This is a genomic window from Lentzea kentuckyensis (assembly GCF_002150765.1).
GTDB lineage: Bacteria > Actinomycetota > Actinomycetes > Mycobacteriales > Pseudonocardiaceae > Lentzea > Lentzea kentuckyensis.
This window is the reverse complement of the sequence record NZ_MUYM01000012.1, coordinates 93,147-150,304: the sequence shown is the minus strand read 5'-3', so window position 1 is coordinate 150,304 and position 57,158 is coordinate 93,147. Positions and strand designations below refer to the sequence as shown.

Genomic DNA, 57,158 nt, shown 5'->3' with positions numbered 1-57,158 from the left:
GAAGGGTCGGCCCGTTGTCACTCTCCGTTTCCACCCCAGTCGCCAACGCAGTCCTGGATCAGCATCTCGACGAGCTCGACCCCGAGGTCGCCGCCGAGATCCGCGCCGAGCTCCACCGCCAGCAGTCGACGCTGGAGATGATCGCCTCCGAGAACTTCGCGCCGGTGGGAGTGCTGCAGGCGCAGGGATCGGTGCTGACCAACAAGTACGCCGAGGGCTATCCGGGACGCCGCTACTACGGCGGGTGCGAGCACGTCGACGTCATCGAGGCGTTGGCGATCGAGCGGGTGAAGGCCCTCTTCGGCGCTGAACACGCGAACGTCCAGCCGCACTCCGGCGCGCAGGCCAACGCCGCGGCGATGGCGGCGGTGCTCCAGCCCGGCGACACGATCATGGGCCTGGACCTGGCGCACGGCGGCCACCTGACGCACGGCATGCGGATCAACTTCTCCGGCCGGCTGTACAACGTCGTGGCCTACCACGTCGACCGCTCGTCGGGCCGGGTCGACATGGCCGAGGTCGAACGGCTCGCACTGGAGTCCAGGCCCAAGCTGATCATCGCCGGCTGGTCCGCCTACCCGCGCCAGCTCGACTTCGCCGAGTTCCGCCGGATCGCCGACCTGGTGGACGCGAAGCTGATGGTCGACATGGCGCACTTCGCCGGTCTGGTCGCCGCTGGCCTGCACCCCAGCCCGGTGCCGTTCGCGGACCTGGTCACGACCACGACCCACAAGACGCTCGGCGGTCCGCGGGGCGGCGTCATCCTCAGTACGAAGGAGCTGGCCAAGAAGGTCGACTCCACGGTGTTCCCCGGCCAGCAGGGCGGGCCGCTGCAGCACGTGATCGCGGCCAAGGCGGTGGCGTTCAAGGTGGCCGCGGGCGAGGAGTTCCGCGAACGCCAGCAGCGCGTGCTCGAAGGTGCGTCGATCCTGGCTGCCCGGCTCGCGCAGCCCGACTGCGCCGCCGCCGGAGTGAAGGTGTTGTCCGGCGGCACCGACGTGCACCTCGTGCTGGTCGACCTCGTCGAGTCCTCATTGGACGGCCAGCAGGCCGAGGACCGGTTGCACCGCATCGGCATCACCGTCAACCGCAACGCCGTGCCGTTCGACCCGCGCCCGCCGATGGTCACCTCCGGCCTGCGGATCGGCACGCCCGCGCTGGCCACCCGCGGCTTCACCGCCGACGACTTCACCGAGGTCGCCGACGTCATCGCCGCCGCGTTGCAGCCGTCCTTCGACGAGGACGAGCTCGCCGCGCGCGTCGCGAAGCTGGCCGACAAGCACCCCCTCTACCCCCACCTCTGACAGGAGCGATTCAAGTGGCACATGCGGTGAACGGTGTCGTGGCGGCGGGGCGTGGAGCCAAGGTCTCGGTCGAGACCATCCTCGTGCCGGACCCCGGCCCCGGCGAGGCGCTGGTGAAGGTGCAGGCCTGCGGGGTCTGCCACACCGACCTGCACTACCGGGAGGGCGGGATCAACGACGAGTTCCCGTTCCTGCTCGGGCACGAGGCGGCGGGCGTCGTCGAGGCGGTCGGCGTGGGCGTGACCGACCTGGCACCCGGTGACTTCGTCATCCTGAACTGGCGCGCGGTGTGCGGTTCGTGCCGCTCGTGCCTGCGCGGCCGGCCGCAGTACTGCTTCAACACCCACAACGCCTCCCAGCCCATGACCCTGGCCGACGGCACGCCGCTGTCGCCGGCGCTGGGCATCGGCGCGTTCGCGGAGAAGACGCTCGTCCACAGCGGACAGTGCACGAAGGTGAACCCGAAGGCACCGGCGGAGGTCGCGGGCCTGCTCGGCTGCGGCGTGATGGCGGGCATCGGCGCCGCGATCAACACCGGCGGCGTCACCCGCGGCGACAGCGTGGCCGTGCTCGGCTGCGGCGGTGTCGGGGACGCGGCGATCGCGGGTGCCCGGCTGGCCGGAGCGCGCACGATCATCGCCGTCGACCTGGACCACACGAAGCTGGAGTGGGCACAGCGGTTCGGTGCCACGCACACGATCGACGCCCGCGAGCAGGACGTCGTGGAGGCGATCCGGGAGTTCACCGAGGGCAACGGCGCCGACGTCGTGATCGACGCGGTCGGCCGCCCCGAGACGTTCAAGCAGGCGTTCTACGCCCGCGACCACGCCGGTACCGCGGTGCTGGTGGGCGTGCCGACCCCGGACATGCAGCTCGAACTGCCGCTCATCGACGTGTTCTCGCGCGGTGGTGCGGTGAAGTCGTCCTGGTACGGCGACTGCCTGCCCAGCCGCGACTTCCCGATGCTCATCGACCTCTACCTGCAGGGCCGGCTCGACCTCGGCGCGTTCGTGTCGGAGACGATCGGGCTCGGAGACGTCGAGCAGGCGTTCGAGGACATGCACCACGGTCGCGTGCTGCGCTCGGTGGTCGTGCTGTGAGCGCGCGGATCGAGCACGTCGTCACGTCCGGGACGTTCAGCCTGGACGGCGGGACCTGGGAGGTCGACAACAACGTCTGGCTGGTCGGCGACGACTACGAGGTCCTGGTCATCGACCCCGCCCACGACGCGGACGCCGTTCTCGAAGCGATCGGCGGCCGGGTGGTGACCGCGCTGGTCTGCACCCACGGCCACGACGACCACATCAACTCCGTCGCCGAGGTGGCGGACAAGACCGGCGCGCCGATCCAGATCCATTCGGCGGATCGTGCACTGTGGACGGTGGTGTACCCGGACCGCGAGCCGGACGTCTGGCTGACGGACGGTGCGACGGTCGAGGTCGCGGGCACCACCCTCGAAGTGCTGAGCACGCCGGGACACACCTACGGCTCGATCTGCCTGTACGCACCGGAACTCGGCGCGGTCTTCAGCGGGGACACCCTGTTCGAGGGTGGGCCGGGCGCGACCGGACGCTCGTACTCGGACTTCCCGACGATCGTCACCTCGATCCGCGAGCGCCTGCTGACCCTGCCCCCGGACACGATCGTCCACACCGGACACGGTCCCACCACGACGATCGGCGCCGAGGCGCCCCGGATCTGACGCCACGCCCACCACAGACGGCAGGAGAGACTTCCATGGCAACGCAACCACGCGTTGTGCTCATCGGAGCGGGCATCGTCGGGTGCGCGCTGGCCGACGAGCTGACCGCCCGCGGGTGGACCGACATCACCGTGCTCGAACAGGGACCGCTGTTCGCGACCGGCGGGTCGAGCTCGCACGCGCCGGGCCTGGTCTTCCAGACGACCGGCTGCAAGACCATGACCTCGTTCGCCAAGTACACCGTCGAGAAGTACACGGCGCTGACGATGGACGACAAGTGGTGCTTCCAGCAGCTCGGCGGACTGGAGGTCGCCACCACCCCGGAACGCTGGACGGACATCCAGCGGCGGCACGGCTGGGCGACGTCGTGGGGCGTCGAGAGCTTCCTGCGCGACCCGGAGGAGTGCGCGCGGCTGCACCCGTTGCTCGACCCGGCGAAGATCCTCGGCGGGTTCCACATCCCGAGCGACGGTCTCGCCAAGCCGTTGCGCGCGGCCGAGGCGCAGGCACGCCGGGCGATGGAGCGCGGCGCGAAGTTCCTGGCGCACCACAAGGTCACCGGCATCGAACGCTCCGGGCGCCGGGTGAAGGCCGTCGTCACCGAGCACGACACGTTCGCCGCCGACATCGTGGTGTCGTGCGTCGGCATGTGGGGCCCGCGGATCGGGCGGATGGTCGACCTCGACATCCCGCTGGTCCCGATGGCGCACCAGTACGCGAAGACCGCTCCGCTGCCGGCCCTCAAGGGCGTCAACAGCGAGCTCGGCGAGATGTCGAAGCCGTTGCTGCGCCACCAGGACGCGGACCTGTACTTCCGCGAGCACGTCGACCGCATCGGCATCGGCGCGTACGGGCACCGGCCGATGCCGATCTCGGCCGACGACATCCTCGACCACGACGTGGCACCGACCATGCCGTCCGAGGTCGCGTTCACCCCGGAGGACTTCGAGACCTCCTGGGACGCCGCCGTCGACCTGCTGCCGGTCCTCGGCGACTCGAAGGTCGAGGAGGGGATCAACGGCCTGTTCTCCTTCACCCCGGACGGCAACCCGCTGCTCGGCGAACACCCCGGCCTGCAGGGGTTCTGGGTGGCCGAGGCCGTGTGGATCACGCACTCCGCCGGTGTCGCCAAGGCGATGGCCGAGTGGCTGGTCGACGGGCAGCCGAACATCGACCTGCACGGCTGCGACCTCAACCGGTTCGAGGACGCGCAACGCTCACCGGGTTACGTGCACCAGCGCAGCTGCCGGGCGTTCGTCGAGGTCTACGACATCCTGCACCCGTTGCAGCCCGCCGAGGAGCCCCGGCCGTTGCGCAGGAGCCCGTTCTACGAGCGGCAACAGGAACTCGGCGCGGTGTTCCTGGAGGCGTCTGGCTGGGAGCGGCCGCACTGGTACGAGGCCAACGCGACCCTGCCCGAGGTCGCGGAGATCCCGGAACGCAACGAGTGGGCGTCGCGGTTCTGGTCGCCGATCGCCGGTGCCGAGGCGCTCGTCGCCCGCAAGCGGGTCGCGATGTTCGACATGACCGCGTTGAAACGGCTGGAGGTCAGCGGCCCGGAAGCGCTGACGTTCCTGCAGACCATGACCACCAACCAGCTCGACCGCAAGCCGGGCGCGGTGGTGTACACGTTGCTGCTCAACGAGGACGGGGGAGTGCGCAGCGACCTGACCATCGCCCGGCTCGGCGAGAACCGGTTCCAGGTCGGCGCGAACGGCCCGCTCGACCTCGACTGGCTGCGCAGACGCATGCCACCCAACGGCGGCGTGCACATCACCGACATCACGCCGGGCACGTGCTGCGTCGGCCTGTGGGGACCTCTGGCCCGCAAGCTCCTGCAACCGTTGACTTCCACGGACTTCTCGCACGAGGCCATGGGGTACTTCAAGGCCAAGGAAGCCTTCATCGGCGAGGTGCCGGTCACGGCCATGCGCCTGTCGTACGTCGGCGAACTGGGCTGGGAGCTCTACACCACCGCCGACATGGGCGCCCGCCTGTGGGACACGCTGTGGGAGGCCGGTCAGGAACACGGCGTCATCGCCGCCGGCCGCAGCGCCTTCACCAGCATGCGGCTGGAGAAGGGCTACCGCTCGTGGGGTGCCGACGTGACCACCGAGCACGACCCGTACGAGGCGGGGCTGGGTTTCGCGGTCCGGATGAACAAGGGCTACTTCCACGGCCGCCCGGCGTTGGAGGGCAAGTCCGAGGAGACCGTGGCGCGCAAGCTCACCTGTCTGACCATCGACGACGACCACCAGGTCGTGATGGGTTCGGAACCGGTGTTCGCGGGCGGTGCGGCGGTCGGCTATGTCACCAGTGCGGTGCGGGGTTACTCGATCGGCAAGAACATCGCCTACGCCTGGCTGCCCGCTGACGTCGCGGTGGAAGGAACTTCGGTCGAGATCGAGTACTTCGGCGAACGGGTCCAGGCCGTGGTGGCGTCCGAGCCGTTGTTCGACCCCAAGATGGACCGGATCCGGTCATGACGCACGACGCGATCGTCATCGGGCTCGGCAGCCTCGGCGGGGCGGCCGCGCACCGGCTCGCCTCGCGGGGGCTGCGCGTGCTCGGGCTGGACAGCCGGACCCAGGCCGAGCTGCCCAGTTCGGACGAGGCCTTCCGCGCGGGCGCCGACCTGCGCTTCGAGGAGACGGTGATCGACTGGCACGTCGAGCCGTCCGGAACGGGTGCCCGCGTCCTGACGCGGTCGAGCACCCACGCCGCACCGTTGCTGGTCATCTGCGCCGGCACAGACGCGCGATCTCTCCTCCTCTGACATCTCTCTTCTTCACGGAGTGACCATGACCGCGACCGAACTCCCCTCCAGCCTGATCCCCACCCTGCCCGGCCACACCTACACCGATCCGGCGAACTTCGAGCTGGAGCAGGAGAACATCTTCGAGCAGATGTGGTTCTGCGCCGTCCGCAGCGCCGACCTGCCGGACGCGGGCAACTTCAGAACCGTCCAGATCGGCCGCGAGAGCGTGCTCGTGACCCGGTCGCGCGACGGCTCGCTGCGCGCGTTCCTCAACATCTGCCGGCACCGCGGCGCGAAGCTGTGCACCGAGGAGACCGGCACGGTCAAGCGCAACTTCCAGTGCCCGTACCACGCCTGGACCTACGGGCTCGACGGCAAGCTGGTCGCCGCGCCCAACCTCACCTCGATGCCGGACATCGACCGCGTCGAGTACGGCCTCAAGAAGGTCCACCTGCGAGAGTGGCTCGGCTACGCGTGGCTGTCGCTGGCCGACGAACCGGCGTCGTTCGAGGAAACCGTCCAGCAGGACGTGCGGGAGCGGCTCGGCAACCTCGACGCGATCGGCAACTACCAGGTCAGCGAGCTCGAACTCGGCCGGCGGATCACCTACGACGTCAAGGCCAACTGGAAGCTCATCATCGAGAACTTCATGGAGTGCTACCACTGCGCGACCATCCACCCCGAGCTGACCGAGGTCCTGCCGGAGTTCGCGGACGGGTACGCGGCGCAGTACTACGTCGGGCACGGGGCGGTGTTCGGCGAGGAGATCAAGGGCTTCACGATCGATGGCAGCGAGGGCTTCGACCGGCTCGACGGGGTCGACTCCGAGCAGGACCGCCGGTACTACGCGATCACCGTGCGGCCGCAGGTGTTCATCAACCTCGTGCCCGACCACGTGATCATCCACCGGATGTTCCCGATGGCCGCCGACCGCACGATCGTCGAGTGCGACTGGCTCTACGCCAAGGACGTCGTCGCGACCGGCAAGGACGTCTCGCGGTCCGTCGAGCTCTTCCACCGCGTCAACGAGCAGGACTTCGAGGCCTGCGAACGGTGCCAGCCCGCGATGTCGTCGCGGGCCTACGCGCAAGGGGGTGTGCTGGTTCCCTCCGAACACCACATCGGGGAGTTCCACCGCTGGGTACAGGAAGCCACATCGACGAAGAGGTGGTAGCTAGCCATGCCCGAACTGAAGTTCTTACCCACCACGGAGAAGACGGGCACGGACAAAGTCGTGTTCGTCGTGTCCGCCGCCGTCGCCTCGGCGTTCCTCGCCTGGGGCATCATCGGCACGGAAAGCCTCGGCAGCGTGTCGACGGCTGTGCTCGGCTGGGTCATCCGCAACACCGGCTGGGCGTTCCTGACGGCGGCCACCGGGTTCGTGATCTTCGCGCTGTGGCTGGCCTTCAGCCGCTACGGCCGGATCCCGCTCGGTCACGACGGCGAGCGGCCGGAGTTCCGGACGGTCTCGTGGGTCGCGATGATGTTCAGCGCGGGCATGGGCATCGGCCTGATGTTCTACGGCGTCGCGGAACCGTTGTCGCACTTCGTGAAACCACCGCCCGGCACGGTCGAGGGCGGTACCGACGCGGCGGTCGAGACGGCGATGGCGACCTCGCTCTTCCACTGGGCGATCCACCCGTGGTCGATCTACGCGGTGGTCGGTCTCGCGATCGCGTACGGCACGTTCCGGCGCGGCCGCAAGCAGCTGATCAGCGCCGCGTTCGCGCCGCTGTTCGGTGACCGGGTGTCCGAGGGACCGCTCGGCCGGCTGATCGACGTGCTGGCGATCTTCGCGACGTTGTTCGGGTCGGCCGCGTCGCTCGGGCTCGGCGCGCTGCAGATCGGCAGCGGGCTGAAGGCCGGCGGGTTCGTCGCGGACAACCCCGGTGTGGGCGTGCTGATCGGGATCATCGCCGTGCTGACGGTGGCGTTCGTGGCGTCGGCGGTGTCGGGCGTGGCCAAGGGCATCCAGTGGTTGTCGAACATCAACATGGTGCTGGCGACCGTGCTCGCGGTGTTCGTGTTCGTCGTCGGGCCGACGGTGCTGATCCTCAACCTGGTGCCCGCGGCGATCGGTGACTACTTCCGGGAGATGGGCGACATGATCTCCCGCTCCGGCGCGTCCGGCGGCGCCGCCATGGAGAGCTGGCTGTCGTCGTGGACGATCTTCTACTGGGCCTGGTGGATCTCGTGGACCCCGTTCGTCGGGATGTTCATCGCGCGGATCAGCCGGGGCCGCACGATCAAGCAGTTCGTCAGCGGCGTGATCCTGGTGCCGTCGGTGGTCAGCCTGATCTGGTTCACGATCATGGGTGGCACCGCGATCACCTTGCAGCGCGGTGGCACGGACCTGGCCGGCGCGGCGAACCCGGAGTCGCAGCTGTTCGGCGTGCTCGACCAGTTCCCGCTGGCGGGAGTCGCCGGAGTGGTCGTGATGGTCCTCGTGGCGATCTTCTTCGTCTCCGGTGCGGACGCGGCTTCGCTGGTGATGGGCACGTTGTCGCAGCGCGGCGCCATCGAACCGCACCGGCGGCTGGTGGTGTTCTGGGGCGTGGCGACCGGTGGCGTGGCCGCGGTGATGTTGCTGGTCGGTGGCGGCGGTGCGACCGCGCTGACCGGACTGCAGAACCTCACGATCATCGCCGCGGCACCGTTCGCGCTCGTCATGGTCGTGCTGTGCGTGGCGCTGGCGAAGGACCTGCGCAGCGACCCGATGGTGTTGCGCGAGAAGCACTGCGCCGAGATCGTCGAGCAGGCCGTGGCCGTGGGCAACGAGGAGTACGACGGCGACTTCTGCCTGCAGGTCGCCCCGACCCCGGTGAAGGCCGAGAGCAACGGCAACGGACAGGTCGTGGCACGGGAAGTCGTCGATGAAAAGACCTGAGCGGTCGGCGGCGGGTGTCACCGGCGTCGCCGTCTCGTTGCACCGCAGCTGGCAGCAGATGGGTGTGGTCCGCTCCGTGCGGACCCTGCCCCTGGTCAACCAGCACGGCGGTTTCGACTGTCCCGGCTGCGCGTGGCCGGATCCGCAGGGTCACCGCAAGGTGGCGGAGTTCTGCGAGAACGGCGCGAAGGCCGTCGCCGAGGAGGCCACGACCCGGCGGATCGGCGCGGACTTCTTCGCGCAGCACTCGTTGTCCGAACTGGAGGAGAAGACCGACCACTCATCGCGGCAGCCGGGTTCGCCGACGGCGACCTGGTGGATGTCGTGTCCGAGTTCGCCGGTGAGGAACGCTGGGCGCGAGGGTTTCGCGTCGTCGAGTTCCCGACGCCGAAGGGCTGCGCGGCGGCGTACTACCCGGAAGCGAACGCGTTGGTGCCACTGCGTTCGGTGGCTGACGGCTCGAACACCCCGGTCTCCAAGGCCGTCGTCATCCGGCTGGTGCGGCCGTGACGGGCTCAGATCAGCGCGCGGATCGCGCAGCCTTTACTTCCTCAGATCAGCGCGCGGATCGCGCGTTCGAAGCCGACGACGTGCTGGGAAGCGAGTTCGGAGGCCTTGTCGGCGCAGCTTTGACTTTCTCAGATCAGCGCGCGGATCGCGCGTTCGAAGCCGATGACGTGCTGGGAAGCGAGCTCAGAGGCCTTGTCGGCGCAGCTTTGACTTTCTCAGATCAGCGCGCGGATCGCGCGTTCGAAGCCGACGACGTGCTGGGAAGCGAGCTCAGAGGCCTTGTCGGCGTCACCTTCGATGATCGCGGTCAGCAGCGGGACGTGCTCGTCGACGTGACCGGCCATTCCGGACAGTCGCGGCAGGAAGACGCACCAGATGCGGGTCGCCAGGTTGTCGTAGGAGATCAGCGTGTCTTCGAGGAACGGGTTGTGCACGCACCCGTAGATCGCGCGGTGCACGCCGACGTCGGTGCGCAGGAGTTCCGTGTTGTCGCCGGGCCGGGCAGCGTTCTCCAGCTGGGACCGCAGCTCGGTCAGCGTGGCGCGATCTTCTGCTGTGGACCGTTCGGCGGCGGCGGTGCAGGCCAGGGGCTCCAGGGTCCGCCGCACCTCGGAGATGTGGGAGAGGTCGGAGATGTTCACGTCGGTGGCGAACGTGCCGCGGCGCGGGAAGGCGATGACGAGCCGTTCCTGCTCCAGGCGCTTCAGGGCTTCGCGGATGGGGGTGCGGCCGACGCCGAGCTCGGTGCGCAGCCGGTCCTCGTTGATGGGCTCGCCCGGCTTGATCTCCAGCATCACCAGGCGATCGCGCAGCACGGCGTACGCCTGCTCGGTGAGTGAGATGGCGGCGGGCTCGTCGTTGACCCGTGCGTTCATGTGACCTACTGTACTGCACAGACTGATATACCAGTAGTCGACCAGATGATTTCGCTGGAGGCGTCGCAATGACCAGCCCGCCCGGAGCACATCTGCCCGAGCACCCGGACTTCCTCTGGGACAACCCGGAACCGAAGGCCTCCTACGACGTCGTGATCGTGGGCGGCGGAGGGCACGGCCTCGCCACCGCCTACTACCTGGCCAAGGTCCACGGCATCACCAACGTCGCGGTGCTGGAGAAGGGCTGGCTCGCCGGCGGCAACATGGCCCGCAACACCACGATCATCCGGTCGAACTACCTGTGGGACGAGAGCTCCGGCATCTACGAGCACTCGCTGAAGCTCTGGGAAGGCCTGGAGGAGGACCTCGGCTACCCGATCCTGTTCGACCAGCGCGGTGTGCTGAACCTCGCGCACAGCTTGCAGGACGTGCGCGACAGCATCCGCAGGGTCAACGCGAACCGGCTCAACGGCATCGACGCGGAGTGGGTGGATCCCGCCGGGGTCAAGGAGATCTGCCCGATCGTCAACACCTCGCCGGACGTGCGCTACCCGGTGCTGGGCGCGACCTACCAGCCGCGTGCGGGCATCGCCAAGCACGACTACGTGGCCTGGGGCTACGCGCGGGCCGCGCACGCGATGGGCGTCGACCTCATCCAGAACTGCGAGGTCACCGGGCTCGAAACGACGGGTGACCGGATCACCGCCGTCGAGACCTCGCGCGGCCGGATCGCCGCCGGCAAGGTCGCGTTGTGCGCGGCCGGGCACAGTTCGGTGCTCGCCAGGATGGTGGGGCTCAGGTTGCCGCTGGCCTCGCACCCGTTGCAGGCCTTGGTGTCCGAGCTGCTGGAGCCTGTGCACCCGACCGTCGTGATGTCGAACGCCGTGCACGTCTACGTCTCCCAGGCACACAAGGGAGAACTGGTGATGGGCGCCGGAATCGACAGCTACAACGGTTACGGCCAGCGGGGTTCGTTCCACATCATCGAGCAGCAGATGTCGGCGGCGCTGGAGCTCTTCCCGGTCTTCGCGCGGGCCCACCTGCTGCGGACGTGGGCGGGCATCGTCGACGTCAGCCCGGACGCGTCGCCGATCGTCGGTCTCACGCCGGTCGGCGGGCTGTACCTGAACTGCGGTTGGGGAACCGGCGGGTTCAAGGCCACGCCCGGTGTCGGTGACTGCTTCGCGCACACCATCGCCCACGACAAGCCGCACCCCTACAACGAGCCGTTCACCCTCGAGCGCTTCACCACGGGCGCTCTCGTCGACGAGCACGGCGCCGCCGCCGTCGCGCACTAGTAGGAGCAGACATGCAACTCATCCCGTGTCCGTGGTGCGGGCCGCGCGAGGAAGCGGAGTTCCACTACGGCGGCCAGGCCCACGTCGCGTACCCCGAGGACCCGTCGGCGCTGACCGACGAGGAGTGGGCGCAGTACGTGTTCTTCCGGGACAACCCGAGCGGCCCGTTCGCCGAGCGCTGGAGCCACAGTGCCGGGTGCCGGCGGTGGTTCAACGCCGTGCGTGACACCCGTTCCCACGACCTGCTCGCCGTCTACCGCGCGGGCGAGCCGATGCCGGAGGTGGCCTCGTGACGTTCCGGACTCCCACCGGTGGCGCGATCGACCGGAACACCCTGCTGCACTTCACCTTCAACGGCCGGAAGCTGACCGGCCACCCCGGCGACACGCTCGCGTCGGCCCTGCTCGCCAATGGCGTGCACGAGATCGGCAGCAGCGTGAAGCTCGGCCGGCCGCGTGGTGTCGTCGCGGCGGGATCCGAGGACCCGACGTCGCTGGTGCAGATCGAGGCGCCCTTCTCCGAGCCGATGCTGCTCGCCACGACCGTCGAGCTGTACGACGGTCTGGAAGCGCGTGGGCTCGCGGGGCAGGGCCGGCTGGCGGCCGAACCGGACCCGGCTCGGTACGACGCCAAGCACGAGCACTGCGACGTGCTCGTGGTCGGCGCCGGCCCTGCTGGTCTGGTGGCGGCGTTGACCGCCGCCCGCAGTGGCGCACGGGTTGTCCTGGTGGACGAACAGAACCAGGCCGGCGGCGCGTTGCTGGGCGTGGAGGAGTACCTCGACGACCGGCCGGCCGCCGAGTGGGTCGCCGACATCGTCGCGGAGCTCAGGAGCACGCCCGGTGTGCTGGTGCTGGAGCGCACGACCGCGTTCGGCATGTACCAGGACGGGTTCGTGCTGGCGTTGCAGAAGCGGACCGACCACCTCGGCTTCGCCGCGCCCGCTTCGGTTGCACGGCAACGGGTCTGGCGGATCCGGACCAAGCAGACGGTGCTCGCGACCGGTGCGCACGAACGGCCCGTGGTGTTCGCCGACAACGACCGCCCCGGCATCATGCTGGCTTCTTCCGCCCGCACGTTCCTGCACCGCTACGGCGTCCTGCCCGGCTCCCAGGCCGTGGTGTTCACCACCAACGACAGCGCGTACTGCGCGGCGATCGACCTCGCCGAGTCCGGGGTGGACATCGCGCTGATCGCCGACGCCCGGCCGGAGGCGCCCGCCAGGCTCGCCACCGAGTGCGCGGCGCGGGGCATCGAGGTCCGGGCCGGCCAGGTGGTCACCGGCACCGAAGGCACCGGCCGAGTCAGCGCGGTGCACGTCGGCGGCTCGAAGATCGACTGCGACGCGCTGCTGGTGTCGGGTGGGTGGAACCCCGTCGTCAGTCTCTTCAGCCAGGCTCGCGGAAAGCTGCGCTACGAAGCGGAACTCGGTGCTTTCGTGCCGGGCGAGGAACTCTCCACCGTCCGGGTCGCGGGATCCGCGACCGGTGAGCTGGATCTGAACGGGTGCGCCCGGCAGGGGCGGGACGCCGGTGCCGAGGCCGCCGGTGCGGCCGGGTTCGCGCCGGGTGGTCAGGTGCCGCTGCCGGTGTCGGACTCGCGGTGCACGGCACGGTCCGGTCTGGTGCTGTGGCGGGTTCCTGGCGATGAGGACGCGAGTTTCGTCGACCTGCAACGCGATGCGACCGTCACGGATGTGCTCCGCGCGACCGGTGCGGGGCTGCGTTCGTTGGAGCACATCAAGCGGTACACGACCATCGGCACGGCCCACGACCAGGGCAAGACGTCCGGCATGATCGCGGCGGGCATCGTCGCCGAGGCGCTGGGTGTCGAACTGGAGGACCAGCGGCCCACCACGTTCCGCCCGCCGTACACCTCGGTGTCGTTCGCGGCGCTGGCTGGACGTGACCGCGGTGAGCTGCACGATCCGGTGCGCGTCACGGCGATCCACCCGTGGCATGTGGCGCACGGGGCGTTGTTCGAGAACGTCGGCCAGTGGAAGCGACCCTGGTACTACCCGCGGCCCGGCGAGGACCTGCACGCGGCCGTGCTGCGGGAATGCCGGGCCACGCGCGAGAGCGTCGGCATGATGGACGGCTCGACGCTGGGCAAGATCGACGTGCAGGGCCGTGACGCCGGCAAGTTCCTGGACATGCTCTACACGAACATGATGAGCAATCTGAAGGTCGGCAAGATCCGGTACGGCGTCATGTGCGGCGTCGACGGGATGGTGATCGACGACGGCACCGTGATCCGGGTCGGCGAGCAGCGCTACCTCGTCACCACGACCACCGGCAACGCCGCCAAGATCCTCGACTGGATGGAGGAGTGGCTGCAGACGGAGTGGCCGCACCTCGACGTGCACTGCGCCTCGGTCACCGAGCACTGGGTCACGATCCCGTTGGTGGGCCCCAAATCCCGGGCCGTGCTCGGGGAGGTGGCGCCCGGTCTCGACGTCAGCAACGAGGCGTTCGAGTTCATGACGTGGCACGACACCGAGGTGGCCGGCGTTCCGGCGCGGGTCTGCCGGATCAGCTTCTCCGGCGAGCTGGCCTACGAGATCAACGTGACCGCCTGGCACGGCCTCGCCGTCTGGGAAGCGCTGATGGCGGCGGGGGAGAAGTACGGGATCACCCCGTACGGCACCGAAACCATGCACGTGCTGCGGGCCGAGAAGGGCTACCCGATCATCGGCCAGGAGACCGACGCGACGGTGACGCCGCAGGATCTCGGGATGTCGTGGGCGGTGTCGAAGAAGAAGCCCGACTTCATCGGCAAGCGCTCGTTCTCCCGCGCGGAGAACGACCGCACGGACCGCAAGCAGCTCGTCGGCCTGCTGCCGGTGGACCCTGACGTGCTGCTGCCGGAGGGGTCGCAGATCGTCGAGACCGACCGCCTGCCCGAACCACCGGTGCGGATGCTCGGCCACGTCACGTCCAGCTACCCCAGCGCGGCGCTCGGCCGCACGTTCGCCCTCGCCCTGGTGCGGTCGGGTCACGAACGCATCGGCGAGACCCTGTACGTGCCCGTCGAGGACGCGCTCGTGCCGGTCACCGTCACCGAATCCGTGCTCTACGACAAGGAAGGAGCCCGTCGTGACGGCTGACCTGACCAGCCCGCTGGCCGCCTGGACCGATCGGCTGGCAGCGCTCACGCCCGCGCTGGAGGTGGCGGAGGTGCCGTTCCGGACCCAGCTGACCGTGCGCGTGTCGGCCCCGGAGGCCGTCGCGGCGATGGGGGCGGCCCTGGGAGTCGTGTTCCCTTCGGTTCCGTGCACCTTCACCACAGGTGTTGGACAGTTCGGCGCGGTCGAAGCGTTGTGGCTCGGGCCGGACGAGTTCCTGGTCGTGGCGTCGCCCGGCCTGCAGGTCTCGATCGAGGAGGTGTTGCGTGGCGCGCTCGGAGACTTCAGAGGGTCCGTTGTGGACACTTCGGCTCAGCGCACGACGGTGGTCCTGGAGGGGCCGCACGTCCGGGACGTGCTCGCTCACGGATGTTCCGTGGACCTGCACCCGTCTTCGGCTCCCGTCGGCACTTGCGTGCAGACGTTGCTCGCGCGGACCGGGATCGTCCTGCTGGTGACCGGTGAGGACCGCGTCACGCTGCTGGTGCGGTCGTCGTTCGCCGAGTACCTCGCGGCCTGGCTGAGCGACGCGTGCGCCGAGTACCGGGCGGTGGCGTGATGCGGCACTTCACCCTGACCCTGGACTGCCCGGAGCGTGCGGGCATCGTCCACGCCGTGACGTCGTTCCTGGTCGACCACGGCTGCGACATCGTGGAGCACCAGCAGTTCGACGACGACGCCCGCGGCAGGTTGTTCCTGCGCACCGCGTTCTCCTGCGCCTCCGACGAGGTCGGCGTGGACGACCTCGTCCGCGAGTTCGACCCGGTGGCCCGCGAGTTCTCGATGAAGTACGGCCTGTGGGACGAGAGCCGCGCGCGCATCCTCGTCATGGTCTCCAAGGCCGGGCACTGCCTGAACGACCTGCTCTTCCGGTGGCGCGCGGGCAGTCTCGGCGGCGAGATCGTCGCGGTGGTCTCGAACCACGAGGACCTGCGTCCGATGGCGGAGGCGGCCGGGCTCGACTTCGTGCACGTGCCGAACACCGCCGGCAACAAGCCGGCCGCCGAGCAACGGCTGCTGGACCTCGTCGAGGAGTACCAGGCCGACCTGGTCGTGCTGGCCCGCTACATGCAGGTGCTGTCCAACGACCTGTGCGCCAAGCTGTCCGGCCGGGTGATCAACATCCACCACTCGTTCCTGCCGGGCTTCAAGGGTGCCAAGCCGTACCACCAGGCCTACGACCGCGGCGTGAAGTACGTCGGGGCAACGGCGCACTACGTCACCCCGGACCTGGACGAGGGGCCGATCATCGAGCAGGAGGTGCTGCGGGTCGACCACACCTTCGACCCGCGGGCGCTCACCGCCGTGGGCCGCGATGCCGAGGCGCTGGCGTTGTCCCGCGCCGTTCGGTGGCACTGCGAGCACCGCGTGCTGCCCAACGGGAACGGGACGGTGGTGTTCCGCTAGGGCCTGTCGGGACAGGCCGTGGTGAGTCCGGTGCCGGACTCACCACTGGCCCGCTACAAGCATCAGGATGCCGTCTTCCTCAACCACAACAGGCCGAGCACGGGCAGCACCAGCGGGATGAAGCCGTAACCGACGCCGAACACCGACCACACGGTGGCGTCCGGAAACTCCTGCGGCACAAGCAGGCTGATGGCCCCGACCGTCACGACCCCGGCGAGTTCGACGGCGCACGCCACGTACGCCACCCGGCGTGCGTTGAGCGCGAGCGTGATGGTCGCCAGCACGTACACGACCGCGGCGAACGCGGACAGCAGGTACGCGACCGGCGCCTGGTCGAACCGGGTGATGAGCTGCACGGCGGACCGCGAGGTCGCGGCGATCGCGAAGATCCCGTAAACGGTGATCAGCAGACGGCCCGGGCCCTGCCGGGTGGCCGCGTCACGCATGTCCGGCCCAGATCTGGCCGAGCCGCACGATCATCACCGGCACGCTCAGGCACGCGATCGCCAGCACGCCGCCGCTCCAGCGGGTGCGTTCGGACGCCGCCCACACGAGGGCGAGCGGGAGGATCACCACGGGGCCGACGAGGTAGCCGACGAACGAGAACCTGTCGATCTCACGGTCGAGGCCGGTCATCTTCACGATCCCGATCACCGCCTGGACCAGGAGCCCGGCCTCGAGCAGGGCCAGCACCGCGCCCAGGCCGAGCTTCGGCTTGGTCACCGGCAGCACCGGTGTGTTCAGCACGATCAGCGCCACCGCCCAGGCGGCGCCGGCCAGTGCGAGGACGGTCAGCACCGTTGGCAACAGGTCGATCATGGCGTGATGGTGTCACACCCGCTCCGGGCGCTCCGAATTGGGAAAGCGTCCATTCTTGATTGAAGCCAGGATCTGGTTGTTGCAATAGATCTGCTGTTGCACCGTCGACGCAAACCCATCCGCGTGCATATAGTGCGGGCGTGATTTCCGTCCTGCGCAATTCGGCCTACCGGAATCTTTTCGGCGCCCAGGTCGTCGCGCTGACCGGAACCGGTTTGGCGACGGTCGCGCTGGGCCTGCTCGCCTTCGACATCGCCGGAGCCGACGCGGGGGCGGTGCTCGGGACCGCGCTGGCGATCAAGATGATCGCCTATGTCGGGGTGGCGCCGATCGCGACGGCGCTGCTCGGGGCGTTGCCGCGACGGGTTGTGCTGGTCGCGCTGGACGTCGTCAGGGTCGGCGTGGCTGCGGTGCTGCCGTGGGTGAGCGAGGTGTGGCAGGTCTACGTCCTCATCTTCGTGTTGCAGGCGGCGTCCGCGGCTTTCACGCCGTTGTTCCAGGCGACGATTCCAGAAGTGCTGCCGGACGAACGCGAATACACCCGTGCCATCACGTTGTCGCGGATGGCGTACGACCTGGAAAGCCTCCTCAGTCCCGCATTGGCTGCGGCGGCACTGGCTTTGGTGAGCTTCCAGCAGTTGTTCCTGGGCACCGCGATCGGGTTCGCCGCCTCGGCCCTGCTCGTGCTCTCCGCGGTCGTGCCGCAGCCGAAACCGGTACCCCGCAAGTGGTACGACACGACGACGCGCGGCATCCGGATCTACCTGGCCACACCACGGCTGCGCGGGCTTCTCGCCGTGCACCTCGCCGCGGCGGCCGCCGGCTCGATGGTGTTCGTGAACACGGTCGCGTACGTGCGGGACGTGCTCGGGCGGGACGCGTCGGACGTCGCCATCGCACTCGCGGTCAACGGCGCCGGGTCGCTCGCGGCGGCTTTCGCGCTGCCCAGGCTGCTCGAACGGTTCGCGGACCGCGCGGTGGTGCTGCGAGCCGCCGTCGCGCTGGTCGCGTTGTTGCTGGCCGGCGCGCTGTTCGCCGCCGACTGGCAGGCGTTGTTGCTGGTGTGGGGGCTGATCGGCGCCGGGTGCTCGTTCGCCCTCACGCCGGGCGCCCGCCTCCTGCGCCGGTCGTGCGACCCCGTGGACCGGCCCGCGTTGTTCGCCGCGGACTTCGCGCTGTCCCACGCCTGCTGGCTGCTCTGCTACCCGCTGGCGGGCTGGGTCGCCACCGCCGCGAACATGACCACCGCCTTCGTCGTGCTCGGCGCGATCACCGCGGCGGGCGCGGTCGTCGCGGTGAAGCTCTGGCCCACGCACGACCCGGAAGTCGTCGAACACCACCATCACGACCTCGAATCGCACCACGAACATCTGCACGACGCGGTGCTGGCCGGCGGCGTGTGGACGCACTCGCACGAGTTCCGCATCGACGACCACCACGAGCGCTGGCCGCGCTGAGGCTCAGGCGGGCTGGAAGAGTTCGACGAGGTTGCCGGCGGGATCGGTGAGCAGGATCTGCCGGCCACCAGGACCGCTGACGAGGTCGCTCGCGAACTCCACTCCCGCGGTGCGCAGCCGGGCGATCTCGGCGTCGAGGTCGTCCACGACGAGGTGGATGCGGTTGCGTCCGGCGGCTCGGGAGTCCTCCGGGGTCGCGCGGGCGCCGGAACTGGCCGGTCCGGACAGCAGCAGGCGCAGCGGCCCGCGCACGACGTCGGCGAACGCGGGCACGGCGTCGGTGCGCACGGTGAATCCGAAGTGGACGGTGTAGAAGTCGACGGCCGCCCGGACGTCGTCGACGAGGTAACGGACACTGGCGAGTTGCTCTGTCATCGTTCACCTCTCCTGGCCAGCACCGGCAGCAGATGCCGGATGCGGGTGTCGATTTCGGTTGCGGTGCTCACGAACTCCGGGTAGCCGGTGGGTTCGGGGATGCTCCAGTGGATCGGCGTGCCCTCGAACTCCGGGCAGACCTCGCGAACCTTGTCGCACAACGTGATCACGTGGTCGAACCCCGGCCGCACGGAGTCGAGGTGCCGCGGCTCGCGGCCGGAGATGTCGATGCCGAACTCCTCCAGCAGCACCCGGACGGTGTTCGGCTGCAACGGCTTGGGGTGGCTGCCCGCACTGACGACCTCGATCCCGGGGGCGCGCTGCCGCAGCAGTGCCTCGGCGATCGGCGAACGCGCGCTGTTCCCGGTGCACGCGAACAGCACCCGGACTCCGCTGGGAGACAACGGATCTGGCGGCCGCAGCGCCAGTGAAGGATGCAGGGCGGCGCCAGCGCCGGTCAGCAGCCCGGAGCAACGGTCGAGGTCGAGGTGGTAGTAGGTGTCGCGGCCGTCGAACGTGCTGCGCCGCGAGCTCACCAGACCGCCGTCGCGCAGCAACCGCAGGTGGTAGGAGACCAGGTTCTGCGGTTCGCCGACGCGTTCGGTCAGTTCGCGCACGCGGTGGTCGCTGCCGGCCAGTTCGGTCAGCAGCTGCCACCTGAGCGGATGGGCGGCCATCCGCACGAACTCCGGGGCGACCATGCCTCCACGATACATCAAACCAGCTTGATGTAAATGGCGGCGACAACCATCCGAACGGCCTGATGTCGGGGCAGGGCGGCGCGGATACGTTCGCCTGACCCTGCGAAACCCTGCAAACCCTGCGAAGGAGCCCCACAGTGCGAAGAAGATCCGTGCTGTCCACCGCGCTCACCACCGTCGTGGTCGCGGCGGCGCTGGCCATCCCCGCGGCCGCCGCCCCGCTCGCCGGTTGCTCCGGCACCAACGACAGCGACGTGGCGATCGGCGACAACACCACCGTGGAGTCGTCGATCACGATCACCGACTGCCCGTCGGTACCGTCGGCGACCACCGCCGTGCCGGTGAAGATCGTGCACACCTACATCGGTGACCTGAAGGTCGACCTGATCGCTCCGGACGGCTCGGTGTACGTCCTGCACAACCGCAGCGGCGGTTCGGCGGACAACATCGACCAGACCTACACCGTCGACCTGTCGAGCGAGACCTCGAACGGCACCTGGAAGCTGCGGGTCAACGACAACGCGGCCAACGACGTCGGCCGGATCGACTCCTGGTCGCTGAACCTCGCGCCCACCCCGGCCAACGACTTCTCCGTCGCCACCTCGCCGACGTCCGGCTCGGTCACGGCGGGCTCGTCGGCGACGACGACCGTGCAGACCCAGACCACCAGCGGCCAGGCGCAGACCGTCGAGCTCACCGCGAGCGGCCTGCCCTCCGGCGCGACCGCGTCGTTCAACCCGGCCTCCGTCACGACCGGCACGAACTCGACGCTGACGATCGCCACCACCGCGTCCACGCCCAACGGCACCTACCCGGTGACCGTGCGGGCCGCGGGCAGCACCACCAGGACCGCGACCTACTCGTTGACCGTCAGCGGCGGCACCGCGCCCCAGATCCCCGACATCGACGTCGCCGCGGTCAAGGCGCACCTCACCCAGTTCAACACCATCGCCACGCAGAACGGCGGCAACCGCCGGTCCACGTCGGCCGGCTACCGCGCGTCGGTGGCGTACGTGAAGGACAAGCTCACCACGGCCGGCTACTCGGTGACCGAGCAGGCCTGCACCTCCGGCTGCACGACTGGCGCCGGGCCGAACGTGATCGCGGAATGGCCAGGCGGCGACGCGAACAACGTCTACATGTTCGGCGCTCACCTGGACTCGGTGTCGGCCGGTCCCGGCATCAACGACAACGGTTCGGGCTCCGCGTCGCTGCTGGAGACCGCGCTCGTGCTCGCCAGGACGAACCCGGCCATGGTGAACAAGGTCCGCTTCGCCTGGTGGACCGACGAGGAGCAGGGCCTGCTCGGCTCGCGCTTCTACGTCTCGCAGCTACCGACGGCCGAACGCCAGAAGATCAAGACCTACCACAACTTCGACATGATCGCCTCGGTCAACGGCGGCTACTTCATCAACAACATCAACTCCCCCCAGTCGCGGCACATGAAGGCCTACTGGGACTCGCTGGGCCTGCGGCCGGAGGAGAACACCGAGGGCCGCAACCGTTCCGACGACGCGTCCTTCACCAACGCGAGCATCCCGGCCTCCGGGTACGCCATGGGCGCCAGTGCCACCAAGACGTCCGCCCAGGCGACGAAGTGGGACGGCACGGCCGGCACTGCGTTCGACCCGTGCTACCACCGCGCCTGCGACACCACGGCCAACATCAGCGACACGCACCTCAACCGCGCGGTCGACGGCATCGCCTACACCCTGTGGATGTCGGCGGTCGGTACCGGCACCCCCGGTGCCGACTTCTCCGTGGCGGTCTCGCCGACGTCCGGTTCGGTGGCGGCGGGTTCGTCCGTGTCGGCCACCGTGCAGACCCAGACGGTGAGCGGTGACGCGCAGACCGTGCAGCTCTCCGCGTCCGGTCTGCCTTCCGGCGCAACGGCTTCGTTCAGCCCGGCATCGGTGACCACCGGCGGCAGCTCGACGTTGACGATCAACACCACGGCGTCGACGCCCGCGGGCACCTACGCGGTCACGATCACCGCGGCCGGTTCGGTGACCCGCACCGCGACCTACTCGCTGACCGTGACCGGCGGCGGTGGCGGCTGCACCGGCACCAACCCGAACGACGTCGCCATCCCGGACGCGGGTGCCGCGGTCGACAGCGACGTCGTGATCTCCGGTTGCTCCGCGACGCCGTCCACCGCGGCCACCGTGGCGGTCACCATCCAGCACACCTACATCGGTGACCTGACGGTGGCTCTGATCGCGCCGGACGGTTCGTCGTACACCCTGCACAACCGCTCGGGAGGTTCGGCGGACAACATCAACCAGACCTACACCGTCAACCTGGCCGGCGAGGCCGCCAACGGCACGTGGAAGCTCCGCGTTCGTGACCTGGCCGCGCAGGACGTCGGCAAGATCGACACCTGGACCCTCAACCTGACTCCCTGAGTCCGAGGAGGTGACGGCGAGGGCCCTGGACCGCCAGGGCCCTCGCTCGCCTGTCCGGTGGAGTGGCATCTCGAACTTCGTCCTGAATGGTCCTTCTGGGAGGCCACTTGTCGCGCGACGATGATCGGCGTGACCACTGAACACACCCTGGCCGAACTGGACGACGCCGACACCGCGCTGGCCTACGACGCCCTGCGCGCCCTCCGCCCGCACCTCACCTCCGTGGAGGAGTTCGTCGAGGTGGTGCGCCTGCAACGCAAGGAGGGCTACCGCATCGTCGCGTCGTTCGTCGACGGTGCCGTCGTGGCCGTGGCCGGGTTCCGCCACATGACCAACCTCTACGCGGGCCCCCACCTGTACATCGACGACCTGAGCACGCTCCCGTCCGGCCGCCGGCAGGGTCATGCGGGCGCGCTGCTGAAGTGGGTCGACGAGGAAGCCCGCCGCCTCGGCTGCCCGTCGGTCCACCTGGACTCGGGCACGCCGCGACACGACGCCCACCGGCTCTACCTGAGCTCCGGTTACGTCATCCCGGCGTTCCACTTCAGCAAGCAGCTCTAACGCCGCTTGGCCAGCCGCAGCGCCACCGGCCCGGCTCCGATGCCGTGCAACGCCACGCTGCCCAGCACGCAGAGCACGGTGATCGTCAGGATCGTGTCGGCGGCGCTTCCCGTCGGCAGCTTGTTGAACGCGAGCAACCCGAACACGATCGTCGTCGTGCCGCGCGGCCCCAGCGCCCCGACCAGCACCCGCTCCCGCCCGGACAACCTCGACCGCGTGAAGGCGAGCAACACCGGCAAGAGGCGGATCACGGTGAGCACCGCCACGCAGAACAGCACCTCCTGCCACGAAACGCCCAGGCTGAAGATGAGGACGGAGGCGATCCCCACGACGAACCACATGGTCATCGTCAGCAACCCGGTGACGTCCTCCAGCAGATGCAGGTCGGTGTTCAACGCGTCGGTGCGCGCCTCAGCCCGCCCGGCGCGCACTCGGCGTGCCTTGAGCAGCCGATGCACGTACCGGAACGCGATGCCGCACACGAACGAGGCAACGAACCCGTTGCCGTCGATCGCCACAGTCGCCGTGTAGGTCAGCAACGGCGCCAGCAACACCACCACCCGCGCCGACTGGTCGGTGACCCACCCGGCCAGGTGCGCCCGGTCCATCAACCACCCGAGCAACACCCCGATCACCACACCCGCGACGAGCGCCTTGACCGCGAACGGCAGCACCGTGCCCAGCGCCTCGAGCGGCGTCCGCTCCTGCGTGGCGTCCCCAGCCAGGATCAGCGCGAAGAGGAACAGCGGCGACACGATCCCGTCGTTGTAGCCGCTCTCGATGTTCAACGTGCTGCGCACCCGCGCCGACAACGCCGGATCCCGCACCACTCGCTCGGCAGGCGCGAAGTCGGTCGGCACCGTCACGCACGCGACCAGCAACAACACCGCCCACGAGAAGCTGGGGTACAACCACCATCCCAGCACCGCCGCCGACGCCAAACTGATCGGCATCGCCACGAGCAGCACCCTGGCCACCAGCCCCGGATACGCGCCCCACAACCGCCCCGCGCGCACCTCGGTGGCATCGACGAACAGCAGCACCGCGAGAATGATCTCCGCCGCGTGCTGCATCGACTCCGTGTTCAGGCCCTCGGCGATGGAGTTCGGGTTGAGCAGCCCGACCACGACCCCGGCCAGCACCATCACGATCGGCGCGCCCAGGCTCCACCGGTCGAGCCGGGACGCCGCCAGCGACCGGACGACCATGGCGAACGCGGCGGCGAGCAACAACGAGTTCATGCGCACATCTTCGCGCAGCGTGTCCTAAGAGGACACCGTGAGGTACCCGACGAGCGGCTCTCAGCACGTCCCGCCGGCAAACGCAAGTCCCACATCGTCTCAATCGCCAAGACCATCGCCGTCACCGCGCCACCACACCGAGCCCGTACTCCTCAGCATGAGGAAACCACTTCTGGTCATCGTGGCCCTGGCGGTAGCCGCCACCGGAGCCGTGGCCTATGTGAACTTCACCGGCGGCCCGACCGCGAAGGCGGGTGAGTGCGTCGCGGTCACCAACGGCACCGAGGTGGTGAGCACCGGCTGCACCGCCGGGAACGCGCGGTTCAAGGTCGGCCGGGTGCTGGCCGACTCCGGCGGGAACTGCCCGGCCAGCGACGACGAGTACGTCCAGGTCGTGCCCAGTTCCGGGGGCGGCAAGCTGTGCCTGCTGCCCAACCTCGTCGAGGGCTCGTGCTACCAGCCGGCCGACAACGACGACAGCTGGGGGCCGTCGGCGTGCACGGGCGAGGAGACGATCAAGGTGGCCAAGGTCATCGCGGCGGCGGGGGACGGGGCCGAGTGCCCGGACGGCGACGACGTCGTCTCGGTCGTCTACCCGGAGCCGCCCACGACCTACTGCCTGGCGTCGGTTCAGAAAGCACCGGCCTAAACCGGGACGTGGCGCGGTACGTACTCCCAGTCATGAGTGGATCTCAGTCCGGGACGCCGACCCCGCGGGTCGTGGCGCTGGGGCGTGAGCTCGCTCTCATGGCGTTCGTCGCCGCCGTCACCTTCACAGCCACCCAGTACGTGTCGGTAGCGTGGGGACCGGCCTCGTGCGACGTGCCAGGCGTCGGGGCGCTGGTGGCCGGCGCCGCGGTGGTCCCCGCCGCGCTCCGGCGCCGGTTGCCCGTGGTGGCGCTGCTCGTCGCGGCGGCGCTCTTCGGCTGGTATCCCGCGACCGGGATCGCGCTGGCGCTGGCCTCCTACAGCGTTGCCGCACGGGTTCAGCGGACCCGGTGGCGGGCGGTCGTGGTGACGGTGGCGGCGGCGTTGCCGTTCACGATCGGGCTGATCGGGTCCGGCTACCAGTGGAGGGTCGTGATCATCGAGTTCGGCATCGCCGCGCTCGTCACGGTCGCGGGCCCGGTCGTCGTGCAAACCCTTCTCGCGCAACGTGAACAGCTCATCGGGGCGCTGCGCGAGCAGTCGCGTTACGCCGGATCCACCGCCAGGCTGCAGGAACGGTCCCGCATCGCACAGGAGATGCACGACCTGCTCGGGCACCGGCTCAGCCTGATCTCGTTGTACGCGGGCAGTCTGGAAATGGACGCCACCCGGCACGTGAGCGAGCCGGCGCGGCTCATCCGGACGACCGTGCGCACCGCGATGGACGAGCTGCGGGCCACCCTCGGCATCCTCCGCCAGCCCGAACCCGCGGCCACCCGACCGGCCGACCACACCGGCACCAGGGCGGACATCTTCCAGCTGGTGCACCAGGCCCAGGCGGGCGGCCTCCCGGTGACGCTGCACTGGACCGGCGACGATCTGTCCGATGTGGCCAGACCGGTCCGGCAGGCGGTGCACCGGATCGTGCGGGAGGGACTGACGAACGTCTGCCGGCACGCGCCCGGTTCCCGGACGGAAGTCGTGGTGGAGCACGGAACCGACCGCGTCCGGGTCAGCGTGGCGGACGACGGACGCGCGGGAGCCCCGACGCCGGGCACCGGGCTCGGGCTCGCCGGCGTGCAGGAACGCGTCCGGTTGCTCGGCGGGACGTTCACCGCGGGACCGTTGGCGGGACAGGGATTCCGGATCGCCGCCGAGCTCTCCCTCGCGGTGACCGCCCCGGTCGCGCTCGCGGCGGTCGCCCAGGCCGAGCCGGAGGACGGCTTCGCCCGCGCGGGCATGTCCGCGGTGCTGGCCACGGGGCTGATCGGCGCGGTCGCGATCCTCGTCGTCACGTTCAACACGGCGATGTTCCAGCTTCCCGGCGTGGACACGCGGACTCCGTTCGAGGTGCTCAAGCTCGGCAGCACGCGCGCGCAGGTCGCCCAGACCGTCGGGTGGGAGAGCCAGATCGCACGCATGGCGTCACGCGGCGTCGAGCCGGCGCCGCCCAAGAACACCGACTGCTCGTACACCTACTTCGAAGAGAACGGGACCGCCATGGTCGAGCGCTACTGCTTCCGCAGGGATCTGCTGGTCCAGAAGTCCCGTTTCATGTTGCCGGGAGCGTGAACGTGATCAAGGTGATGCTGGTCGACGACGAACAGCTGCTGCGCGAAGGTGTCAGGCTGGTGCTGCGGCACGCGGACGACATCGAGGTGACCGCGGAGGCGGGCGACGGCGCCGAGGCGGTGCGGCTGGCCTGCACGCAACCCGTCGACGTGGCGCTCGTGGACATCCGCATGCCCGGCACCGACGGTCTGACCGCCGCCGAACAGCTCGCGCACCGCGCGCCCCACGTCAAGGTCGTGATGCTGACGACGTTCGGCGAGCAGGAGTACATCACCCGTGCGCTGCGGGCCGGTGCCGCCGGATTCCTGTTGAAGGACAGCGGACCGCAGGAGCTGATCCACGCCGTGCGCGCGGCTGCCCACGGTGGCGCCATCCTCTCGCCGCGGATCACCAAGGACCTGATCGCCACGCACCTGAGCGACGGCCGTTCCGTGAAGGCACAACGGCTCGTGGACACGTTGAACGACCGCGAACGCGAAGTCCTCGTGATGCTCGGTGTCGGCGCCTCGAACGCCGAAGCGGCCCGGCTGTTGTACATGGGGGAGGGCACGGTCAAGACCTACGTCAGCCGCATCCTCGCCAAACTGGGCTGCGCCAACCGCACTCAGGCCGCGATCGTCGCCCATGACGCCGGCCTCCTGCCTGCCGCGTGAAAGCCTTTTACGCCCAGAAAAGGTGTGCCCGGGAAAGGAGCTCAGGACCGCCGAGCCCGAGCTCCTTTCCGGTGCGTTCGGCCGACTCACCGGTGCGTCAGCCGAACGCGGTCAGGCGGCGCACTTGCGCGCGGCGGCGGCAGCCTGGTTGGACCTGTTGTTCTGCTGGGCCGCGACCTTCTTCGCCTGCGCGGCGCGGTTGGCCTGCGCGGTGGCCTGCTGCTTGGCTTTCTGCGCCGCGGCCGCTGCCTGGTTCGCCTTGTTCTTGTCGGCTTGCTGATTGGTCTGCTGGGCCTTCGCCGCGGCGGCCTGAGCCGCCCTGGCGGCGTTGTTCGCCCGCTGCTGGGCGCGCTTGGCGTTGTTCGCCGCCCGCTTGGCCGCACGCTGCGCCCGGCCGGCCTGGTTGCGGGCGTTGTTCGCGGCGTTGTTCGTCTGCTGCTTCTGCTGGGCGTTGCACTTTCCCTGGTTCGCGCCCGCCGACGGACTCGCGCTCGTCGAAGGGGCTGTACTTGTTGTTGGGGCCGCACTTGTCGAAGGACTGGCGAGAGCCGTTCCGACTGCTCCGAAACTCACCGCCGCCGCCAGTACCGCCACCAGTGCGCCGCGCTTCACGTTGTTCTCCGGCATGTCCGCTTCCTCTCGTCCGGCCCGCTGCACAGCGGAGCCGCTCAACGGGGGAGTACGCGGCCTTGATCACCGGTCGTTCACCGGTTCCGCCGCCTCGAAACGATCGGGGCACCACCCAGGCCGACCGTCTACGAGGTCGAGACGATCGGCAACTTGTCGCTGTCGCACAACGAAATCCACTGTTGGACCATTCGCGGACTTCACGAGAGGGCACCACATGGGCAAGCACCACAACGACGGTCGCAGGGCCAAGGCGATCGCGGCCGGCATCGGTCTTGTCGCGGTCGTGATCACCGCGACGACGTTCACCGCGAGCCAGGCGGCTCAGAACGACCGTGCGACTCCCGCGCAGGCCACCGAAACGTTGCGGCAGAAGGCTTCCACGCCCGGCACCGCGTGGGCCGTCGACCCGGCCACGAACGAGGTCCTCGTCACCGCCGACAGCACCGTGACCGGAGCGCGCTGGGACAACCTCGTGTCCACGGTGAAGTCGATGGGCTCCAAGGTGAAGCTCGAACGCACGGAGGGCACCTTCCAGTTGTTCGCGGAGGGCGGCGACGCCATCTTCGCGGGCAACAGCAGGTGTTCGCTGGGCTTCAACGTCGTCACGAACGACAACCGCCCCGCGATCCTCACCGCGGGCCACTGCACGGCCGCAGGCAGGCAGTTCTCCCTGGCCGCCGGCGGAAGGGCGGCGGCGACCGTGGTGAGGTCCACCTTCCCCGGCAACGGCGACTTCGCCCTGCTGACCTACAACAACCGCAACACCGACGCGCCCAGCGAGGTCGACACCGGCAACGGCAACAAGGTCCAGATCCGGCGAGCCGCCGAGGCCCAGGTCGGCCGGCAGGTGCAGCGGATGGGCAGCACGACCGGCCTGAAGTCCGGTCGCGTCACGGGCCTCAACGCCACGGTGAACTACCCGGAGGGCGCGGTGACCGGCCTGATCCAGACGACCGTGTGCGCCGAGGGCGGCGACAGCGGCGGTCCGCTGTTCGCCCGCAACGGCGACGCGATCGGCCTCACCTCCGGCGGCAGCGGTGACTGCCGGCGCGGCGGTGTGACGTTCTTCCAGCCGGTCACGAAAGCACTGGCGGCGGTCGGCGCCAGCATCGGCTAGGCCGGTTGCCAGCCCAGTTCCGGACCCAGCTTCGTCGCGATGTCGGTGAGGATCTGCACGTAGTCCTCGTGGTCGAAGCTGAACGGCAGCGCGAACGCCACCTCGTCGACCTCCTGGAAGGCGAGGTGCGCGTACAGCTGCTCGGCGATCTCCGCGGACGTGCCGATCAGGTCGCGGGCGAACATGAACCGGCGCGGCCCCACCGGTGCTCCGGTGCGGGCCGTGCGCTGGTCCACGTAGTCCTGGTACTTCGCGCGCTGCTCCGTCGTGGCCGAGTCCGTGGGGATCACCACCAGACCCTGCGAGACCCGGCCACCGCCGTGCTCGCGGAACGTCCGGATGTGCGACTGCTGGATCTCGGCGAAGTCCTCCGACTGCTCGGCCTGGACCACGTTGCTGCACAACAGGTTCAGCCCGTGTTCGCCGGCCCACTTCGCTGACCGCAGGCTTCCGCCGCCGTACCACATCCGCTCGCTCAGGCCGGGCGAGTGCGGCTGCACGCGGTCCGAGAACACCTCGATGCCCTCGGTGCCGCTGAAGTCCGTGGCCTTCTCGCCGCGCACGAAGTCCAGCAGCCGTTGCAGCCGGTCGTAGCTGAAGTCCTCGACGTCCGCGGTCTGCGGGTAGAGCGCGTGCTTGACCTCGTCGTACCGCATCGGCGGCCCGACGCTGACGCCCGGATTCAGGCGACCGCCGGACAGCACGTCGACGGTCGCCAGGTCCTCCGCGAGCCGCAGCGGGTTCTCCCAGCCCAGCGGGATGACCGCGGTGCCGAGGCTGATCCGGCTGGTCCGCTGGGAGGCGGCGGCCAGGATCGCGATCGGCGAGGAGATCCCGAACTGCAGATGCCGGTGCCGCACCCACGCGCTGTCGAACCCGAGTTCCTCACCGAGCGCGATGATGTCCAGCGTCGTCCGATGGCCGGCGCCGGGATTGTGCTCGTCGAACAGCCCGATGGTGAGAAAACCCAGCTTCCGCAACGGCTCTGACTTCCGCGGCACGGAACCTCCTCGATCAAGTCTCCTTCCGAGTTTAGGTGACGTTTCAACTAGGTCCACATCGTGGAACGGTCAGGCCGTCGCGAAGGTCACCGAGAACGTCGCGTTCCTGGCGTGCAGCCGGTGCTGCGGCAGCACGCCCGGTCCGCACGACGCCGTGCCGAGGCCGTGCTGGGCGAGGTCGAGGTTCAGGTACACGTGCTCACGCGGCTTGAGATCGACGGTGTGCCGCGCGGCGTCGAGGTCCTCGCTGGTCCAGCGGCGGGCGGTGAAGTCGAACACCGGCTCGCCCTCGATCTTCAGATCACCGATCCGCAGCCAGCGGGCGTCCGCGCGGTTGCCGTTCTCCTGCGGGAAGACGTACGGGGTCTGCAGCGCGTCCACAGTGGACGCGAAACGGCCGATCCTGGCCGCCTGACGGCTGTCCGCGTACGCCTCGCCGGGCCCGGCGCCGAACCATTCGACGCTGTCGAACGCCCCAGGCAGAGTCAGCCGCAGACCGAGGCGGGGAAGCGTGCACGGCCAGTCGCCGTCCGGGGTGACGGTGAGCCGCAACCGCAGGCGGTCGCCGTCGGCGGTCCAGTGGTAGTCCGCGAGCATGCCGAAGCCCAGGCTGGGCGGCGCCACCCGCGTCCGGACGACCAGGGCGGTCTCCTGGACGTCGACCTCGATGACGCGGTGTTGCAGACGGTGCAGGCCCGCTTCACGCCAGGCGCGTTCCTCGGGGTGGTCCGAGCCCCGGTCGTTGTCGGTCGGGGCCCGCCAGAGGTCGAGGCGCGGGCCGTCGACCGGATGCTCGCCGAGCCGGGTGAGCAGGCCGGTCGCCGGGTCGAACTCGCCGGGGCCGAGCCACAGCACGTCACCCACGCCGACGAGCTCCACCGGGCCGATCGGGGTGACCGGATCGGCTTCGGCGATGGAGAGCTGGCCCCAGGCGACGACGTGACCGGCATTCGCCCAACTCGTGGCCTCGGCCAGGGAAGCGCGAACGGTCAGCCAGCCCTCACCCGTTGCAGCAGGCAGTTCAGGCAGCGGGACGTCCGCGTGCGTCCCAGCGGCCACCGCCGGCACGTCGAGAGAGCCCGACGAGACTTCTTCCCCGTCGACCTCGTACACCCAGTCGAACCGCAGGTGGTCGAGCGAACCGTGGTCGTAGTAGCTGGTGATCCGGATGCCGGAACCCGTTCCGGTGATCCGCACCGGCTCGAAGACCTTGGCGAACTCCAGCAGGCCCGGCGAGGGCGTGCGGTCGGGGAACACCAGGCCGTCGATCACGAAGTTGCCGTCGTGCAACGGCTCGCCGAAGTCGCCGCCGTAAGCGAAGTGCCCGTCGCGCTCCAGGCCGTGGTCGATCCACTCCCAGATGAACCCGCCCTGCACGGTCCGGTACCGCTCGAACAGCTCGCGGTACTCGAGCATCCCGCCCGGCCCGTTGCCCATCGCGTGCGCGAACTCGCAGAGCACGAACGGAATTCCGTGCCGCTTCTCCTGCCCGATCTGGTCGACTTCCTCGTGCGAGGCGTACATGCGGCTGTACACGTCGACGTACTCGCAGTCGAAGTCACCTTCGTAGTGCACCGGGCGGGACGGGTCGCGGTCACGGGTCCACTCGGCCATCGCGGCGAGGTTGCGGCCGGTGTGGGACTCGTTGCCGAGCGACCACAGCACGATCGACGGGTGGTTCTTGTCCCGCTCCACCATCCGGCGCATGCGGTCCACATAGGACTCCGCCCAGCGCGGGTCCTCACTGGGATTGCCGGCCCAGCCCAGCTCGCCGAACCCGTGCGTCTCCAGGTCGCATTCGTCGATCACCCACAGGCCGTACTCGTCGCACAGCTCCAGGAAGTACGGGTCCGGCGGGTAGTGGCTGGTGCGCACGGCGTTCACGTTGTGCTTCTTCATCAACAGCACGTCCGCGAGCGCGGTCTCGCGGGGCACCGCACGGCCGAACCGAGGGTGGTGCTCGTGCCGGTTCACGCCGCGGAAGACGACCCGCGAGCCGTTGATCGTGAGCACGCCGTCCTCGATCGCGACGGTCCGGAACCCGATCCGCACCGGCACCCGTTCGGCGTCGGTGTGCACGAAACCGTCGTACAGCCTCGGGCTCTCGGCACTCCACGGTTCGACGGGCGCCGAGAAGGACTGGCCCGGCGGCAGATCGTGCACGTCCAGCTCCGGCACGGTGATCATCGCGCCCGCCACCTCCAGGGTGCCGAGCCCCGAAACGTGGTCGTAGGAGGCGTGCACCTGGTAGTCCGCGACACCGCCGCGCGGCCGGGACAACAGCGTGACCGCGCGGAAGATCCCGGACATCCACCACATGTCCTGGTCTTCGAGGTAGCTGCCGGCCGACCACTGGTGCACCCGGACGGTCAGCACGTTTCCGGACGGGCGGAGCAGGTGGCCCACCTCGAACTCCGCCGGCAACCTGCTGCCGCGGGTGATGCCCAGTTCGGTGTCGTTGAGCCAGATCCGCCCGCACGAGTCGATGCCGTCGAAGCGCAGCGCCGCCGGCTCGTCCGGCCAGTTCTCCGGCAGGTCGAACACCAGCCGGTAGTCACCCGTCGGGTTCTCGGACGGCACGAAGGGCGGCTCGACCGGGAACGGGTACTTCACGTTCGTGTAGGCGGGCGAACCGTGGCCCTGCAGTTGCCAGTGCCCCGGCACGGTGATGGTGCCCCAGTCACCGTCGTCGAGACGGAAGTCCCAGGTCCCGTTGAGCGACAACGAAGGCGCGTCGGAGATGAAGAAGGCACGCGGCGGCAGCGCGCCCGTGCCAGGACCGATTTCCTCGATGTAGGACAAGTTGTTCAACCCTTCTGTGCCTCAACGGCAGCGGGCCCTCCGAAACGTCCGTGAACGCTCCCGTGAACGTTCACGGCACGGGCCGAAGCATGAAGCCGATCGAGGGGGAGTGTCAAGGCTCAGGCCGAGTCGCGGACCAGCAGAACCGCGTTGACCTGCAGTTCCTCGGGCGGCAGCGGAGCGTCGCCGACCAGCAGCCTGCCCGCCTGTTCGATCGCGAGCGCGCCGATCCGGGTGGTGTCGAGCGCGACGCTCGTCAGCGCCGGGTCGACGACGGTGCCGAGCTGGAGCCCGTCGAACCCGACCACCGCGAGGTCCCTCGGCACGGCCAGGCCCAGTCGCCGCGCGGCCCTCAGGGCACCGATCGCGACCACGTCGTTGTAGGTGAACACGGCGGTGAGGTCGGGATGCCCCGCCAGGAGTTCGGTCAACGCCTCGGCACCGCCGTCGACCGACTGTGCGGTGTGGCCGACCGCTGCGGCTTCGAGCCCGTGCCTGGTCATCGCGCCGGCGAACCAGTCGCGGCGCGGGCTGGGCTTCGTGCGGCTCGCGTGGTCGAGCATGCCGATCCTGCGATGACCCGCGGCGACGAGGTGGTCGACGGCTTCGTGCACGCCCTTCTCGCCGTCGATGCGGATCGAGCTGAAGCGCGGTGTCTGGTGGTCACGACCTATCAGCACCACGGGGATGCCGCTGAGGTGCTGGTCGAGCTCGGTCTCGTCGAGGCTGAAGTAGCCCACCACGGCGTCCACCTGCGACACGACGACCTCGATCGTGCGGCGTTCCTCGTCGATGCTGTCCGCCGTGTCGTACACGATGACGTGCCAGTCACGTGCGCGCGCGGCCTCCAACGCACCGTGCGCGACCTCGGTGAAGAACGGGTTCAACAGGTCAGGGATCACGAGGCCGATCGTGGTGCTGTCCTGCCGCACGAGCCCGCGGGCGAACCGGCTGGGCCGGTAACCCAGCTCGCGCGCGGCGTCCAGCACCCGCTGCTTGGTGCCGGCGTCGATCTCGCCCTTGTGGTTGAGGGCCCGCGACACGGTCTGCCGCGAGACCCCGGCGGTCCGCGCGACGTCGTTGATCGTGACGCGCTTGCCCATGATCACCTTTCGTCGGACTGGGCACGAGTATGCAGGGCGTCGAGGACCGCGGTGATCGCGGCGCGCGAGTCCCGCCGCACCGCCGCGGTGATCCTCCGCGTCACCGGCAGCTCCCGCGTCATCACGTCGAACCGCCGGTCGACGGCCAGCGCGGGCAGCACCGCGACCGCCAGACCTGCCTCGACGTGCTTCAGCGTCAGCATATAGTTGGTGAACCGGCCGACCACCCGCGGCTCGAACCCAGCCTGCCGGCACAGCCGCGTGGCGAGGTTCGCCATGTACGAGCCGGGGATGTCGAACGCCCACGGCTCGTCCTTGCACGCCGCGAGGTCGTTCTTCGGCTGGCCGGGCGGCGTGACCAGCACGATCGGGTCCGCGCCCAGCGGCACGACGTCGATGTCGCTCGGCACCGGCAGCTCGACGAAGTCGGTGGTCGTGATGATCACGTCGACCTCGCCTGCCAGCAGCGCGGGCATGCTGGCGTGCGGTTCGAGCTCGACCAGTTCGACGTCGAGGTGCGGGTGGGCGAGGTGGCCGATCGCGGGCACGGCGAGCGTGTGGATCGAGCTCTGGAACGCGCCGAGCCGCACCCGGCCTGACGGCTCCTGGCTGAGCTCGCGCAGCTCGGCCTCGACGGAGTCCATCTGGTCGAGGATCGAGCGCGCCCGCCGCGCCAGGATCAGGCCGGCCGACGTGAGCCGCACCCGCCGCCCGGTCCGTTCGAGCAACTGGGTGCGCGTCTCGTTCTCCAGCACCGCGAGCTGCTGCGACACGCTCGACGGACTCAGGTTCGCGGCCTGTGCCACGGCCCGCACGGTGCCCAGCGCGTCGAGCTGGCTGAGCAGACGCAGGCGCCACGGGTTCAGGGTCATGCTGTGCAGTGTCGTCTTGTACGGCATTTCCGAACAGCGAGCGCGGAAATGTGAGATGGACCCGATGCTCGTCCACTCGTAGCGTCCAGAGGCATGGACACCTTCTGGGACGACGTCGACCGCCACCTGGTCCGCTACGGCGGAACGTTCACGCGCGAGATCATCGACAGCGCGTCGGGGAGCTTCCTGTTCACCGAGGACGGCCGTCGCATCCTGGACTTCACGTCCGGGCAGATGAGCGCCATCCTCGGCCACTCGCACCCGCGCATCGTCGAGACCGTGCAACGTCAGATCGCGAACCTGGATCACCTGTTCAGCGGCATGCTGAGCCGCCCGGTCGTGGACCTGGCCCGTCGCCTGGCCGAGACTCTGCCGCCGTCGTTGTCGAAGGTGCAGCTGCTCACCACCGGCGCCGAGTCGAACGAGGCCGCGCTGCGCATGGCCAAGCTCGTCACCGGCAAGCACGAGGTGGTCGCGTTCGCCCGCTCGTGGCACGGCATGACCGCGGCGGCCGCAGCGGCGACCTACAGCGCGGGCCGCAAGGGGTACGGGCCCGCGACGCCGGGCAACTTCGCGATCCCCGCGCCGTCCGGTGACTGGCAGGCGCAGCTGGACCTGGCGTTCGACCTGATCGACGCGCAGTCCGTCGGCTCGCTGGCCGTGTGCATCGTCGAGCCGATCCTGAGCTCTGGCGGGATTCTCGAGCCACCGCTTGGCTACTTCGCCGCGCTACAGCAGAAGTGCCGTGAGCGCGGGATGTTGCTGATCCTGGACGAAGCCCAGACCGGCCTGTGCCGCACGGGCAACTGGTACGCGTTCGAACGTGACGGCGTGGTGCCGGACATCCTGACGTTGTCGAAGACCCTGGGCGCCGGGTTGCCACTGGCCGCCGTGATCACCTCGGCGGAGATCGAGGAGGAGGCGCACGCCCGCGACTACCTGTTCTTCACGACGCACGTGTCGGACCCGTTGGTCGCCGCCGTCGGCAACACCGTGCTGGACGTGCTGGTCGAGGAACGGCTGGACGAACAGGCGGCCAAGCTCGGCGCGTTCCTGCGCAACGGCCTGGACGACCTCGCCGCGCGGCACTCGCTGGTGTCCGACGTGCGGGGGCGCGGTCTGCTGGTGGGGCTGGAGATCGCGGACGAGTCGCTGAGCGCGCCGATCACGCAGAAGTGCCTGGACCTGGGGCTGCACATGAACATCGTGCAGATCCCCGGGATGGGCGGGGTGTTCCGGATCGCGCCGCCGCTCACCGCGTCCGAAGAGGAGCTGGCGCTGGGACTGGGCATTCTCGACGAGGCGATCGGAGCGGCCGGCTGACCAGATGGCCATCCGGCTCGGTCGGACGGAGGAGGCCGGATGATCGGCCCACCTCCTACGATCGCCGGTGTGGGGGAACTTCGCCGTAAGCGGCAGGTGGGAACGATGTTCGTCGCGACGGCCGTGGTGTGCGCCGCACTCTTCACGATCACCGTCCGGATCAGCGGGTTCAACCGGGCTTTGGGGTTGAGCGGTGCCGGCGTCAGGGCGCCGCGGATCCTCCTCGTCCCACCGGTGAGGATCGCCGAGGCCGCAGCAGTTCTGTTGCTGGCCTTCCTGCTCGCCTGGAAGGCACCGATGCTGCGAGCAGCGGTGGCTGTGGCGGCGTTGGCGCTGGTCAGTCTGCACGCCATCGTCTTCCGGTCGAACTCCCTGCTCAGCCGTACCGACACCGCGCTGCTCTTCTTCATGGTCGGGTTGATCGCCGTCGGTGGCGGGTTGTTGATCCGGATGCGGGACCGGTCGAGGGAGGCACTCGCGGTCGCGGCGGAGGAACGTGCGCGGCGCGACGAACGCCTGGACATGGCGCGGGAGCTGCACGACGTCGTGGCACACCACGTCACCGGAATGCTCGTGCAGGCACAGGCCGCGCTGGTGGTCGGAGAGCAGGACAGGGCCAGGGCGTACGAGATGCTGCCGGGCATCGTCGACGGCGGCACGGACGCGTTGGGCGCGATGCGGGCGATGGTCCGGACGTTGCGGGACAACGGTGCCGCGACCGCCACCAGCGATCTGACCGCCGACCTGCACCAGCTCGTGGAGAAGTCGGGTCTGCCGGTGCGCACGAGCATCGAGCTGACCGACGACGTGCGGCCGGAGCTGGGGCGCTCGGTGCTCAGGCTGGTGCAGGAAGCGTTGACGAACACCCGCAAGCACGCTCTCGACGCGACGAACGTGGAGGTGGACGTGCGGCTCACGGCCACCGCGGTGTTGCTGTCCATTGTGGACAACGGCACGACCAGACCCGCGCACTCGGGCGGGTTCGGGCTGGTGGGCATGCGGGAACGGGTGCACGAGCTGGGCGGGCGGTTCTTCGCGGGCGCCACCGGTGAGGGCTGGCTGGTCACCGCCGAGCTGCCGCTGGAGGTGCGGGCGTGATCTCGGTGCTTGTTGCCGAGGATCAGGGCGTGGTGTGTGCTGGGTTCTGGTTGGTTCTGGAGGTGCGGGCGTGATCACTGTGCTTGTTGCCGAGGACCAGGACATGGTGCGTGCCGGGTTTCGGTTGATTCTGGAGGCGCAGCCGGACGTTCGCGTGGTCGCGGATGTCGCGGACGGGCTCAGCGCCGTCGCGCGGGCCAAGGAGCTGATGCCCCAGGTGTGTCTGGTCGACGTGCGGATGCCGGGCCTGGACGGTCTGGAGGTCACCCGGCAGCTCGCACCGCACACCCGAGTCGTGGTGGTCACGACGTTCGACAGCGACGACGTCCTGAACCGTGCGCTGGACCTCGGCGCGTGCGGGTTCCTCACCAAGGACGCCAGTCCCGGGCTGCTGGTCGAGGCGATCAGGTCCGCGGCACGTGGGGACGTGCTGGTGTCGCCGCAGGTCGTGTTGCGGGTGCTGCGGCGTTCGGTGCCGCCGGTCGCGACCGCCGAGACCGAGGTGCTGACCCCGCGCGAACTGGACGTCGTGCGGCACGTCGCGCAGGGCCTGAGCAACAACGAGATCGCCACCGCGCTGCGGCTCTCGGTGTCGTCGATCAAGGCCCACCTGGCATCGGTGCAGGCCAAGGTGGGTGCGCGCAACCGCGTCGAGATCGTGGCGTGGGCGTTCCGCGCGCACGTGGTGGCCGGCTGACCTCGGCCGAAAGGCTGACCCCGGCCGAGGTTGGCAGCTGTTCGGCCATGATCTTCCGACTCCTGAGCTGATCCGCCCGCACCCGCTCGCACAGCAGGCTCGTCCACATCGGACTTCTGGTGGGCGAAAGGTCTTCCTGTGCTGGCTCAAGTGTCCCGTGTCGATCTCCGCAAGGTCTGGGGTGCGGCCGCGGCCGTGACGTTGACCTGGATCTGCGTGCGGAGCCTCAGTTCCGGCCTTCTCGACCTGCGCGTCTATCTGGCGGGCGGCGAGGCGTGGCGGGCCGGCACGGACCTCTACACCGCTGACTTCACGGCACCCCTCGGTCTGCCGTTCACGTATCCGCCGTTCGCGGCGATGTTGTTCAGCGGGCTCACCCCATTACCGTTGCCGGTCATCGCCGTGCTCTTCACGGCGGCCGGCATCGCGTTGTTCACGGCGGCGTGTACCGCGGCGGCCCAGCGCGTCCAGGTGGGCCTTGGCCTCGCCTCGCTGTGCCTGCTGCTCGAACCCCTGCGCGGCGGCCTGGATCTCGGTCAGATCAACATGATCCTGATCGGTTTCGTCGCCGCCGACTGCCTGCTGCCGCGCACGCCGTGGCCACGGGGAATGCTGGTCGGAATCGCCGCCGCGATCAAGCTGACGCCGGCGATCTTCGTGCTGTTCTTCCTGTCCCGCAAGCGGTGGAGGCCCGCGCTGACCGCCGTCGGCACGTTCGCCGGCGCCGGCCTGATCGGCTGGGTGCTCGCACCGGGCCAGTCGAAGCAGTTCTGGTTCGAGGCGATGCTCGACCCGCAACGCGTCGGCGGCCTCGCCTACACCGCGAACCAGTCGTTGCGCGGCCTGCTGTTCCGGCTGGGCGCGCCCGAGTCGGTGTGGCTGGTGCTCTGCGTGCTCGTGCTGGCGGTGACCGTGCTGGTGCTGCCACGGTTGCGCGACGACCTCACGGCACTGGTGGCCGTCGCCGCCGCGGGGTTGCTGATCTCGCCGGTGTCCTGGTCGCACCACTGGGTGTGGATCGCTCCCGCCCTGCTGCTCCTGCACGGCTGGGTGCGGATCGCGGTGGGCGCGGTGTTCGCCGTCGGCCCGCACTGGCTGCTCCCGGCGACGGGCGACAAGGAACTCGCGTGGGCCTGGTGGCAGCACCTGATCGGCAACGCCTACGTGTGGCTGGGCCTGGCGTTCCTGGTCTGGTGCGCGATCAAGGCCATGCGGGATCGGTCGCCGGTCCGCGGCGACGTTCTGGACCCTGCCGGTTACTTGGCCGGCACGGGCAGCTTGCCCAGCAGCGCGCGAGCCTTCCGCAGGATGTCGGCCTCCTCATGACCGAACTCCGACAGGTAGTGGCGCAGCGCGTGCCGGAGCAGGATCAGCTCTTCCTCGTTGAGTTCGAGGGTCGTGGTACCCATGCCTCCATGTTAGGCCTGCTCAGGACGTTCTGCGTGGTACGAACGGGCGGCGCGGTCCGGCAGACCGCGCCGCCCAGCTGATCAGCTGCCGAGCAGGTAGTCGATCGATCTGTCCATCACCGTGTTGCGGGTGGCCGCGTCGGAGATGCCTTCGAGGCCGAACCCGAAGTACAGGGTGTCGGCGGTCCTCACCACGGCGCCCTCCGGGAACCCGGCGGCGGTGGTCCGGATGAAGTTGTTGCTGTTCACCCCGCTGCCCGGCGGCGGGCCGGTGATGGCCCAACCGTCCATACCGGACTCGAACGACGTGCTGCCCTCGCCGGTCGTGACGGCGATGTCGTCGACGAACACGCCCAGCCCCTGCGTGGCCCAGTCACTGGCGTAGGCGATGGAGATCTCGACCTGGCTGTTCGCGTAGGCGGACAGGTCGACGTTCCACTGCTGCCAGCCGCCGGACGAGCCGGACGCCGCGTTCCAGGAGCCGGTCGACCCGGTCGGCGCGCAGGTGCCGTCGGGGTTGATCGTCTGGTAGTGGTCGAGCTGCGGGTGCAGGTCGCGCCAGCCCTCCGGACAGCTGTCCCCGGTCGCGGTCGTCGTGTGCCCGTTGAGGTCGGGCAGCGTCGTCCAGTTGGTGCCGCCGGCCGTGCGGGCCTCGACGAACAGGTGGTCCCACGCGGCCTCGGTGTCGTACGACGTCCAGAACGACATCTGCGCGCCACCCGCTGGAACGTTGATCGTGCGGGTCAGTCGCTTGTACGACACGTCACTGATCTGCGAGTAGACGTAGTAGTCGCCGAAGTGCGGCTTGAACGGGCCGCCGGGGCGATCCCACGCGGCCGCGACATCGCTGGCGAACTGCGGGTACTCGTTCACCGGCAGCAGGCCGCTCGTCGTGATGAACGAGGCGGTGTTGGCCTGGTTGTCGGCGCTGCCGGACCCGTTCAGGGTCAGGGTGACGCCGGTGAGCGGGTTCGCGACGCCGCTGACCGGGAACGTGTCACCGGTGTCCGGGTCCTGGCCCGCTCCGCTGTTGACGACCGCCGCGCCGAACCAGTAGGTGAGGACGTCGTTCACGCCGTCCCCGGAGCCGTCGAGCGGACGGCATCGCAGATCCTTGTCTGGCAATGTGTTGCACGGCTTGTTCTCGAACGGGTCGTAGAGCTGGGTGCCGAGCGCGCCGGTGTACTGGTGCCCGGCGAACTGCCCGGTGTAGAGCACCTTGCCGCCCTCGTTGAGGTAGTCGCGGATCTCCAGCAGTTCGGTCTGCGCGAGGCTGGAGGCGTTACCGGCGCCCCAGCCGGGTTCACGCGTGACGACGTCGTCGCCGGTGTACCAGATGACGGCCTTGTAGTGGCTCAGCACACCGAGCGCGTCGGGTGCCTTGCGGCCGTTGGCATCCACGTCGTACACGTCGTGCGCGACCCCGTTCGCGGCGAGCGCGTCGGTGTAGTACGACAGGTACTGCGGCGCGGTCACACCGGGCTTCGCCGGTGAGACACCGGTGTAGTCCTCGGCGGCCAGCACGAGCACCTTGTCACCGGACTCCGAGACGGCGGTGTAGGTGAAGGAGCCGCTCGTCTGCCCACCGCCTTCGAACCACACCTTGACCTGGTCGCCGGGGTTCGTGCCGGTCACCGTGCCGCGCATGACGTGGTAGTAGTTCGCGTTGCCGGCGCTGTAGCGCTCGCCGCCGGTCCACTCGGACGTCGGCGCGCTCCGCACCGGGCCGGTGCCGATCTGCCACTTGGCGGTGACGGCACCGAGCGACTTCTTCGCCAGCACGCGGACTTCCTGCGGGTCGCCGTACGACACGTCGAAGGTGAAGTCCAACATGGACAGTGGCGTGTTCTCCTGGTCGAGCTCGGTCTGGTCGAGGTAGAACGGCTTGACGCCGATGCCGACGCTCGACTTGGGGTTCGCCGGGTCCGGCGCGGACTTCGCGAGCGACAGCGAGAACGGCAGCGACTTCTGGAACTCGGCCTCGACGAGCGCCTCGTCGTCCGGGAAGACGAAGCCACAGCCGTCGCAGCCCTCGCCGAGCTCAGGCGTGAACGCCACGGTGCCGTTGCGGCTGTCGGCGTAGTCGGTGGTCTCGCCGTTCGTCACGTACAGCTCGTCGGAGCTGATACCGGGGTCGAATCCTGGGATCGCGGGCTTGGCGTCGGTGCCGGCCAGCGCGACGTAGATCGGGTTGTCGGCCTCCGGCGATCCGGTCTGCCAGCCCTGCGGGTAGAGGATGTACGGCCCGTAGGAGTGCCAGTTGGACTGGAACTTCGGCTTGATCCGGTCCAGCAGCCCCTGCATGGCCTTGGTCTCGGGCTCGGACGCCGCGCTCGGTCCGCGGTAGGTCTCGCTGGCGGTCGCGGTGGACGAGCCCTCGTTGTCGTAGTTGAAGTGCTCGTCGAAGTTGCGGTTCGGGTCCACGCCGTCACCGACGGTGATCTGGCCGTTGCCGTCGTTGTCGCGCAGGTTCTTGCGCCACAACCGTTCCGCGTCGAACGTGTACTGGTAGCCATCCGGGTTGGCGACGAGGATGAACCACAGCTCGGTGTTCTTGAGGAGGTTCTTGATCTCGTTGTCGCCGGCCTTGAATCGGTTCACGTAGTGGTTGAGCAGCCTGCGGTTCACCTCGGTGCTGATCCACTCGCGCGCGTGCTGCGTCGACGAGTAGAGCACGGCGGGACGGGCGCCGTCCTTGAGGCCGTTGGCGCCCTGCGTGACCTTCAGCGCGATGATCTCGCGGCCCTGCCCGGTCTTGCCGAGCACCTCGAGCTTGACGAGGTTCTGGTTGTTGCGCGCCAACGTGTACAGCTGGTCGCGGAACCCGCCCGGTTCGTCGTAGGACCGCCACACCGTGAAGCCGTTCGCGGCCTGTTCGGCGGCGAGCTGTCTGGTGGTCTTGCCATCCTTGGTCTTCTTGAGCTGCGCGTCGACGCCGCGTTCGGAGAGTTGTTTCCGCTGGGCGCTGTCGAGCACGAGTTCGACCTCGACCTTGTCGCCGGCCGTTCTGGTGCCGGCGACGTCGAAGCCCTGTCTGGACAGGTCACCGGCCTGCTGAGGGGTCACCTGGGCGACGTAGACGTCGAGGGGGTCCTGGGGCGGGGCGGCCTGGGCGGGCGACGCCGCCGCACCGCCGAGGACGAGAGCCAACGCGGACAGGAGAATCGTGGACCGCTTCATTGCGTTCCTCCGGGGCGTGCGTGGTCGACGCAAGACCAGCCGACGCTACGCCGATCGGGCGTTACTTTGACGAGCCTTTCGGCCCTACCCGTACGGCCCAACGGTGTCAGGTGGTGATCGGATGACCGCACGCCGTATTCTCCGGGAGTGGCGAGCACGGGGGACCTCGACGCAGCCGACCGCGACTTCAGCCGTTACCTGTCGGCACGCGTGTTGTCGGTCGCGGGCGCCGTGGTGTCCGCGGTGGCACTGCCGGTCCTCGTCTACCAGCTGACCGGCTCCGCGGGGTGGACGTCGGCGGTCACGGCCGCGGAAGCGTTGCCGTACCTGGTGTTCGGCCTGCTGGCGGGCGCGCTCGCGGATCGGCTGGACCGCCGGAAGATGATGGTGGCGCTGGACTTCGCCGTCGCCGGGGTGCTGCTCAGCGTTCCGCTGGCGTGGCTGGCCGGTGGCTTGAGCGCCCCGCACGTCGTGCTGGTGGCGTTCGCCACGCAGACGGCGTTCGTGTTCTTCGACGCGGCCAACTTCGGCGCCCTGCCCGCGCTGGTAGGCAAGGACCGGCTGACGGTCGCCTATTCGACGCTCTACGGGCGCACGACCGTCATCGAACTCGTGGTGCCGGGTCTCACCGGTCTGTTGGTGGCGGTCATCGCCCCGGCGGCACTTCTGGCGGTGAACGCGCTGACCGCCGTGGGATCGGCGTTGTTGTTGCGCGGCATCGCCAGCAGCATGGCGAACCCACGCCCGGTGCGCGGCGCCGGCGAGATCGTCGCGGACGTGCGGGAAGGACTGCGCTTCCTCTGGCGCGAACCGATCATCCGCACCCTCACGCTGGTCGGCGCCACGCACTCGGTCGCGATCGGAGGCTGGATGGCCGTGCTCGTGCCGTTCGCCGACCGCGTGCTGGGCGTCGCGCCGCGCGGTGACGTGCGGCTCGCGGCGTTGTTCAGCAGCTGGGGCGTGGGCGCGATCATCGCGTCCAGGGTGCTGCCGACACTGACCGAGCGCTGGGGCGGGGCTCGGCTGGCGCTCGCCGCGTTGCCGTTGTCCGTGCTGGGCGGCCTGTTCGTGCTCATGAGCCCGCACTGGATCGTCACGTGCCTGGCGATCGGGTACTGGGGCGCGGCCAGTTCCGCCGTGGTCATCAACGGGATCACCTACCGCCAGCAGGTGTGCCCGGCGGAACTCCAGTCGCGGGTGAACACCACCGGCCGGATGATCGCGTGGGGCCTCGGCCAGCCACTCGGCGCGGCCCTCGCGGGTGCGTTGTCGGTCGCGGCGGGCGATCCGCGGGCCGGACTCGTGGCCGGTCTGGCGGTGCTGCTGGTGGGCGTCGTGCTGGCGTGGGTGACGCCGGTGCTGCGGCGCGAGACCAAGCTCAGCCGGTGACCGCCTGCGGCCACTGCCCGCCGGGCAGCTTGACGTCGCTCATGAGACTGCTGAGCGTCCGCAGCCGGGCGCAGCCCTCGACGATCCTCTTGGCGCTGTCCGCCATCAGCCCCAGGTACTCCTCGGTGAGGGCGCCGATCCCGCCGGCGAGCTTCTCGATCGCGTTCGGGATCGTCACCACTCCCACCGTCTCGCAGGCGACCTCGACGAACTTCGCCAGGAACTTCGTCGCCATCCTGACCAGGGTGGTCATGTAGCCGACGTTGGCCGTGGCGATGTCCATGAGGAACTTGCTGACCTCGTCGGCCTTGGCCGCCACGACCGCGCTCGCGTCGTTCTGCGCCGTCACCTTGTCCCAGTAGGCGGTGGCGGCCTTGCCCTCCCACTCGTAGGCCAGGTTCGTCTTCGGGTGGTTGAAGCCCACCACGGGGTTCTTCACGTCGCTGATCCAGTTGAACGACTGCACGATCAGCGACGCGACGGGCACGTGGTGGCGCCATGCGGTCTGCGCGAGTGCCTCCAGCTTGCGCAGGCCTTCCCGGACCAGTTCGAGGTATCCGTGGATCCGGTCCATCACGGGAGTGAGCACGTACCGCCACTCGTTGACGTGATGGATGGCGGCGTTGAACTTCTCGGTGCACTTCTGGAGCAGCTCCTCCAGTCCGTCGTAGCTGCGGTCCAGAATGGACGTCATGTCCTCGGTGCTGATGGTGGGCGTCATCGTTCCTCAGGCGTGGTAGAACTTGCCGATGTCGAGCTTGGTCGTGTCCTCGACCCGGTCGTACTCGTCCGCGATGTCGCGCAACGCCTTGTCGACCTGGACGAACTCGGTGTAGGCGCCCTGCAGGGTCTTCTCGATGAAGGCGCGGAAGTCCTCGTAGAAGCGCGACTCGAGATCGGCGTTGGGCACCGACAGCAGGCTGAAGTCCGCGACGGCGAACGCGCTGCGGCTCAACGTCATGCTCTGCACGGCCCGGATCACCGCGAAGGTCCTGTCCGCGCGGTCCTGCCAGAACTTGGCCTCGTCCCTGAGGTTCCGGGTGACGACCTGGTAGCCGGTCTTGCTGGTGCTCATGTCAGTCCCTGTCGTCGAACACGTGCACGGCCTCGAAGTAGTCGTCGTCCGCCTCGTGCGGCCTGGTGGTGCGCGGGCGTTGGGGAGCCGCCGTCCCGAGTCCTGCCTGGACGAACATCTGCAGGATCTCGTCGGACAGCACGGTTTCCGACGGGTTGCGCAGGACGTGCGGATCGGCGGTGATCGCGATCGGGCCGCCCGCGCGCATCCGCAGCGTGAGATAGCCGAGCGGGCTCCGGACCTCCGTGTCGACGAGCCGCGGTGCCTGCCGGGCCGAGCGCAGCACCGCCTCGCGCTCGTCGTCGAGGTCGTCGAGCCACGACTTCATCCTGGCGATCTGCTCCTCCGGCGGCAGTCCGGTGAGGTCCTCCGCAGTCGCCGCGGGACTGCTCGGCGGACTCGCCGGGGTGTTGCCGGTGTCGGCCGCGAGCGCACGCTGCACCGCGGTCACGTAGGTGTTGTACAGCGCGGCAGGGAAGGCCTCCGGCTTGATGTGCTCGGTCCAGTGCGGGCGGATCCGCACGTTCGTCACCAGCCGCGAACGATCGACGGTGATGACGATGAACCCGCTCGGGTCCTGCGCCTCGTGCTTGTCGGATGACACAGGCGGACAGTAACCATCCGTTGCCGGCGCGCGCCCGCACAAGTGGACGGTTGTTCCGCTGGGTGGTCAGAGATCCAGCGTGCGGAACGAATAACGGGCGACGACGTGCGCCCACCGCCGGTACTCGATGGCGTCGTTCGTGGTCCCGGTGGCCTTGATGATCTCGGCGACCTTGGCCTCGAGCCCCGACGGGACAGCCCTGCGACGATTCCTCGTGCCGTCCCGCCGAGGCGTGCCGTGCCGGCGGATGAGCGCGGTGAAGGTCGGCGGCAGCGAGCGGTCGCCGACCAGGTCCCGCATCAGCGCGGTCGCCTCCTCCGGCTCACCCAGCAGCACGCCGAGCAGCAGCAACACCGCCCGATGCCCGTCCTCGCGCAACGCGGCCAGGTCGGCCTCGGACAGCGCGGCCCGCAACAACCGGTAGGTGTTGATCAGGCGCTTGGCCGACCGCGGTGTCTCGATGAACGGCCGCACCGCGACGATCATGGCCCGCTCCGCCTCGGTGAGCCGCAGCGCGCTCGCCGAGAGGTCCACCACGGGCTTGCGGTTGTGGATGACCCAGGTTCTGATCTCGCCTTCCTTGTTGCCCGTGGCGAGCCTGCCGCCGTCGGACGAGAAGGCGATGGAGGTGATCTCTCCGGTGGCCGGCACCTCGACGCGCAGCGTACGGGTGGCGCAGTCCCACACCGACACCTTGCCGCCGCCGACGGTCGCGATCACGCCGCCCGGACCGAACCGCAGGAACGTCACGCCCTCCGCGACCTGCTCCGTGGTCGCATCGCTGTCGGTCAGGCCGCGGAGGTGCAGCCTTCGTTCCGAGTCGAGCACCGCCATCCACTGCTCGGCCGGATCGATCAGCGCCGTGGTGGCTCGGCTCGGGATCTCGACATTGACGAAGAGTTGCTCGGTGCGCCTGTCGATCACTCGGACGTTTCGCTCGGCGCCCCCGTCGATCTGCCACGAACGCGAGAGTGCGAGCGGCCGCATTCGCTCTTCTGCCAGCCGCTCGCCCGAGTCGGCCGACAGATTCCACAGGTACTGGCCGGGATGTTGGGCGGTCGCCAGGATCGCCTCGCCTGTTTGTGGCGAGACGACCCCGTTGACGAATTTCCCCGTCGCCGGCTTGACCTCGCGGCGCTCCTTGGTCTCCGTGTCGATGAGCACCGCGCCGGACGGACCGAGCCACAGCAACAGCTTGCCCTGGGTAGGAATCACGGCGGACGGTGTCTCGTTCTCGACCAGCGTTTCGGTGTCTTCGTGCGGATCCGCGTCCAGCAGAGATCGACGGGTGAAGACTCCGGTCGAGGCAACGGATTCCAGCATCGCGGAGTTGAACCGCAGGTGCATGATCCGTCCGCCGTCGCGATAGGTCCTGACCTCGCGGGCGACGATCGCCGGGGGAGCGGACCGCCGCGGCGCCGACGCCTGGACGGGCTCGACCTGCCGTGGTTCTTCGTCCACAGTGGCCTGTTCGGTGGCCACGGCCTGGTCCGACGCCACCACCTCGACCGGCTGTTGCTCGACTTCGAGCTGGCCGACGTTGGCGCTGATCAGGTCGGCGTACCCGGTGGGCGACATCCGCCGCAGGCACTGGGAGATCTGGAAGATCTTCTCCAGGTAGTTCTGCGGTGTGGAGGCCGTGCGCGGGTCCTCCTGGCCTTCCTTCTCGCGGAGGAACATGTCGAGCGACCGCAACAGCCACCGCGAGTCCACCCCGACGACCACCACGAACAACGGGAACGCCAGCAGCAGATGGATGGCCTGCAACACCTCCACCACCCGCTTCGGCGGGCACCGGTCGAGGTCGTCGATGTAGAGCACGATCCGTTCGAGATCAGCCGACCGTCCCCGGGTGCTCGTGGCGGTGAGGCGCCGGCTCATCTCCTCGAGGTCGCGCCGCAGGGTCGCGACCATGCCCTCGTGCCGCCGGTAGTGGTCGGCCTCCTTGCGTTCGAGGGCGAACGCGCTGATGCTGTTGCCCTGGCGCAACGCCTGGATGCGGCTGTCCAGCCCGAGGATCTCCTGGTCGATCTCGACCATGCGTTGCTTCAACGTGTCCCGGCGCGCCTCCACCGGCGCCCGCAGCCGTTCGTCGACGCTGTCCACCAGCTCCTTGACCCGCCCGACCGCCCGCGCCGCCTTGTCCAGGTACGGCTTGACGAACGTGAGCGCCCCCAACCCGTAGAGCACGTAGGAGGCGATGGTCGCGGTGAGCGCGGCACGGGAGTCTCCGAGCACCGCACCGATGATCGGCGGCGCCGCGACGGCCAGCACGACTCCCAGCACGATCAGCACCCTCAACGGCCACTTCGTCCGCTTGAACAGGTACACCAGGTTCCGCCACAGTGTTCCGGTTGTCTCCGCGACCTCGCGCAGGTCGGTCTGGGCGCGCTTGCTCTCGGGAACTCCCAGCGCGGTCAACGCCTTGTCGACCTGCTTCGCCGCGTCCCCCGCGACCTCGCGGACCGTCTCGGTCGTGAGCACGTCGCGAACGCCGATAGGCGTCTCCTGCTGCAACTTCTCGTTGGCGTCGTCGAGCAGGTCACGCGTCTGCCGGCGCTTGCGCACGAGGTCGTCGCGCAGCCGCCGCACCGACGGCAGGTCCGCCAGCACGGTGGACGTCTCGGACGCGGCGAGCCGATCGAAGATCGTGGCGGCCAGACTCGCCCACAGATCGACGTCGATGTAGTGCCAGGCGTTGAACTCGATCTGGCAGACATGCGCGCACAACGCCGACTCGCGCCCCTCCAGCCCCGCGGTCTGCGACTCAGCGGCCAGCAGCTCGATGCGGTCGCGCATCTTGTTCATGAAGAACGACTTGCCGGTGCCCCAGTCGCCGAACAGGCCGATCGACAGCGGTGGCTTGATCTCCTTGGCCAGCACGAGGTCGCACAACGTGTTGACCTCGCCCGTGATGCCCAGCTGGTCCACCCCGGTAGCGACGTCCGCGACAAACCCCGCATAGCTCCTGGGCGCGGACGGTGGGGTGGTGGACTCCAGCGGCACGGTCCGGATCCCGTTGTCCGTGGCGGCCACCACCGCGGGTCCCTGTGCGGACTCGTACACCGCGACCGACCAGATCACCCCGGCGCCGAGGTCGATCGAGTGAGGGACGTTTCCAGCGATCAGGTCGACGACCGCGATCTCGCCGCTGTCCCCACCCACGATGGCGGTCCGGCCGTCGTCAACCAGTGCCACGGTTCTCAGCGCGCCGGAGTTGCCGGGTATGGCCGTGATGAGTTGTTTGGTCACGCGGTTCCACATGAGCAGCGAGCCGTTGTCCTGGGCGCACAGCAGCGACGGCCGACCGACGGCTCCGGCCGCGAGGCTGTGGATCGCCCCGGCGACCTTGTTTCGCCATACCTCCGCACCAGTGTTGACGTCGTACATCACCAGCACACCGTCGCTTGTGCCGCAGGCAACCGCCGGCCGATCGTCATCGGTGAACGAAACCGTGTTAACCGCGCCTGCTCCTGGCGCGAGCACATGAAGCAACCTGATCGTGGGACTCAGCTCGTACACCCGCACCGTCAAGTCGTCACTGGCAGATGCCGCGAGAACTCGGCCAGACGTGGTCGTCACGGCGACGCTGTTGACCTGTGCGTCGTGCGGGTCCAGTTGCGCCGCTACAGAGAGCTCAGGCCACGAGCGCATCGTTACGCTGCCATCGATACCGCCGCACAGCATCACGTTTCTGTCCGGAATGCCCGCCACCGCCAGGACCGCGGACGTGACCGAGTGGTCGATGGGTACACCGTCCACATTGCACAGAACGATTCCGTTGGTGACGCCGACCGCGAAGATCGGTCCACTGTCCCGTTGAAGCACTGACACCGACCACGCACGCTCACCGTGGAACGGCTGTGCCGGTGCGAAGTGAGGATTCGGGAAGAACGAGAGATCGCTGGTAGGGATTTCCGCGGACCATCGGACGGGGACTGAACGGCTGCGACTCATCCTCAGGTCGATCGCATCTATCACCTGGCGCAACGGAATGTTGGCTGCGCTGGGGTTCAGACCGGTCGCATCGTCAGCGAACAGGTCGAGGACGTCTGCCATCGCTGAGGTGAAGTCGCCGTGGAACGTCCTTCGCTCCTCGGTCGCGCCCATCACCCACGAAAGTGGATCCGGCAGTTCCGGGGCGGGGGCGGCAGTCCCGTCCACTGCGAGGTCCAGCGTGAGCAGCACTTCGACATGATCCGATGTCGCACCATGCCGGAACCAGTCTTGGAGGGAGGTGAGGGCTGGTCGTCCGTCCGCGCCGACCATCCAGGCCCGGCCCTCCGGCTGGACTGTGGCATGCCCGAGCAGGTGAATGATCAAGACATCGCCGGGGTCGGTGGCCGAGATCGTCTCCAGCACCGTATGTTCGATCTGGCGGGCGGTGAGGTTCACCAGCGTCCGGCACTCGTACCCGAACCGCTCAAGCGCTGCGGCCAGCCGTCCGATCCGCTCCGCTGCGAACGGCAGGGCGACGTACTCCTCGCTCGCGTACTCCGCGCCCGCGAACAGCACCGCCAGTCGTCTTCCAGCCACGACGAGGAATCGATCGCCCGCACCCAGACGTTACCTGGTAGCGTCGGATAAGTGGATAGGAAATCCGATTACCTCGCGGATCAGACCGGCCGCACCGCCATCGTGACCGGCGCCGGCAGCGGCCTGGGCCTGGTCGTAGCCGCCGGACTGGCCGAACTCGGCGCCCAGGTGATCATGGCCGTCCGCAACCCGGCGAAGGTGAACGTCGACTTTCCCGCCGAGGTGCGCCAACTCGACCTGATGGACCTCGACTCGGTGCGCAGGTTCGCCGCCGGAATGGACGAGGTCGACCTCCTGGTCAACAACGCGGGCATTGCCGGACAACCACACGTCCTCAGCCCGCAAGGCCACGAAAGCCACTTCGCCACCAACCACCTCGGCCACTTCGCGCTCACCCGACTGCTGCTCCCAAAGCTGGACCGGGTGGTGACCGTCTCGTCGTACATGTACAAGTACGGCCAGTTCGGCGTCACCAGGAAGCGTTACTCGCACACCCGCGCGTATGCCGACTCGAAGTTGGCCAATGTCCTTTTCGGACTGGAACTGCATCGCCGCGCCCAGCACGTCGGCAGCTACCTGGCCCACCCCGGCATGGCCAGAACTTCCATGCAGGCCAAGAACAGTTCGCGCCTCCAGGCGGTCGTCGGCACGGCCATGAGCCGGATCCTCGGCCGCTCGGCCGAGGAGGGCGCCCGGCCGATCCTGTACGCGGCGACGGCGAAAGAGGCACCGCCCGCGACCCTGATCGGACCAGGTCGCGGCGCGGTGCCCAGAGCGGAGAAGCTGCATCCGGTGGTGACCGAGGAAGCCGCCGAAGCGCTGTGGGAGTTCTCCGAGCGAGTGATCGGCTAGCGACCGAACTGGAACCAGTTCACGTTCGCCAGGTCACCGCCCGTGCCCCCGGTCGCCACGAGGCACAGCCGGTGCACGCCGGTCGCGCCCGACGCCGCCGCAGTACGACTCGTCCACGTCTGCCATCCGCCGGTGCTCGCCGCGGACACCGTCGCGACAAGGGGACCGGTCGGGCTGTCCAGCCGGTACTGCAACGTCCCACCCGCGGTCGACCCGGACGCCAGCCGCGTGGTCACCGAGGTCGGTGGCGTGGCGCCGAAGTCGACGTCCGCGTAGGCCACGTAGTCGCCGGGCGTCAGGTAGCCGACGTTCTGGCCGCAACCCGAGTCCGTGCACCGCTCGACCTGTGTGCCGCGTTGTTCGTCGTAGTAGGAGGCGCCGATCAGCGCGTAGGCGTTCTGGGTGGCGGGGAACTGCAAGCCGGTGCCGTAGGCGAACAGCGGTGCTTTGCCGTCACCGACGTTGATCGGCTGCTGCGAGGCGCTCTGCATCCACGTGAACGGCAGCGTGCCTGTCGGTTTGTAGTCGCCGAACAGGACGTCCGCGACGCCGTTGCCCTCGGTGCCCGGCAGCCAGGCCGCCACCAGAGCGTGCCAGCCCGGGAGCTGGGCGGCGATGTCCAGTGGTCGTCCGGACACGAGCACCACCACGACCGGGACGCCGGACGCGCGCAACGTGTTCAGGGTCGCGAGGTCCTCGGCGTCCAGACCCATGCCGCCGGGTTTGTCGCCGTTGCCCTCGGCGTACGGGGTTTCGCCGATCACGGCGACCGCGGCCTGGTAGGTGCCGTCGATGCCCGTGCCGTTGCGGTGGTAGGTGACGGTGGTCGAGGACGACACGGCCGAGCGGATGCCTTGCAGCACCGTGGTTCCCGGCGTCACCGGTCCGCTGCCGCCCTGCCAGGAGATGGTCCAGCCGCCGCTCTGGTAGCCGATGTTGTCCGCGCTCTTGCCCGCCACGAAGAGCTTCGAGGAGGTCTTCGGCAACGGCAGCACGCCGTTCTGGTTCTTCAGCAGCACCTGCGACTTGCGCACGGCCTCACGCGCGACCGCGCGGTGCGCGGCGTTGCCGACCGAAGGCGTGTAGGAGCGGTCGGTCAGCGGCTTCTCGAACAGGCCCAGCTCGAACTTCTTGGTCAGGATGCGGCGGTTGGCGTCGTCGATGCGTGACATCGGCACCCGGCCCGCCTGCACCTCGGCCTTGAGCAGCGTGATGAACGAGCGCCACTCGGTCGGCACCATGATCATGTCCAGGCCGGCGTTGACGGACGCGCGCACCTCGGCAGCGGTGAAGCCCGGTTGGCCGTCGATCTGGTCGATGGCGTTCCAGTCCGACACGACCAGGCCGCCGAAGCCCAGCTCGTTCTTCAGCACGTCGGTGATCAGGTACTTGTGGCCGTGCAGTTTGGTGCCGTTCCAGCTGCTGTAGCTGATCATCACCGAGCCGACGCCGCGCGCGACCGCCTCGCGGAACGGGGGCAGGTGGATGGACCGCAGTTCGGCTTCGGTGAGTTGGGTGTTGCCCTGGTCGTCGCCGTCGGTCGTGCCGCCGTCGCCGATGTAGTGCTTGGCGGTCGCGAGCACCGAGCCCGCGTCGGACAGGCGAGTGCCCTGCAGGCCGGTGATCAGCGTCGTCATCGACGTAGCGTTCTCCGGCGTCTCACCGAACGATTCGTAGGTGCGGCCCCAACGATCGTTGCGCGCGACGCACAGGCACGGCGCGAAGTCCCAGTCGATGCCGGTGCCCGACACCTCCTCCGCGGTGGCGCGGCCGATCCGTTGCACCAGCGCCGGGTCACGGGTGGCGCCGAGGCCGATGTTGTGCGGGAAGATCGTGGCGCCGACGACGTTGTTGTGCCCGTGCACGGCATCCACGCCGTAGATCATGGGAATGCCCAGCGGCGTGACCAGTGCCGCCTGCTGGAAGTTGTCGTACATGTTCGCCCACGACGTGGCGTTGTTGGGCGACGGCGCGGAACCGCCGCCGGACAGCAGCGAGCCGATCCGGAAGTTGGTCAGGTCGGCGTTGCTCACCGCGGTGCGCTCGGCCTGCGTCATCTGCCCGACCTTGTCGTCGAGCGACATCCGGCCGAGCAGGTCCGCGACGCGGGTGGGTATCGGTTGCGTCGGGTCCCGGTAGATCGGGTCGGCCGCGGCGGCGGAACCGGTGGGGACGACGGCGGCACTGAGCAGAAGTGCGGCCGCCAGCAGCTTTCTCATGAGGGGCAGGCCTCCGGAGGACGAGGTCCTGTTTGCCTTGCGGCACAACAGGTTCATTCCAGCGTAGACGGCACCTCCAAAGTGGTATAGACCACCGGCGAACCGGAACGCGGACCGGTTCGCCGGACAGGCGTCAACGGCACCAGGACTGAACGGTCTCGGCGAAGTCCGGGAACTCCGCCCGCGCCGCCCCCAGCACGTCGGCCGGCGTGCGCGGCTCGATCCCCGAGTACTTCGAAGCGACGGCCCGCAGCTCCTCGTGCGCGACTCCGCTGTCCGCCCCGAACTCGACGGCCTCCTGCGGCCCGACCCCGCCGGCCAGCAGCCACAGGAACTCCCCGAGGCTCGACGCGACGACGCCGACCTCGCCCTCGGAACCGAAGAACGCCACCGGCTGCGCGGTCAGCGGTCCCGGCCGCACCAGCCACAACGCGGCCAGCCCGCCGGTGCCGTCCTGCCCGAACACCCGGAACTCGGCGCCGTCGAGCTCCTTGTTGCCGGTCCAGGACCGGATCCAGTCGGTCGTGTCCTCGGCGGAGTCGAACTCGTCGTAGGGCTCGTAGTCGATGTTGGTCGGCGCCGGCTCCTCGGTCTTCTCGTCGTAGTCCCAGGGAAAGTCGATGCCGCTGAGCGCGGCCAGCGCGGCGGGGAAGGCGCGGTCGTCAGTGATTTCCACGCGGGCAAGCTACCTGCTCAGCTTCGACGGTGTGACTGGACCGGACTCATAGGCGATCGTGACCGCCTGCTGGTGAGCGCGAGCTTGGTCGTGGTGCGGTTGACGTGGGTCTTCATCGTGGCCTCGCTGATCGTCAGCGCGGTGGCGATCTCGGCGTTGGACCTGCCGGTGGCCACCAGCCGGAGGATCTCGAGCTCCCGGGGCGTGAGCTCGCGCAGGCTCGGCTGGGTTTCCTTGAGCAGGAACGGCCATCGCCGCCCAGGGGGCATGACGGGAGGAACGATGGGCGATCGGTCTCGCGGGATCAGACGGTGATGCCCGCGCCGGCCGCGATCCGGTCCCGTGACTCCAGCAGCCGGGCCTGCAGGGCGGGCAGGTCCACGCCCACCAGCGCGCCGTCGCGCTTGACCACGCGACCACCGACGAGCACGGTGTCGACCAGGCCAGGATGCCCGGCGGCCACGATCGTGCCGGCAGGGTTGTTGAACGGGAACACGCTCGGATCGTCCTTGCGCAGCAGGACGATGTCCGCGACCTTGCCCGGCGCGAGGCTGCCCGCGTTGAGACCGCACGCTTTCGCGCCGTCGATGGTGGCGAACTCCAGAAGGTCGCGGGAGTTCAGGCCACCGTCGAGCCCGCGCTGCACGACGAACGCGGTCCGCATGGTCGCGAACATGTCGCCGCCGGCCGATGGGCAGTCGTCGATCGAGAACGTCGGACGCAGGCCCGCGGCCAGCATCCGGCCGGTCATCGGCCAGCCGAAGCCCATCTTCAGCTCGACGTCCGGGCTGACCGACACCGAGGCTCCGGCGTCGGCGAGCATCCGCAGCTCGTCGTCGCTGATCCCGTTGGCGTGCACGACAGTCAGGGTGTCCCGCAGCAGACCCGCGGCGTGCATCTCGGCGACCGGCCGGCTCGTCCCGTCGGACACGAAGTGCACGCTGGAGCGCAGCCCGAGCTCGTCCGCCAGCTTGAGGTCGGCCACACAAGTGTCCATTGTGGTCATCTGGTGTCCGCGCAGCCCGAACGCCATGGTGACCAGGCCGTCGGAGGAGAGTTCGTCGCGGACCCGCCGGATCTCGTTCTCGACCGAGCCGTCGGTGACCATGAATCCGGCCGCGTAACAGAAGATCGATCGGCCGGGTGCGTCTTTCAGGCCGGCGATGGCGGCGTCGGCGTGCCCAGGGCTGTCGGCGCAGTGGAACCAGTCGAGCACCGTCGTGATGCCGGAGTGCAACGCCTCCAGCCGCCCGAGCAGGTTGCCGAGATAAACGTCCTCGGGACGGTAGTGCGGCCTGATCTCGCCGTGCATGGCCGCCATGTACTCGGGGAACGTCCAGTCCGCGCCGACGCCGCGCATCGCGGTCTGCCAGGTGTGCCGATGGGTGTCGACGAAACCGGGCAGGACGACCCGGCCGGCCGCGTCGATCACCTCGGCGTCCGGCGCGTCGATCCGCTCGGCGACCTCCGTGATCACCCCGTCGGTGATCAGCACGTCGCCGCGGGCGAGATCGCCGACCGCGGCGTCCATGCTGATCACGGTGCCGCCGGTTACCAGAGTCCTCATCGGTGAGCTCCTCCGCGAAGTGGTTCTGCTACTTCCACTCAACGCGGCGAACTCGTCCGTGACGAGCTTTGTTCCGTTCAGACCACGACTTTCTGGTACTGGTCGCGATCCAGGTCGTACACCTCGAGCGTCACCTGGACCGTCAGCCCCTCGACCGGCTTGAGGTGTTCCCGCGCGAGCCCGATGCTCACCCGGCCGACCTCCTGCTTGAGCTCGACCGGCCGCCCCGACAGCAGCCCGATCCGGATGTGGATCATCGCCGCCGGCGAGCCGTCGCCGATCACGCTCTCCTCGATCTGCCGCGTCCGCGTCTTGAACGCGGCGACGTCCGAGCTGACCAGCGGGGACAGGGTCTGGTGCAGGGCGAGGGCGAAGGCGCGGCGGTCGAACGCCTCGCTCACTTCGGCGGAGTACTCGACGGTGATCTGTGGCATGAGCTCACGCTACCGAGGCCCTGCCGGGAGAGCGGCGCGCGGTGAGCGAGGTCGCGAGCAGGCCCGCCAGGCCGGCCCACCCGGCGAGCACCGCCGTCCAGGTCGGTTCCCAGTTCGTCTGCCCCAGCCGCAACGCCCAGCTGACCCCGAACAGCACCAGCACCAGGGCGATCCCGAGATCGCGTCCGGGTGAGCGCGCGGCCGGCTCGGCGAAGATCCGGTCGAGCCAGTCGGTGGCCGCCACCGCGATGCCCAGCAGCAGGCCCGCGGCGATCAGGTGCCACGCGGCGGCGGCGATCAGGGCGTTGCCGGTGAGCAGGTGCAGCAGGTCGAGCCCGGCCGCGGTGGCGAGCAGGGCGAGCGGCAGGACGACGAGACGGCGCGGCATGGTGTTCCTTCCCCGAAAGCTGGGGAACAGGTACCCGCCGCTGTCACGTCCTCACACCTCGGATTTCACTTGCCGTGCGGGTCGGTGTCGTTGATCGCCGCGACGACCTGGTCGTAGTCACCGCGGGCCTCGCCGTAGCGCAGGAACTTCACCCGCTCGACCTGGATCTCCCGCACGTCGGGCTGGGTCTCGACGATGTTCATGACCTCGGCGACGTACTCGTCGAGCGGCATGGCGTGCTCGTTGTCGGCCTGGCCGGGCAGGAGGTCGGTCTGCACCGACGGCGGTTCGAGCTCGACGACGCGCACGGACGTGTCGGCCAGTTGCAGGCGCAGCGTCTCGCTGAGCATGTGGATCGCGGCCTTGGAGGCGTTGTAGCTCGGCGTCACCTTCAACGGCGCGAAGGCGAGACCCGAGGAGACGGTCATGATCGTGGCCTCCGGGCGGGACTGGAAGTGCTCGACGAACGCCGCGATCAGGCGGATCGGGCCCAGGACGTTGGTCGTGATGATGCTCTCCGCCGACTCGAGGAACGCCGGGCTGTGCCAGTCCTCCACCCGCATGACGCCCGCCATGGTGATCAGCACGTTCAACGCTGGGAAGCGGGAGATGACGTCCTTGGCCGCGGCCTGGACGCTGTCGGCGTCGGTCGTGTCGATGCGGACGGTCTCGACGCCGGGGTGCTCGGCGGCGATCCTGTCGAGCAGTTCGGTGCGCCGGCCGCCGACGATCACGGTGTTGCCGCGCTCGCGCAGGGCGAGGGCGAGCGCCAGGCCGATGCCGCTGGTGGCGCCGGGGATGAAGACGGTGTTTCCGGTGATGTCCATGCACCGAGCTTCTGGCAGCGGCGGACCTCGCGGCAGAGATCCGTTGTCGGGGGATCGGCGATCCCTGGTTCGCGTTCGAATCACCTCCATACTGGCTTCATGGATCGTGTGGAACTCGCTGCCTTCCTGCGTCGCCGCCGGGAGGCGTTGCGGCCGGAGGACGTCGGGCTGCCGGCCGGTGCGCGCAGGCGGGCACCGGGGTTGCGGCGGGAGGAGGTCGCGTCGCTGGCGGCGATGTCCACCGACTACTACACGCGGCTGGAGCAGCGGCGGGGTCCGCAGCCGAGCGAGCAGATGCTGGCCTCGCTGGCCCGTGCGTTGCGGCTCAGCGACAGCGAACGCGACTACCTGTTCCGCGTCGCCGGGCGCAACGCCCCGGCGCACCACGTCGGTGGCACGCACGTGGCGCCCGCGTTGCAACGGGTGCTGGACCGGCTCGACGACACGCCCGCGCTGATCCTCTCCAACCTCGGCGAGGTGTTGCTGCAGAACAGGTTCGCCGAGGCCCTCTACGGCGACAGCTCGCACTTCACCGGCCTCGCCCGCAGCGGGATCTACCGCTGGTTCACCAACCCGGACGAGCGGCTGATCTACCCCGAGCACGACCGCGACCGGCAGGGCCGCGCGCAGGTGGCGAACCTGCGCGCCGCCTACGCCGCGATGGGCCCGAAGTCACGCGCTGGTGAGCTCGTTCGCGTGCTGTGCAAGGAAAGCGCCGAGTTCGCGGAGCTGTGGGAGCGGCACGAGGTCGCGAAGCGGTTCGAGGACCACAAGGTGCTGGTGCACCCGCAGCTCGGCGAGATCGAGGTGGACTGCCAGGCGTTGTTCACCGAGGACCAGTCGCAGATGCTGCTGGTGCTCACCGCGCCGCCGCGCACGGAGGCGTTCGACAAGATCCAGCTGCTCGGCGTGCTGGGGACGGAGAAGTTCGTCAGTTGAGGACCAGGATCGTCTCCTCGATCTCCGCTTTCCGCGCTGACGCGTAGCCGACGTCGGTGCCGACGATCTCGAAGCCGGCCTTGGTCAGCACTGTCAGCGAGCCCGTGTTGTCGGAAGCGGCGC

The 57,158-nt window shown here is 69.2% G+C and carries 52 protein-coding genes and 2 pseudogenes (1 of these 54 only partly in view); 28 read left to right on the top strand and 26 right to left on the bottom strand.

What is annotated here, in order from left to right; all coding sequences use genetic code 11:
- The first annotated feature begins 14 nt into the window (after positions 1 to 14).
- The 9 genes and pseudogenes from glyA (at position 15) to B0F77_RS47750 (ending at position 9,161) form a co-directional block, all read left to right on the top strand.
- Entirely contained in the window at positions 15 to 1,304 is a 1,290-nt protein-coding gene (gene glyA / locus B0F77_RS07180) for a serine hydroxymethyltransferase (RefSeq protein ID WP_281252476.1), read from the top strand.
- Between the two features lie 14 nt (positions 1,305 to 1,318).
- Entirely contained in the window at positions 1,319 to 2,404 is a 1,086-nt protein-coding gene (locus B0F77_RS07175) for an S-(hydroxymethyl)mycothiol dehydrogenase (protein WP_086661979.1), read from the top strand.
- On the top strand, positions 2,401 to 3,006 hold the full coding sequence (locus B0F77_RS07170) for an MBL fold metallo-hydrolase (RefSeq protein WP_086661978.1): 606 nt from the start codon (positions 2,401 to 2,403) through the stop codon (positions 3,004 to 3,006). The genes B0F77_RS07175 and B0F77_RS07170 overlap by 4 nt, the downstream gene beginning before the upstream one ends.
- 35 nt (positions 3,007 to 3,041) lie before the next feature.
- On the top strand, positions 3,042 to 5,492 hold the full coding sequence (locus tag B0F77_RS07165; protein WP_086661977.1) for a GcvT family protein: 2,451 nt from the start codon (positions 3,042 to 3,044) through the stop codon (positions 5,490 to 5,492).
- Positions 5,489 to 5,782 carry a hypothetical protein gene (locus B0F77_RS07160; RefSeq protein WP_086661976.1) on the top strand — a complete coding sequence of 98 codons (294 nt, stop codon included), beginning with the start codon at positions 5,489 to 5,491 and terminating at the stop codon, positions 5,780 to 5,782. Before B0F77_RS07165 ends, B0F77_RS07160 begins: the two co-directional genes overlap by 4 nt.
- Before the next feature lie 25 nt (positions 5,783 to 5,807).
- Positions 5,808 to 6,938 (top strand): aromatic ring-hydroxylating oxygenase subunit alpha, encoded by a 1,131-nt coding sequence (locus B0F77_RS07155; RefSeq protein WP_086661975.1) that lies wholly within the window; start codon positions 5,808 to 5,810, stop codon positions 6,936 to 6,938.
- Positions 6,939 to 6,944: 6 nt separating this feature from the next.
- Positions 6,945 to 8,651 (top strand): BCCT family transporter, encoded by a 1,707-nt coding sequence (locus tag B0F77_RS07150; RefSeq protein WP_086661974.1) that lies wholly within the window; start codon positions 6,945 to 6,947, stop codon positions 8,649 to 8,651.
- Positions 8,638 to 8,958: pseudogene (locus B0F77_RS49665) on the top strand (hypothetical protein); the annotation flags it as partial. The gene B0F77_RS07150 and the pseudogene B0F77_RS49665, both read left to right, overlap by 14 nt.
- Before the next feature lie 17 nt (positions 8,959 to 8,975).
- Positions 8,976 to 9,161, top strand: coding sequence for a hypothetical protein (locus B0F77_RS47750; protein WP_158102627.1), 186 nt, complete (start codon positions 8,976 to 8,978; stop codon positions 9,159 to 9,161).
- A gap of 215 nt (positions 9,162 to 9,376) precedes the next feature.
- On the opposite strand, the gene B0F77_RS07140 is transcribed toward B0F77_RS47750, so the two are convergent.
- Positions 9,377 to 10,036 carry a GntR family transcriptional regulator gene (locus B0F77_RS07140; RefSeq protein WP_086661973.1) on the bottom strand — a complete coding sequence of 220 codons (660 nt, stop codon included), beginning with the start codon at positions 10,034 to 10,036 and terminating at the stop codon, positions 9,377 to 9,379.
- 68 nt (positions 10,037 to 10,104) lie between these two features.
- On the opposite strand from B0F77_RS07140, the gene B0F77_RS07135 reads away from it, so the two are divergent.
- Genes B0F77_RS07135 through purU form a run of 5 tightly spaced genes read left to right on the top strand, consistent with a single transcriptional unit; the run spans position 10,105 to position 15,865 of the window.
- Positions 10,105 to 11,334 (top strand): sarcosine oxidase subunit beta family protein, encoded by a 1,230-nt coding sequence (locus B0F77_RS07135; RefSeq protein ID WP_086661972.1) that lies wholly within the window; start codon positions 10,105 to 10,107, stop codon positions 11,332 to 11,334.
- An 11-nt stretch (positions 11,335 to 11,345) separates the two neighbouring features.
- Entirely contained in the window at positions 11,346 to 11,627 is a 282-nt protein-coding gene (locus B0F77_RS07130; protein ID WP_086661971.1) for a sarcosine oxidase subunit delta, read from the top strand.
- A complete protein-coding gene (locus tag B0F77_RS07125) occupies positions 11,624 to 14,440 on the top strand; it encodes a 2Fe-2S iron-sulfur cluster-binding protein (protein WP_086661970.1) in 2,817 nt (938 codons plus the stop codon). Before B0F77_RS07130 ends, B0F77_RS07125 begins: the two co-directional genes overlap by 4 nt.
- Complete coding sequence (locus tag B0F77_RS07120; protein ID WP_086661969.1) at positions 14,430 to 15,017, top strand: sarcosine oxidase subunit gamma; 588 nt, start codon at positions 14,430 to 14,432, stop codon at positions 15,015 to 15,017. The genes B0F77_RS07125 and B0F77_RS07120 overlap by 11 nt, the downstream gene beginning before the upstream one ends.
- Positions 15,017 to 15,865, top strand: a complete 849-nt coding sequence (gene purU / locus B0F77_RS07115) for a formyltetrahydrofolate deformylase (protein WP_086661968.1) — start codon at positions 15,017 to 15,019, stop codon at positions 15,863 to 15,865. Before B0F77_RS07120 ends, purU begins: the two co-directional genes overlap by 1 nt.
- A gap of 62 nt (positions 15,866 to 15,927) precedes the next feature.
- Here purU and B0F77_RS07110 read toward each other — a convergent pair whose 3' ends face one another.
- Together B0F77_RS07110 and B0F77_RS07105 are read right to left on the bottom strand one after the other, a co-directional pair.
- Positions 15,928 to 16,311, bottom strand: coding sequence for a hypothetical protein (locus B0F77_RS07110; protein ID WP_086661967.1), 384 nt, complete (start codon positions 16,309 to 16,311; stop codon positions 15,928 to 15,930).
- Positions 16,304 to 16,684 (bottom strand): hypothetical protein, encoded by a 381-nt coding sequence (locus B0F77_RS07105; protein WP_086661966.1) that lies wholly within the window; start codon positions 16,682 to 16,684, stop codon positions 16,304 to 16,306. The genes B0F77_RS07110 and B0F77_RS07105 overlap by 8 nt, the downstream gene beginning before the upstream one ends.
- Before the next feature lie 140 nt (positions 16,685 to 16,824).
- On the opposite strand from B0F77_RS07105, the gene B0F77_RS07100 reads away from it, so the two are divergent.
- Positions 16,825 to 18,141: an MFS transporter gene (locus B0F77_RS07100; RefSeq protein WP_086661965.1), complete on the top strand. Its 1,317-nt coding sequence runs from the start codon at positions 16,825 to 16,827 to the stop codon at positions 18,139 to 18,141.
- Between the two features lie 3 nt (positions 18,142 to 18,144).
- Here B0F77_RS07100 and B0F77_RS07095 read toward each other — a convergent pair whose 3' ends face one another.
- Positions 18,145 to 18,516: a VOC family protein gene (locus tag B0F77_RS07095; protein WP_086661964.1), complete on the bottom strand. Its 372-nt coding sequence runs from the start codon at positions 18,514 to 18,516 to the stop codon at positions 18,145 to 18,147.
- Complete coding sequence (locus tag B0F77_RS07090) at positions 18,513 to 19,217, bottom strand: arsenate reductase/protein-tyrosine-phosphatase family protein (protein ID WP_086661963.1); 705 nt, start codon at positions 19,215 to 19,217, stop codon at positions 18,513 to 18,515. The genes B0F77_RS07095 and B0F77_RS07090 overlap by 4 nt, the downstream gene beginning before the upstream one ends.
- A 137-nt stretch (positions 19,218 to 19,354) precedes the next feature.
- Here B0F77_RS07090 and B0F77_RS07085 point away from each other — a divergent pair, with 137 nt between their 5' ends.
- Positions 19,355 to 21,622, top strand: coding sequence for a proprotein convertase P-domain-containing protein (locus B0F77_RS07085; RefSeq protein WP_211293700.1), 2,268 nt, complete (start codon positions 19,355 to 19,357; stop codon positions 21,620 to 21,622).
- A 129-nt stretch (positions 21,623 to 21,751) separates the two neighbouring features.
- A complete protein-coding gene (locus tag B0F77_RS07080; protein ID WP_245847868.1) occupies positions 21,752 to 22,183 on the top strand; it encodes a GNAT family N-acetyltransferase in 432 nt (143 codons plus the stop codon).
- On the opposite strand, the gene B0F77_RS07075 is transcribed toward B0F77_RS07080, so the two are convergent.
- Positions 22,180 to 23,424 carry a cation:proton antiporter gene (locus B0F77_RS07075; protein ID WP_086661961.1) on the bottom strand — a complete coding sequence of 415 codons (1,245 nt, stop codon included), beginning with the start codon at positions 23,422 to 23,424 and terminating at the stop codon, positions 22,180 to 22,182. The genes B0F77_RS07080 and B0F77_RS07075 overlap by 4 nt on opposite strands.
- A 157-nt stretch (positions 23,425 to 23,581) precedes the next feature.
- Between B0F77_RS07075 and B0F77_RS07070 the strand changes: the two genes are divergently transcribed.
- The 3 genes from B0F77_RS07070 to B0F77_RS07060 are packed head-to-tail and all read left to right on the top strand — an operon-like array spanning position 23,582 to position 26,297.
- Positions 23,582 to 24,073 (top strand): LppU/SCO3897 family protein, encoded by a 492-nt coding sequence (locus B0F77_RS07070; protein WP_143466608.1) that lies wholly within the window; start codon positions 23,582 to 23,584, stop codon positions 24,071 to 24,073.
- 32 nt (positions 24,074 to 24,105) lie between these two features.
- Positions 24,106 to 25,644: a sensor histidine kinase gene (locus tag B0F77_RS07065; RefSeq protein WP_086661959.1), complete on the top strand. Its 1,539-nt coding sequence runs from the start codon at positions 24,106 to 24,108 to the stop codon at positions 25,642 to 25,644.
- A gap of 2 nt (positions 25,645 to 25,646) precedes the next feature.
- Positions 25,647 to 26,297 carry a response regulator transcription factor gene (locus tag B0F77_RS07060; protein ID WP_086662104.1) on the top strand — a complete coding sequence of 217 codons (651 nt, stop codon included), beginning with the start codon at positions 25,647 to 25,649 and terminating at the stop codon, positions 26,295 to 26,297.
- Positions 26,298 to 26,408: 111 nt separating this feature from the next.
- Here the strand turns inward: B0F77_RS07060 and B0F77_RS07055 are convergent, their stop codons facing one another.
- A complete protein-coding gene (locus B0F77_RS07055; protein ID WP_086661958.1) occupies positions 26,409 to 26,924 on the bottom strand; it encodes a hypothetical protein in 516 nt (171 codons plus the stop codon).
- A 217-nt stretch (positions 26,925 to 27,141) separates the two neighbouring features.
- On the opposite strand from B0F77_RS07055, the gene B0F77_RS07050 reads away from it, so the two are divergent.
- Entirely contained in the window at positions 27,142 to 28,044 is a 903-nt protein-coding gene (locus B0F77_RS07050; protein WP_086661957.1) for a S1 family peptidase, read from the top strand.
- Here B0F77_RS07050 and B0F77_RS07045 read toward each other — a convergent pair.
- The 4 genes from B0F77_RS07045 to B0F77_RS07030 all read right to left on the bottom strand — a co-directional run bounded on the left by B0F77_RS07045 (position 28,041) and on the right by B0F77_RS07030 (position 33,822).
- Positions 28,041 to 29,045, bottom strand: coding sequence for an LLM class flavin-dependent oxidoreductase (locus B0F77_RS07045; protein ID WP_086661956.1), 1,005 nt, complete (start codon positions 29,043 to 29,045; stop codon positions 28,041 to 28,043). The two genes, B0F77_RS07050 and B0F77_RS07045, sit on opposite strands and share 4 nt — an antisense overlap.
- 69 nt (positions 29,046 to 29,114) lie before the next feature.
- Positions 29,115 to 31,847 (bottom strand): glycoside hydrolase family 2 TIM barrel-domain containing protein, encoded by a 2,733-nt coding sequence (locus B0F77_RS07040; protein ID WP_086662103.1) that lies wholly within the window; start codon positions 31,845 to 31,847, stop codon positions 29,115 to 29,117.
- 119 nt (positions 31,848 to 31,966) lie between these two features.
- Positions 31,967 to 32,950: a LacI family DNA-binding transcriptional regulator gene (locus tag B0F77_RS07035; RefSeq protein ID WP_086661955.1), complete on the bottom strand. Its 984-nt coding sequence runs from the start codon at positions 32,948 to 32,950 to the stop codon at positions 31,967 to 31,969.
- A 2-nt stretch (positions 32,951 to 32,952) separates the two neighbouring features.
- Positions 32,953 to 33,822, bottom strand: coding sequence for a LysR family transcriptional regulator (locus tag B0F77_RS07030; protein WP_086662102.1), 870 nt, complete (start codon positions 33,820 to 33,822; stop codon positions 32,953 to 32,955).
- Between the two features lie 93 nt (positions 33,823 to 33,915).
- On the opposite strand from B0F77_RS07030, the gene B0F77_RS07025 reads away from it, so the two are divergent.
- The 4 genes from B0F77_RS07025 (at position 33,916) to B0F77_RS07010 (ending at position 38,266) form a co-directional block, all read left to right on the top strand.
- A complete protein-coding gene (locus B0F77_RS07025) occupies positions 33,916 to 35,145 on the top strand; it encodes an aspartate aminotransferase family protein (RefSeq protein ID WP_086661954.1) in 1,230 nt (409 codons plus the stop codon).
- 105 nt (positions 35,146 to 35,250) lie between these two features.
- The gene (locus B0F77_RS07020) at positions 35,251 to 36,243 is read left to right on the top strand and encodes a sensor histidine kinase (protein WP_158102626.1); all 993 of its coding nucleotides are present in this window, start codon (positions 35,251 to 35,253) and stop codon (positions 36,241 to 36,243) included.
- 70 nt (positions 36,244 to 36,313) lie between these two features.
- Positions 36,314 to 36,940 carry a response regulator gene (locus B0F77_RS07015; RefSeq protein ID WP_086661952.1) on the top strand — a complete coding sequence of 209 codons (627 nt, stop codon included), beginning with the start codon at positions 36,314 to 36,316 and terminating at the stop codon, positions 36,938 to 36,940.
- A 150-nt stretch (positions 36,941 to 37,090) separates the two neighbouring features.
- Positions 37,091 to 38,266, top strand: coding sequence for a glycosyltransferase 87 family protein (locus B0F77_RS07010; RefSeq protein ID WP_086661951.1), 1,176 nt, complete (start codon positions 37,091 to 37,093; stop codon positions 38,264 to 38,266).
- On the opposite strand, the gene B0F77_RS47745 is transcribed toward B0F77_RS07010, so the two are convergent.
- Positions 38,197 to 38,349, bottom strand: coding sequence for a hypothetical protein (locus B0F77_RS47745; RefSeq protein WP_158102625.1), 153 nt, complete (start codon positions 38,347 to 38,349; stop codon positions 38,197 to 38,199). The genes B0F77_RS07010 and B0F77_RS47745 overlap by 70 nt on opposite strands.
- Before the next feature lie 81 nt (positions 38,350 to 38,430).
- Entirely contained in the window at positions 38,431 to 41,529 is a 3,099-nt protein-coding gene (locus B0F77_RS07005; protein WP_086661950.1) for a M14 family metallopeptidase, read from the bottom strand.
- 147 nt (positions 41,530 to 41,676) lie between these two features.
- Here B0F77_RS07005 and B0F77_RS07000 point away from each other — a divergent pair, with 147 nt between their 5' ends.
- A complete protein-coding gene (locus B0F77_RS07000) occupies positions 41,677 to 42,918 on the top strand; it encodes an MFS transporter (protein WP_086661949.1) in 1,242 nt (413 codons plus the stop codon).
- On the opposite strand, the gene B0F77_RS06995 is transcribed toward B0F77_RS07000, so the two are convergent.
- The 4 genes from B0F77_RS06995 to B0F77_RS06980 form a co-directional block, all read right to left on the bottom strand.
- On the bottom strand, positions 42,908 to 43,639 hold the full coding sequence (locus tag B0F77_RS06995) for a hypothetical protein (protein WP_086661948.1): 732 nt from the start codon (positions 43,637 to 43,639) through the stop codon (positions 42,908 to 42,910). The two genes, B0F77_RS07000 and B0F77_RS06995, sit on opposite strands and share 11 nt — an antisense overlap.
- Before the next feature lie 6 nt (positions 43,640 to 43,645).
- A complete protein-coding gene (locus tag B0F77_RS06990) occupies positions 43,646 to 43,993 on the bottom strand; it encodes a hypothetical protein (RefSeq protein ID WP_086661947.1) in 348 nt (115 codons plus the stop codon).
- A gap of 1 nt (position 43,994) precedes the next feature.
- Positions 43,995 to 44,597 carry a hypothetical protein gene (locus tag B0F77_RS06985; protein WP_086661946.1) on the bottom strand — a complete coding sequence of 201 codons (603 nt, stop codon included), beginning with the start codon at positions 44,595 to 44,597 and terminating at the stop codon, positions 43,995 to 43,997.
- A 66-nt stretch (positions 44,598 to 44,663) separates the two neighbouring features.
- Complete coding sequence (locus B0F77_RS06980; RefSeq protein ID WP_143466607.1) at positions 44,664 to 49,133, bottom strand: P-loop NTPase fold protein; 4,470 nt, start codon at positions 49,131 to 49,133, stop codon at positions 44,664 to 44,666.
- Positions 49,134 to 49,184: 51 nt separating this feature from the next.
- Between B0F77_RS06980 and B0F77_RS06975 the strand changes: the two genes are divergently transcribed.
- Entirely contained in the window at positions 49,185 to 49,985 is an 801-nt protein-coding gene (locus B0F77_RS06975; RefSeq protein WP_086661944.1) for an SDR family NAD(P)-dependent oxidoreductase, read from the top strand.
- Here B0F77_RS06975 and B0F77_RS49660 read toward each other — a convergent pair.
- From B0F77_RS49660 to B0F77_RS06940, 8 genes and pseudogenes are all read right to left on the bottom strand, one after another.
- Positions 49,982 to 50,404, bottom strand: coding sequence for a carbohydrate-binding protein (locus B0F77_RS49660; protein ID WP_245847878.1), 423 nt, complete (start codon positions 50,402 to 50,404; stop codon positions 49,982 to 49,984). The genes B0F77_RS06975 and B0F77_RS49660 overlap by 4 nt on opposite strands.
- A pseudogene (locus B0F77_RS06970) lies at positions 50,396 to 52,204 on the bottom strand (glycoside hydrolase family 3 protein); the annotation flags it as partial. The gene B0F77_RS49660 and the pseudogene B0F77_RS06970, both read right to left, overlap by 9 nt.
- Positions 52,205 to 52,337: 133 nt before the next feature.
- Complete coding sequence (locus tag B0F77_RS06965) at positions 52,338 to 52,880, bottom strand: SMI1/KNR4 family protein (RefSeq protein ID WP_086661943.1); 543 nt, start codon at positions 52,878 to 52,880, stop codon at positions 52,338 to 52,340.
- A gap of 17 nt (positions 52,881 to 52,897) precedes the next feature.
- Positions 52,898 to 53,149, bottom strand: coding sequence for a response regulator transcription factor (locus B0F77_RS06960; protein ID WP_211293699.1), 252 nt, complete (start codon positions 53,147 to 53,149; stop codon positions 52,898 to 52,900).
- A 35-nt stretch (positions 53,150 to 53,184) separates the two neighbouring features.
- Positions 53,185 to 54,447, bottom strand: a complete 1,263-nt coding sequence (locus B0F77_RS06955) for an amidohydrolase family protein (RefSeq protein WP_086661942.1) — start codon at positions 54,445 to 54,447, stop codon at positions 53,185 to 53,187.
- Between the two features lie 77 nt (positions 54,448 to 54,524).
- A complete protein-coding gene (locus B0F77_RS06950; RefSeq protein WP_086661941.1) occupies positions 54,525 to 54,881 on the bottom strand; it encodes a 5-carboxymethyl-2-hydroxymuconate Delta-isomerase in 357 nt (118 codons plus the stop codon).
- Between the two features lie 4 nt (positions 54,882 to 54,885).
- Positions 54,886 to 55,269 (bottom strand): hypothetical protein, encoded by a 384-nt coding sequence (locus tag B0F77_RS06945; protein ID WP_086661940.1) that lies wholly within the window; start codon positions 55,267 to 55,269, stop codon positions 54,886 to 54,888.
- 65 nt (positions 55,270 to 55,334) lie between these two features.
- On the bottom strand, positions 55,335 to 56,096 hold the full coding sequence (locus tag B0F77_RS06940; protein WP_086661939.1) for an SDR family oxidoreductase: 762 nt from the start codon (positions 56,094 to 56,096) through the stop codon (positions 55,335 to 55,337).
- 99 nt (positions 56,097 to 56,195) lie between these two features.
- Between B0F77_RS06940 and B0F77_RS06935 the strand changes: the two genes are divergently transcribed.
- On the top strand, positions 56,196 to 57,035 hold the full coding sequence (locus tag B0F77_RS06935) for a helix-turn-helix transcriptional regulator (protein ID WP_086661938.1): 840 nt from the start codon (positions 56,196 to 56,198) through the stop codon (positions 57,033 to 57,035).
- Here B0F77_RS06935 and B0F77_RS06930 read toward each other — a convergent pair.
- A protein-coding gene (locus B0F77_RS06930; RefSeq protein ID WP_086661937.1) for a GNAT family N-acetyltransferase crosses the window boundary here: on the bottom strand, positions 57,028 to 57,158 show its end. It continues 346 nt past the right edge of the window; 131 of the gene's 477 nt are visible here — the last part of the coding sequence; its start codon lies off the right edge, out of view; it ends in the stop codon at positions 57,028 to 57,030. The two genes, B0F77_RS06935 and B0F77_RS06930, sit on opposite strands and share 8 nt — an antisense overlap.

Bases quoted from the DNA above. Each gene is read 5' to 3' on its own strand.
- B0F77_RS07105 (WP_086661966.1), bottom strand. From the start codon at position 16,684: ATGATCGACCTGTTGCCAACGGTGCTGACCGTCCTCGCACTGGCCGGC.
- B0F77_RS06940 (WP_086661939.1), bottom strand. From the start codon at position 56,096: ATGGACATCACCGGAAACACCGTCTTCATCCCCGGCGCCACCAGCGGC.
- B0F77_RS07140 (WP_086661973.1), bottom strand. From the start codon at position 10,036: ATGAACGCACGGGTCAACGACGAGCCCGCCGCCATCTCACTCACCGAG.
- B0F77_RS06995 (WP_086661948.1), bottom strand. From the start codon at position 43,639: ATGACGCCCACCATCAGCACCGAGGACATGACGTCCATTCTGGACCGC.
- B0F77_RS07150 (WP_086661974.1), top strand. From the start codon at position 6,945: ATGCCCGAACTGAAGTTCTTACCCACCACGGAGAAGACGGGCACGGAC.
- B0F77_RS07035 (WP_086661955.1), bottom strand. From the start codon at position 32,950: ATGGGCAAGCGCGTCACGATCAACGACGTCGCGCGGACCGCCGGGGTC.
- B0F77_RS07130 (WP_086661971.1), top strand. From the start codon at position 11,346: ATGCAACTCATCCCGTGTCCGTGGTGCGGGCCGCGCGAGGAAGCGGAG.
- B0F77_RS07160 (WP_086661976.1), top strand. From the start codon at position 5,489: ATGACGCACGACGCGATCGTCATCGGGCTCGGCAGCCTCGGCGGGGCG.
- B0F77_RS06955 (WP_086661942.1), bottom strand. From the start codon at position 54,447: ATGAGGACTCTGGTAACCGGCGGCACCGTGATCAGCATGGACGCCGCG.
- B0F77_RS07110 (WP_086661967.1), bottom strand. From the start codon at position 16,311: ATGCGTGACGCGGCCACCCGGCAGGGCCCGGGCCGTCTGCTGATCACC.
- B0F77_RS07055 (WP_086661958.1), bottom strand. From the start codon at position 26,924: ATGCCGGAGAACAACGTGAAGCGCGGCGCACTGGTGGCGGTACTGGCG.
- purU (WP_086661968.1), top strand. From the start codon at position 15,017: ATGCGGCACTTCACCCTGACCCTGGACTGCCCGGAGCGTGCGGGCATC.
- B0F77_RS47745 (WP_158102625.1), bottom strand. From the start codon at position 38,349: ATGGGTACCACGACCCTCGAACTCAACGAGGAAGAGCTGATCCTGCTC.
- B0F77_RS07020 (WP_158102626.1), top strand. From the start codon at position 35,251: ATGTTCGTCGCGACGGCCGTGGTGTGCGCCGCACTCTTCACGATCACC.
- B0F77_RS07155 (WP_086661975.1), top strand. From the start codon at position 5,808: ATGACCGCGACCGAACTCCCCTCCAGCCTGATCCCCACCCTGCCCGGC.
- B0F77_RS06945 (WP_086661940.1), bottom strand. From the start codon at position 55,269: ATGCCGCGCCGTCTCGTCGTCCTGCCGCTCGCCCTGCTCGCCACCGCG.
- B0F77_RS07075 (WP_086661961.1), bottom strand. From the start codon at position 23,424: ATGAACTCGTTGTTGCTCGCCGCCGCGTTCGCCATGGTCGTCCGGTCG.
- B0F77_RS06990 (WP_086661947.1), bottom strand. From the start codon at position 43,993: ATGAGCACCAGCAAGACCGGCTACCAGGTCGTCACCCGGAACCTCAGG.
- B0F77_RS07065 (WP_086661959.1), top strand. From the start codon at position 24,106: ATGAGTGGATCTCAGTCCGGGACGCCGACCCCGCGGGTCGTGGCGCTG.
- B0F77_RS07050 (WP_086661957.1), top strand. From the start codon at position 27,142: ATGGGCAAGCACCACAACGACGGTCGCAGGGCCAAGGCGATCGCGGCC.
- B0F77_RS06960 (WP_211293699.1), bottom strand. From the start codon at position 53,149: ATGCCCCCTGGGCGGCGATGGCCGTTCCTGCTCAAGGAAACCCAGCCG.
- B0F77_RS07135 (WP_086661972.1), top strand. From the start codon at position 10,105: ATGACCAGCCCGCCCGGAGCACATCTGCCCGAGCACCCGGACTTCCTC.
- B0F77_RS07070 (WP_143466608.1), top strand. From the start codon at position 23,582: ATGAGGAAACCACTTCTGGTCATCGTGGCCCTGGCGGTAGCCGCCACC.
- B0F77_RS07095 (WP_086661964.1), bottom strand. From the start codon at position 18,516: ATGACAGAGCAACTCGCCAGTGTCCGTTACCTCGTCGACGACGTCCGG.
- B0F77_RS07090 (WP_086661963.1), bottom strand. From the start codon at position 19,217: ATGGTCGCCCCGGAGTTCGTGCGGATGGCCGCCCATCCGCTCAGGTGG.
- B0F77_RS07030 (WP_086662102.1), bottom strand. From the start codon at position 33,822: ATGACCCTGAACCCGTGGCGCCTGCGTCTGCTCAGCCAGCTCGACGCG.
- B0F77_RS06950 (WP_086661941.1), bottom strand. From the start codon at position 54,881: ATGCCACAGATCACCGTCGAGTACTCCGCCGAAGTGAGCGAGGCGTTC.
- B0F77_RS06935 (WP_086661938.1), top strand. From the start codon at position 56,196: ATGGATCGTGTGGAACTCGCTGCCTTCCTGCGTCGCCGCCGGGAGGCG.
- B0F77_RS07005 (WP_086661950.1), bottom strand. From the start codon at position 41,529: ATGAAGCGGTCCACGATTCTCCTGTCCGCGTTGGCTCTCGTCCTCGGC.
- B0F77_RS07165 (WP_086661977.1), top strand. From the start codon at position 3,042: ATGGCAACGCAACCACGCGTTGTGCTCATCGGAGCGGGCATCGTCGGG.
- B0F77_RS07025 (WP_086661954.1), top strand. From the start codon at position 33,916: ATGGACACCTTCTGGGACGACGTCGACCGCCACCTGGTCCGCTACGGC.